39 protein-coding genes and 4 pseudogenes are annotated in these 57671 nt (G+C 72.9%); 26 read left to right on the forward strand and 17 right to left on the reverse strand.

Going from position 1 to position 57671, the window contains the following annotated elements; translation table 11 throughout:
• The first annotated feature begins 582 nt into the window (after positions 1-582).
• The 5 genes from htpG to C1I99_RS01320 all read left to right on the forward strand — a co-directional run bounded on the left by htpG (position 583) and on the right by C1I99_RS01320 (position 12869).
• Entirely contained in the window at positions 583-2499 is a 1917-nt protein-coding gene (gene htpG / locus C1I99_RS01300; protein WP_267897457.1) for a molecular chaperone HtpG, read from the forward strand.
• A gap of 843 nt (positions 2500-3342) precedes the next feature.
• Positions 3343-6492 carry an OmpL47-type beta-barrel domain-containing protein gene (locus C1I99_RS33080; RefSeq protein WP_199561873.1) on the forward strand — a complete coding sequence of 1050 codons (3150 nt, stop codon included), beginning with the start codon at positions 3343-3345 and terminating at the stop codon, positions 6490-6492.
• Positions 6493-6513: 21 nt separating this feature from the next.
• The gene (locus tag C1I99_RS01310) at positions 6514-7479 is read left to right on the forward strand and encodes a sugar phosphate isomerase/epimerase family protein (protein WP_111132306.1); all 966 of its coding nucleotides are present in this window, start codon (positions 6514-6516) and stop codon (positions 7477-7479) included.
• Positions 7476-8639: a multicopper oxidase domain-containing protein gene (locus tag C1I99_RS01315; protein ID WP_111132307.1), complete on the forward strand. Its 1164-nt coding sequence runs from the start codon at positions 7476-7478 to the stop codon at positions 8637-8639. The genes C1I99_RS01310 and C1I99_RS01315 overlap by 4 nt, the downstream gene beginning before the upstream one ends.
• 183 nt (positions 8640-8822) lie before the next feature.
• Positions 8823-12869 (forward strand): ThuA domain-containing protein, encoded by a 4047-nt coding sequence (locus C1I99_RS01320; protein ID WP_111132308.1) that lies wholly within the window; start codon positions 8823-8825, stop codon positions 12867-12869.
• Positions 12870-13019: 150 nt separating this feature from the next.
• Here C1I99_RS01320 and C1I99_RS32525 read toward each other — a convergent pair whose 3' ends face one another.
• Positions 13020-13376, reverse strand: coding sequence for a histone (locus C1I99_RS32525; RefSeq protein ID WP_111132309.1), 357 nt, complete (start codon positions 13374-13376; stop codon positions 13020-13022).
• 348 nt (positions 13377-13724) lie between these two features.
• On the opposite strand from C1I99_RS32525, the gene C1I99_RS01330 reads away from it, so the two are divergent.
• Positions 13725-14909, forward strand: coding sequence for an MFS transporter (locus C1I99_RS01330; RefSeq protein WP_199561878.1), 1185 nt, complete (start codon positions 13725-13727; stop codon positions 14907-14909).
• A 71-nt stretch (positions 14910-14980) separates the two neighbouring features.
• Here C1I99_RS01330 and C1I99_RS01335 read toward each other — a convergent pair whose 3' ends face one another.
• On the reverse strand, positions 14981-16438 hold the full coding sequence (locus tag C1I99_RS01335; protein WP_199561874.1) for a hypothetical protein: 1458 nt from the start codon (positions 16436-16438) through the stop codon (positions 14981-14983).
• Between the two features lie 251 nt (positions 16439-16689).
• Between C1I99_RS01335 and C1I99_RS01340 the strand changes: the two genes are divergently transcribed.
• The 5 genes and pseudogenes from C1I99_RS01340 to C1I99_RS01365 form a co-directional block, all read left to right on the forward strand.
• Positions 16690-17106 carry a GntR family transcriptional regulator gene (locus C1I99_RS01340; protein ID WP_111132311.1) on the forward strand — a complete coding sequence of 139 codons (417 nt, stop codon included), beginning with the start codon at positions 16690-16692 and terminating at the stop codon, positions 17104-17106.
• Positions 17107-17117: 11 nt separating this feature from the next.
• Complete coding sequence (locus C1I99_RS01345; RefSeq protein WP_111132312.1) at positions 17118-18008, forward strand: ABC transporter ATP-binding protein; 891 nt, start codon at positions 17118-17120, stop codon at positions 18006-18008.
• Positions 18005-18982, forward strand: a complete 978-nt coding sequence (locus tag C1I99_RS01350; RefSeq protein WP_111132363.1) for an ABC transporter permease — start codon at positions 18005-18007, stop codon at positions 18980-18982. Before C1I99_RS01345 ends, C1I99_RS01350 begins: the two co-directional genes overlap by 4 nt.
• A gap of 377 nt (positions 18983-19359) precedes the next feature.
• The gene (locus C1I99_RS01360; RefSeq protein WP_111132364.1) at positions 19360-19782 is read left to right on the forward strand and encodes an MmcQ/YjbR family DNA-binding protein; all 423 of its coding nucleotides are present in this window, start codon (positions 19360-19362) and stop codon (positions 19780-19782) included.
• A 124-nt stretch (positions 19783-19906) separates the two neighbouring features.
• Positions 19907-20285 (forward strand): annotated as a pseudogene (locus C1I99_RS01365) (NUDIX hydrolase); the annotation flags it as partial.
• 61 nt (positions 20286-20346) lie between these two features.
• Here the strand turns inward: C1I99_RS01365 and C1I99_RS33610 are convergent.
• Positions 20347-20523 (reverse strand): annotated as a pseudogene (locus C1I99_RS33610) (XRE family transcriptional regulator); the annotation flags it as partial.
• Positions 20524-20875: 352 nt separating this feature from the next.
• Between C1I99_RS33610 and C1I99_RS01375 the strand changes: the two are divergent.
• Positions 20876-23296 carry a M14 family metallopeptidase gene (locus tag C1I99_RS01375; RefSeq protein WP_111132365.1) on the forward strand — a complete coding sequence of 807 codons (2421 nt, stop codon included), beginning with the start codon at positions 20876-20878 and terminating at the stop codon, positions 23294-23296.
• A gap of 301 nt (positions 23297-23597) precedes the next feature.
• On the opposite strand, the gene C1I99_RS01380 is transcribed toward C1I99_RS01375, so the two are convergent.
• The 7 genes from C1I99_RS01380 to C1I99_RS01410 all read right to left on the reverse strand — a co-directional run bounded on the left by C1I99_RS01380 (position 23598) and on the right by C1I99_RS01410 (position 32096).
• Positions 23598-25982: a WD40/YVTN/BNR-like repeat-containing protein gene (locus C1I99_RS01380; RefSeq protein ID WP_111132313.1), complete on the reverse strand. Its 2385-nt coding sequence runs from the start codon at positions 25980-25982 to the stop codon at positions 23598-23600.
• A gap of 241 nt (positions 25983-26223) precedes the next feature.
• Positions 26224-26691, reverse strand: coding sequence for a hypothetical protein (locus C1I99_RS01385; protein ID WP_111132314.1), 468 nt, complete (start codon positions 26689-26691; stop codon positions 26224-26226).
• An 18-nt stretch (positions 26692-26709) separates the two neighbouring features.
• Positions 26710-27579 (reverse strand): carbohydrate ABC transporter permease, encoded by an 870-nt coding sequence (locus tag C1I99_RS01390; RefSeq protein WP_111132315.1) that lies wholly within the window; start codon positions 27577-27579, stop codon positions 26710-26712.
• Positions 27576-28589 carry an ABC transporter ATP-binding protein gene (locus tag C1I99_RS01395; protein ID WP_111132316.1) on the reverse strand — a complete coding sequence of 338 codons (1014 nt, stop codon included), beginning with the start codon at positions 28587-28589 and terminating at the stop codon, positions 27576-27578. Before C1I99_RS01395 ends, C1I99_RS01390 begins: the two co-directional genes overlap by 4 nt.
• Positions 28586-29881 (reverse strand): ABC transporter substrate-binding protein, encoded by a 1296-nt coding sequence (locus C1I99_RS01400; RefSeq protein ID WP_111132317.1) that lies wholly within the window; start codon positions 29879-29881, stop codon positions 28586-28588. Before C1I99_RS01400 ends, C1I99_RS01395 begins: the two co-directional genes overlap by 4 nt.
• Complete coding sequence (locus C1I99_RS01405; RefSeq protein WP_111132318.1) at positions 29878-30711, reverse strand: carbohydrate ABC transporter permease; 834 nt, start codon at positions 30709-30711, stop codon at positions 29878-29880. Before C1I99_RS01405 ends, C1I99_RS01400 begins: the two co-directional genes overlap by 4 nt.
• A 155-nt stretch (positions 30712-30866) precedes the next feature.
• Entirely contained in the window at positions 30867-32096 is a 1230-nt protein-coding gene (locus C1I99_RS01410) for a PucR family transcriptional regulator (RefSeq protein ID WP_111132319.1), read from the reverse strand.
• Positions 32097-32506: 410 nt separating this feature from the next.
• On the opposite strand from C1I99_RS01410, the gene C1I99_RS33085 reads away from it, so the two are divergent.
• Positions 32507-35404: a hypothetical protein gene (locus tag C1I99_RS33085; RefSeq protein ID WP_199561875.1), complete on the forward strand. Its 2898-nt coding sequence runs from the start codon at positions 32507-32509 to the stop codon at positions 35402-35404.
• Between the two features lie 51 nt (positions 35405-35455).
• On the opposite strand, the gene C1I99_RS01420 is transcribed toward C1I99_RS33085, so the two are convergent.
• Positions 35456-36433, reverse strand: coding sequence for a sugar kinase (locus C1I99_RS01420; RefSeq protein WP_111132320.1), 978 nt, complete (start codon positions 36431-36433; stop codon positions 35456-35458).
• Positions 36434-36549: 116 nt separating this feature from the next.
• On the opposite strand from C1I99_RS01420, the gene C1I99_RS01425 reads away from it, so the two are divergent.
• On the forward strand, positions 36550-37356 hold the full coding sequence (locus tag C1I99_RS01425) for an IclR family transcriptional regulator (RefSeq protein ID WP_111132321.1): 807 nt from the start codon (positions 36550-36552) through the stop codon (positions 37354-37356).
• Positions 37353-38027 (forward strand): bifunctional 4-hydroxy-2-oxoglutarate aldolase/2-dehydro-3-deoxy-phosphogluconate aldolase, encoded by a 675-nt coding sequence (locus C1I99_RS01430; protein ID WP_199561876.1) that lies wholly within the window; start codon positions 37353-37355, stop codon positions 38025-38027. The genes C1I99_RS01425 and C1I99_RS01430 overlap by 4 nt, the downstream gene beginning before the upstream one ends.
• A 28-nt stretch (positions 38028-38055) precedes the next feature.
• Here C1I99_RS01430 and C1I99_RS01435 read toward each other — a convergent pair whose 3' ends face one another.
• Entirely contained in the window at positions 38056-38901 is an 846-nt protein-coding gene (locus tag C1I99_RS01435) for a S1 family peptidase (RefSeq protein ID WP_111132322.1), read from the reverse strand.
• A 28-nt stretch (positions 38902-38929) separates the two neighbouring features.
• Here C1I99_RS01435 and C1I99_RS32530 point away from each other — a divergent pair, with 28 nt between their 5' ends.
• The gene (locus C1I99_RS32530; protein ID WP_158553904.1) at positions 38930-39070 is read left to right on the forward strand and encodes a hypothetical protein; all 141 of its coding nucleotides are present in this window, start codon (positions 38930-38932) and stop codon (positions 39068-39070) included.
• Here C1I99_RS32530 and C1I99_RS01440 read toward each other — a convergent pair.
• From C1I99_RS01440 to C1I99_RS01455, 4 genes and pseudogenes are all read right to left on the reverse strand, one after another.
• Positions 39063-40352: a type 2 periplasmic-binding domain-containing protein gene (locus tag C1I99_RS01440; protein ID WP_111132323.1), complete on the reverse strand. Its 1290-nt coding sequence runs from the start codon at positions 40350-40352 to the stop codon at positions 39063-39065. The genes C1I99_RS32530 and C1I99_RS01440 overlap by 8 nt on opposite strands.
• Before the next feature lie 26 nt (positions 40353-40378).
• Positions 40379-41224 carry a carbohydrate ABC transporter permease gene (locus tag C1I99_RS01445; RefSeq protein ID WP_111132324.1) on the reverse strand — a complete coding sequence of 282 codons (846 nt, stop codon included), beginning with the start codon at positions 41222-41224 and terminating at the stop codon, positions 40379-40381.
• The gene (locus C1I99_RS01450) at positions 41221-42057 is read right to left on the reverse strand and encodes a carbohydrate ABC transporter permease (RefSeq protein WP_111132325.1); all 837 of its coding nucleotides are present in this window, start codon (positions 42055-42057) and stop codon (positions 41221-41223) included. Before C1I99_RS01450 ends, C1I99_RS01445 begins: the two co-directional genes overlap by 4 nt.
• 134 nt (positions 42058-42191) lie before the next feature.
• A pseudogene (locus C1I99_RS01455) lies at positions 42192-42998 on the reverse strand (IclR family transcriptional regulator); the annotation flags it as partial.
• Between the two features lie 148 nt (positions 42999-43146).
• On the opposite strand from C1I99_RS01455, the gene C1I99_RS01460 reads away from it, so the two are divergent.
• From C1I99_RS01460 to C1I99_RS01490, 7 genes and pseudogenes are all read left to right on the forward strand, one after another.
• Positions 43147-44307 carry a mandelate racemase/muconate lactonizing enzyme family protein gene (locus C1I99_RS01460; protein ID WP_111132368.1) on the forward strand — a complete coding sequence of 387 codons (1161 nt, stop codon included), beginning with the start codon at positions 43147-43149 and terminating at the stop codon, positions 44305-44307.
• Complete coding sequence (locus tag C1I99_RS01465; protein ID WP_111132326.1) at positions 44308-45204, forward strand: dihydrodipicolinate synthase family protein; 897 nt, start codon at positions 44308-44310, stop codon at positions 45202-45204. It begins immediately after the preceding gene.
• Positions 45201-45923, forward strand: a complete 723-nt coding sequence (locus C1I99_RS01470; protein ID WP_111132327.1) for an SDR family NAD(P)-dependent oxidoreductase — start codon at positions 45201-45203, stop codon at positions 45921-45923. Before C1I99_RS01465 ends, C1I99_RS01470 begins: the two co-directional genes overlap by 4 nt.
• A complete protein-coding gene (locus C1I99_RS01475; RefSeq protein ID WP_111132328.1) occupies positions 45914-46759 on the forward strand; it encodes an SMP-30/gluconolactonase/LRE family protein in 846 nt (281 codons plus the stop codon). The genes C1I99_RS01470 and C1I99_RS01475 overlap by 10 nt, the downstream gene beginning before the upstream one ends.
• A gap of 91 nt (positions 46760-46850) precedes the next feature.
• Positions 46851-48199 (forward strand): annotated as a pseudogene (locus C1I99_RS01480) (nicotinate phosphoribosyltransferase); the annotation flags it as partial.
• A 156-nt stretch (positions 48200-48355) separates the two neighbouring features.
• The gene (locus C1I99_RS35115; protein WP_438941376.1) at positions 48356-48598 is read left to right on the forward strand and encodes a hypothetical protein; all 243 of its coding nucleotides are present in this window, start codon (positions 48356-48358) and stop codon (positions 48596-48598) included.
• A gap of 381 nt (positions 48599-48979) precedes the next feature.
• Complete coding sequence (locus C1I99_RS01490) at positions 48980-49429, forward strand: hypothetical protein (RefSeq protein ID WP_146603860.1); 450 nt, start codon at positions 48980-48982, stop codon at positions 49427-49429.
• Between the two features lie 8 nt (positions 49430-49437).
• On the opposite strand, the gene C1I99_RS01495 is transcribed toward C1I99_RS01490, so the two are convergent.
• Positions 49438-53076, reverse strand: coding sequence for a COG1361 S-layer family protein (locus tag C1I99_RS01495; RefSeq protein ID WP_158553906.1), 3639 nt, complete (start codon positions 53074-53076; stop codon positions 49438-49440).
• A gap of 388 nt (positions 53077-53464) precedes the next feature.
• On the opposite strand from C1I99_RS01495, the gene C1I99_RS01500 reads away from it, so the two are divergent.
• From C1I99_RS01500 to C1I99_RS01510, 3 genes are all read left to right on the forward strand, one after another.
• On the forward strand, positions 53465-55585 hold the full coding sequence (locus C1I99_RS01500) for an amylo-alpha-1,6-glucosidase (protein WP_111132333.1): 2121 nt from the start codon (positions 53465-53467) through the stop codon (positions 55583-55585).
• Between the two features lie 125 nt (positions 55586-55710).
• Positions 55711-56643 carry a 1-phosphofructokinase family hexose kinase gene (locus C1I99_RS01505; RefSeq protein ID WP_111132334.1) on the forward strand — a complete coding sequence of 311 codons (933 nt, stop codon included), beginning with the start codon at positions 55711-55713 and terminating at the stop codon, positions 56641-56643.
• An 18-nt stretch (positions 56644-56661) separates the two neighbouring features.
• Complete coding sequence (locus C1I99_RS01510; protein ID WP_111132335.1) at positions 56662-57531, forward strand: class II fructose-bisphosphate aldolase; 870 nt, start codon at positions 56662-56664, stop codon at positions 57529-57531.
• Positions 57532-57671: the final 140 nt, after the last annotated feature.

The following is a 57671-nucleotide window of genomic DNA, read 5'->3' on the forward strand; positions in this document are numbered from 1 at the left end:
CGGCGGCGTAGACGGCGGTGACCGGGGCGGCGATGGCGCCGCCGGTGAAGGCGAGGCCGGCAGCGGTCAGAGCGGTCTTGCGCAGAATGTCGGTACGCATGATGATCAAAGCCTTTCGTTCGGGGGTTACGGCACCGCCGCGGGGGTGCGGCGGCCGTGCCACGTGAAGGGCGATGAAGAGACGGGCCGGCCCGGCGATCGGGTGGACCTGCTCGGGCGTCCCGGGAAGGTAACCGTCCCGGCCGGAGACGCATTCCGGCGGGGTCCCGGGACCTGGATCGGTCCGGGGTCGTGCGGCTACGTGGGTTACAACGACGCGAGGCCCCGGACCATGCCCGCCCCGGCCGTGGCGCCGGCCACCACAGGCCGGGACAAACCGGATAACACGCATCAGAGATCTCATCGTGGGTCCGACATTCGGGACGTCCGGCGTGGCGGCCCCATCCGCGCGCCATCAACCCGCACCGGCTGGTCGAGCTGATGCGTAGCGGTTCGCCGAGCGGGCGGCCCCGTCTCGCCGTCCGGGACGACTCGTATCCTTTCCGCGAAGCTCTCTGCGCGCTCAACGAGAAAGGACACGGTGTGAACAACGGGGCCGAGACGTTGGAGTTCCAGGCCGAGGCGCGTCAGCTGCTCCGGCTGATGGTCCACTCGATCTACTCGAACAAGGACGTCTTCCTGCGCGAGCTGATCTCGAACGCCTCGGACGCGCTGGACAAGCTGCGCCTGGCGTCGATGGTCGACAAGGACCTGGCGGTCGACACCTCCGATCTGCACATCGAGATCGAGGTCGACCGGGCGGCGCGCACGCTGACCGTGCGGGACAACGGCATCGGCATGTCCCGCGACGAGGTGGTGCAGGTGATCGGCACGATCGCCAAGTCCGGCACCGCCGAGCTGCTGCGCAAGCTGCGCGAGTCCGCCGACGCCGGGGCGTCGCAGGAACTCATCGGCCAGTTCGGCGTCGGCTTCTACGCCGCGTTCATGGCCGCCGACCGGGTGGAGCTGGTCACCCGCAGGGCGGGGGAGAGCGGCGGGACCCGCTGGGAGTCCACCGGCGAGGGCACCTACACGGTCGCGCCGGTGGACGACGCACCCCAGGGCACCTCGGTCACCCTGCACCTCAAGCCGGCCGATGCCGAGGACAACCTGCACGACTACACCGCCGAATGGACCATCCGGGAGATCGTCAAGCGATACTCCGACTTCATCGCCTGGCCGATCCGGATGACCATCGAGCGGCCCGGCGCGGACGGCGGCGCGCCCACCAGCGAGGTGCAGACGCTCAACTCGATGAAGGCGCTCTGGGCGCGCCCGCGCGACGAGGTCGACGCCGCCGAGTACCACGAGTTCTACAAGCACGTGAGCCACGACTGGGCCGACCCGCTGGAGGTCGTGCACATGAAGGGCGAGGGCACCTTCGAGTACGAGGCGCTGCTCTTCCTGCCCTCGCACGCGCCGCTGGATCTCTTCTCCCCGCAGGGCCGCCGCGGCGTGCAGCTCTACGTCAAGCGCGTCTTCATCATGGACGACTGCGAAGCGCTCATGCCGAACTACCTGCGCTTCGTCAAGGGCGTGGTGGACGCCCACGACCTGTCGCTGAACATCTCCCGGGAGATCCTCCAGCAGGACCGGCAGATCCAGGTCGTCCGGCGTCGGCTGGTCAGGAAGATCCTGGCCACGGTCAAGGATCTGAAGGCCAACCACCCCGAGCGCTACCGGACCTTCTGGACCGAGTTCGGCGCCGTGGTCAAGGAGGGGCTGGTCGACGACACGGAGAACCGGGAGGCTCTCCTGGAGATCCTCTCGGTCGCCTCCACCCACGACGCGAGCGAGCCGACCGACCTCGCCGGCTACGTCAGCCGGATGAAGGACGGCCAGAGCGACATCTACTACGCCACCGGCGAGTCCCGCACAATGATCGAGAACTCGCCGCACATGGAGGCGTTCCGCGCCAAGGGCTACGAGGTGCTCCTGCTCACCGACCCGGTCGACGAGGTCTGGGTCGAGCGGGTCGGCCAGTACGACGGCAGGGCCCTGCGGTCCATCGCCAAGGGGCAGGTCGACCTGGACACCGAGGAGGAGAAGAAGGAGGCGGAGGTCGAGCGCGAGCGGCAGCGCAAGGACTTCGCCGACCTGCTCACGTGGATGAGCGGTGTGCTCGCCGACTCCGTCAAGGAGGTGCGGCTGTCGTCCCGGCTGACCACCTCGCCGGCCTGCGTGGTCGGCGACGCCCACGACATCACCCCGACCCTGGAGAAGATGTACCGGGCGATGGGGCACGAGGTGCCGCCGGTCAAGCGGATCCTGGAGCTCAACCCGGGCCACCCGCTCGTCGCCGGCCTGCGCAAGGCGCGCGAGCAGGGCGGCACCGAGGATCCGCTGAAGGAGACCGCCGAGCTGCTGTACGGGATGGCGCTGCTCGCCGAGGGGGGCGAGCTGGCCGACCCGTCCCGGTTCACCCGGATCCTCGCCGACCGGCTCGCCCGGACGCTGTAACGCCGACGCCGCGACGGTCGGTGGGCGCACCTCCGGGGCGGCGCCCACCGACCGCGCTGACGGCGCGGGCGGTGCCCGCGTTGACGGTCTCCTGCCCCGAGCCGGGCCGCGGAGGCGGAACCGGGTCGGCGCCGGACAGGTCCGCCTCCGGGGTCACATCACAGGTCGCACCACAGCTGTCCTGTTTGGACGGACGGCCCACGTAACGCCGTTGTGGTCTGCGACGCTACTAACTTTCGTCGCTACGGATAAAAGTGCCGCCGCCGTCGACGAAAGGTCTGGACACGTTGAAGCCAACTTAGTAGTGTCGGGGTACGTCAATATGTTTCAAGGAGATGAACCGGCGGCGCGGTGAATCTCGACCGTGACTCCAGGCGGCGCAACACGCCCGGTGGCCACGGACAGGACCAGGGACGGCACGCAGGTCGGCGCTACCTCGAGCGCCCCGGTGCGGGCACGCGCCGCGGTTTGACCGATGCCCGTCCCTTACGGACACTCCGTCAGCTCCGACGCGGAACCCCGCCTGATCCCGCGTGCGATCCGGCTCGCCGCTGTCATCAGGCACATCCCGTTCACCCAGGACGACCGTGACACCTGGTCACGGCCGAGGACCTCGTGCGGTCAGGGAGGGGCCCACGAGCGGCAACTACAACGTTGTACACCGATCGAACGAAGGTTCGCGCGGCATGTGACGACGTACCACCAGCATCCACGGACGGTGCCACCCGCTGTCCCCGCGCTGCCACCGCGGCGTCGGGATCCGGCAGCGCTGACTACTTCTGCCATCGACGGGCCGACGCTCGCCCGCCGGTGTTCTCCCTCGGGACCGTGAAAGAGGCATCCATGAACGGGTTCTCACCGCCCGGCCGGCTCTCCGTGCGCCGGCTCCGGAGATCGATCGTGGCCGGCGCCACGGCGGCGTTGATGATGGTGACTACCGCGCTGGCGGCGGCACCGGCGAACGCGCGCCCCGTCGACCGCGACGACCGGGCGGCGGCCACCGCCGCCGCGTCGTCGCAGCAGCTCCAGGCCCAGGTGCTCACCTGGACCGCCGGCGACAACTTCCTGTCGTACCTCTCGGCGCCCACCACCGCCGTCGCCGGCCCGGCGACGCTGGTGTTCGAGAACAGCGCCGCGACCGGCAACACCACCGGTATGCAGCACACGCTCACCTTCGACACCGGCGACCCGGCGTACAACAGCGACGTCGACGTGAACATCCTCGCCGACCCGAACGACCGCAACGGCGGCCGGTGGACGGTCGACGTGGTGCTCTCACCCGGCACCTACCGCTACTTCTGCGCGATCCCCGGCCACGGCGGGATGGCCGGGCTCCTGGTCGTCTCCGACGGCGGCTCGGACACCACCCCGCCGACCGCGTCGGCGTCGGTGACCGGTGAGCGGGACGACAACGGCGCGTACGTGGGGTCGGCGACGGTGACCCTGTCGGCCACCGACGCCGGCTCGGGGGTGGACCGGATCGAGTACGCCCTCGACGGCGGCGCCTACGGCACGTACTCGGCGCCGGTCACCGTCAACCAGCCCGGCCAGCACACGCTGAGCTACCGGGCCACCGACAAGGCCGGCAACACGTCCGAGGCGCAGCAGGTGTCGTTCACCGTGGTGGAGCCACCACCGCCGGACACCACGCCACCGACCGTGACGGCCGCGGTGACGGGCCAGCGCGACGACGCAGGTGCGTACGTCGGCAGTGCCACCGTCACCCTGTCCGCCACCGACACCGGATCCGGCGTCGACCGGATCGAGTACGCCCTCGACGGCGGCGCGTACACCGCCTACACCGCGCCGGTGACGGTCAACCAGGCGGGCCAGCACACGGTCAGCTACCGGGCGACCGACCGGTCGGGGAACACGTCGGCGCCGCAGCAGGTGTCGTTCACAGTGGTGGACCCGCCCGCGCCCGACACCACGCCGCCGACCGCGACGGCCACGGTGACCGGTGAGCGGGACGACAACGGCGCGTACCTGCGGTCGGCGACGGTGACCCTGTCGGCCACCGACACCGAGTCGGGGGTCGACCGGATCGAGTACTCCCTCGACGGGCAGCCGTACGCCGTCTACTCCGCGCCGGTGACGGTGAACCAGCCGGGCCAGCACACGCTGAGCTACCGGGCTACCGACAAGGCCGGTAACACCTCGGCGGCGCAGCAGGTGTCGTTCACGGTGGTGGATCCGCCGGCGCCGGACACCACGCCGCCCACCGTGACGGCCGCGCTCTCCGGCCAGCTCGACGACGACGGCGCGTACCTCGGCAGTGCCACCGTCACCCTGTCGGCCACCGACACCGAGTCGGGGGTCGACCGGATCGAGTACTCCCTCGACGGGCAGCCGTACGCCGTCTACTCCGCGCCGGTGACGGTGAACCAGCCGGGCCAGCACACGCTGAGCTACCGGGCTACCGACAAGGCCGGTAACACCTCGGCGGCGCAGCAGGTGTCGTTCACGGTGGTGGATCCGCCGGCGCCGGACACCACGGCGCCCACCGTGACGGCTGCCGTGTCGGGTCAGCGCGACGACGCAGGTGCGTACGTCGGCAGTGCCACCGTCACCCTGTCGGCCACCGACACCGAGTCGGGGGTCGACCGGATCGAGTACTCCCTCGACGGGCAGCCGTACGCCGTCTACTCCGCGCCGGTGACGGTGAACCAGCCGGGCCAGCACACGCTGAGCTACCGGGCCACCGACAAGGCCGGTAACACCTCGGCGGCGCAGCAGGTGTCCTTCACGGTGGTGGATCCGCCGGCGCCGGACACCACGCCGCCCACCGTGACGGCCGCGCTCTCCGGCCAGCTCGACGACGACGGCGCGTACCTCGGCAGCGCCACGGTGATCCTGTCCGCCGCCGACGCCGGCTCGGGGGTCGACCGGATCGAGTACTCCCTCGACGGGCAGCCGTACGCCCGCTACTCCGCGCCGGTCACCGTCAACCAGGCCGGCCCGCACACGCTCAGCTACCGAGCCACCGACAAGGCCGGCAACACCTCGGGTACCGCGTCGGTCACCTTCACCGTGGTCGCCAGCGGACCCCAGCCCTGCCCGGTGCCGGACACCCGGCCGACGGTGTGGCTCGGCACCGTGGACAGCGGCGTACCCAACCGGGTCGTCGAGGGCGACTGCACCATCAACAACGCGATCCAGGACGAGCGGGCGTGGCCGAACCACGGCGAGTTCGTCACCCACGTCGGGGCGGTCGCGGAGCACCTGCACCACCTGGGCGTGATCAACCACAAGGAGCACGGCCGACTGGTGAGCGCGGCCGGCCGCTCGGGCGTCGGCAAGCCGGACGGCAAGGCCGGCTACCAGCCGCTGCTCGACGCCTCGGCGGCGTCGTTCGCCCGGTGGCAGCAGGTCGGGGCGGGCGGCTTCACCCGCAACGCCGACGGGTCGATCACCAGCCGCCCGGTCGGTGGACTCGGCATGCTGTGGTTCCCCGTCACGGCGTACGGCGACTTCTCGCTGAAGCTCCAGTGGCGCGACGACGCCCCCGGCGCCGGTCGGGCCAACAGCGGGGTCTTCGTCCGCTTCCCCGACGTGCACCGGCACCCCGCCGAGTCCCGCCCCGAGTGGGTGGCCATCAAGTACGGGCACGAACTGCAGATCCACGACCGGCCCGACGGCGACCAGTACAAGACCGGCTCGGTGTACGGGTTCGACCGGGTCGACCTGGCCGGCTCGCGGGTCACCCCGAAGGGCACCTGGAACGACTACGAGATCCGGGTGGTGGGGCAGCACTACTCGGTCTTCCGCAACGGCGAGCTGATCAACGAGTACGTCAACACCCCGGACGCGGTGTTCAGCCCGCCCCGAGCCGACGACCCCGGCGGCGCGGGACGCCAGCACGCCAGCGGACACATCGGCCTGCAGAACCACGGCGCCGCCGACGTCGTGAGCTTCCGCAACGTCCGCATCGCGCCGCTCTCCCCGTGCTGCCCGAACGGGACACCGTCCGCCACCCCGAGCAGCTGCTGCTGACCGAGCGAAGGGAACCACACCATGGCGAAGAACAGGATCGACCGTCGAGCGTTACTGCGCGGGCTCGCCGGCTCCACGGTCGCGGTCGGCGCGGCGAGCCTCGCCGGGGCGCTGCCGGCGACCGCGTCCGGCGACTCGAACGGGCACCTGATCCCGCGCGGCCAGATGGGCATCCAGCTCTACAGCGTCCGGGACAAGGTCGCGCAGGTCGGGTTCGCGGCGGTCTTCGAGGAGCTGTCCCGCATCGGCTACCGGGAGGTGGAGTTCGCCGGCTACACCCAGGGCGGCGTCGGCGCCATCACCCCGGCGCAGATCCGGCGGCTGCTCGACGACAACGGGCTGAAGGCGGCGGGCAGCCACCGCGGGCTCAACAACTTCCGCACCAACCTGGAGTGGGAGCTCGACGTCGCGGAGACCCTGGGCATGCCGGCCATCGGCACCGCCCAGGCGCCCACCGGCAACCGCACCATCGACGGGTACCGGGCCGCGGCGGCCGAGTTCAACGCGTGGGGCGCCGCCGCCGCTGCCCGGGGCATCAAGCTCTACCAGCACAACCACACGATCGAGTTCAGCTTCGCGGTCGACCGGCCCGACGTGCGGCTGTACGACCTGTTCCTGGAGCTCACCGACCCGCGGTACGTCTACCTGGAAATGGACATCCTGTGGGCGTACGGCGGCGCCCGCAAGTACCCCGGCTTCCGCCCAGCCGACTACGTCAAGGCCCACCCGCACCGCTTCCCGCTGTTCCACGTCAAGGACGGTGTCCCGCTGCCCGACCCGCAGCAGGGCAACTCCTACTCCGACGTCGAGTTCGGCGCCGGGGTCATCCCGTTCGCCGAGTTCTTCAGCGAGCTCGACGGCCGGGGGCGGTTCACCTACCTGTGGGAGCAGGACACCGGGCCGAGTGCCCAACCCAACCCGCCGGGCTCGCTGGGCGCGGCGGAGCGCAGCTACCGGCGCATGGTCGAGCTGCGGGGTGACCGGTGACCGCGCCGGCCTGGCGGCTACCCGATGCCGGCGCGGCCGACGGGCCCGGCCACCGGGGGTCGGGCACCGCCCGGCTGCTGGTCGTGGCGGCGATCGTGCTGCTGACCGTCGTCGGCGCGGGCGGATTCGCGGCCGCCGGCGGCACCCGCGCCTTCTTCGCCGAGCGGCCGGAGGGCTGCGCCAAGCCGGATCGCAGCATCCAGCTGTACGCGGTGGAGCTGCCCAAGGACGGCACCCAGATCCGGCTCGGCTACGGCCTCACCCCGGAGACGGCCTCCTACCCGGGCCCCACCATGGAGATGATGGAGGGCGAGTGCCTGGCCATCACCCTGCACAACCAGGTGCCCGCCGCGACCCTGGCCCAGCTGCGCACCGACGCCAACCACCCGCTGGGCGTTTCGCTGCACGTGCACGGGGTCAAGTACACCCAGCTCTCCGACGGCACCGTGCAGAGCGCCTCGTTCGTCCCGCCCGGCGAGTCGCGGACCTACACCTGGTTCGCGCAGCAGCGCAACAACCGGACCGGGGCGCAGGGCACGGCCGGGTACTGGTGGTACCACGACCACGTGGTGGGCGGCCCGCACGGCACCCAGGGCCTCGGCGTCGGGCTCTTCGGCGGGCTCGTGGTGCGGCGGCCGGGCGACCCGAAGCCGGACCGCACCTATCCGGTGGTCTTCGGTGACCGGCAGAGCATCAACCTGCGTCGCGGCGTGGACACCGACACCTGCGACGGGCAGAACCCGCGGCCGGGCCCGACCTGCCTGATCGCGCGTAAGGGGGAGAAGGTCGAGTTCATCGTTATCGGCATCGGCAACGAGATGCACACCTTCCACCTGCACGGGCACTCCTGGGCGGACACGCGCACCGGCGTGGTCGGCAACGGGCACCCCTTCGCGGACTCCGTCCCGATCATCGACAACAAATCGCTCGGCCCTGGCGACTCGTTCGGGTTCCAGGTGGTGGCCGGCGACTCGGTCGGGCCGGGGCACTGGATGCTGCACTGCCACATGCAGTTCCACTCCGACGCCGGCATGTCGACGATGCTGCACGTCCTGGACGAGTCCGGGGCGATGCCCCCGGGCCACGACCACCACTCCCACCCGGCGACCACCGCCGGTGCCGGCACCGCCACCGGCACCGGACAACACCAGCACGGTTGACCGCCGGCATCCGAACGACGGCCCCGTGGCTGCCGGCCCGACAGGAGCTGACCGGACCGGCAGCCACCGCCGAGGCCGCGCACCACCAGCGGTCCGCCGACCGACCACCGACTGACCGCACCGCCACCCGACCACCGCTCGGACACCACACCTCCGCCACACCTCACCTGTGAAGGAGTCGAGATGGCTCAGCAACGCCGTTCCCGGTTATCCCGATGGCTCGGACGTCGCCCCGCCGACGTCACGGCCTCCCCACCACCCGCCGTCCGCCGCCACACCGCCCGCCGCACGGGTGCGCTCACCGCCAGCGCCGCGCTGGCGCTCGGCCTGCTGGCCCTGCCCGCGCACGCCGCGAGCCCGGCGCCCGCGCCGGCGGCGGCCGCGCAGGCCGCGGCGGCGGTCAAGGTACTGGTCTTCCACGGCCCGGTCGACCAGCAGGACGACCCGGTTGCCACAGCCGCCGCCGCGATCAAGGAGTTGGGCACGGCGAACGGCTTCTCCGTCGACGTCTCCGCCGACCCGGGAGTCTTCACCGTCGGCAACCTGGCCCGCTACCGGGGCGTGGTGTTCCTCTCCGCGAACGGGGTGACGCTCGACGATGCCCAGGAGGCCGCGTTCCAGGCGTACGTCAAGGGTGGTGGCGGGTTCGTCGGCGTCCACGACGCCGCCCGCGCGCAGCCCAGCTCCGCCTGGTTCACCGGCCTGATCGGCACCCGCCCGGCCACCAGCCTGCCGAACGCCGAGAAGGCCGTCTCGGCCACGGCCAGCGGCGAGAACCCGCCCAACGAGACCGCCGCCAAGGCGATCGACGGGTCGACGAGCACCAAGTGGCTGACGTTCGCCCCGACCGGCTGGCTGGCGGCGAAGCTGGAGAAGCCGGTGGCGGCGAGCCGCTACGCGCTGACCTCGGCCAACGACTTCCCGGGCCGGGACCCGAGGAACTGGACCCTGCAGGGCTCCGAGGACGGCACCACCTGGACCGACCTGGACACCCGCAGCGGGGAAAGCTTCCCCCAGCGGTTCCAGACCCGGCAGTTCACCTTCACCAACAGCAAGGCGTACCAGCACTACCGGCTCAACGTCACGCAGAACGGAGGGGAGCCGCTGGTCCAGCTGGCCGAGCTGTGGCTGATCGGCCCCGACGCGGGACCCGCGCCGGACAGCAGGGTGCAGCGGGCCGTGGTCGACCTCACCGACCGCCAGCACCCGGCCAACGAGGGCCTGCCGTTGACCTGGACCCGGTCCGACCAGTGGATCAACTGGGATCCCAGCCCGCTCGGCCGGGTGCACACGATCGCACAGGTGGAGGAGGGGACGTACAACGCGGGTCTGAGCGGCAACGGCGCGTTCCACCCGATCTCCTGGTGCCAGGACTACGACGGCGGCCGGTCGTTCTACACCGGCATGGGCCGCACCGACGCCAGCTGGACCAGCGACAAGCAGTTCCACAGCCACCTGCTCGGCGGCATCAAGTGGAGCACCGGCATGGTCCGCGGTGACTGCCAGGCGACCATCGCGTCGAACTACCGCATCGAGCGGCTCACCGCCACCAACCAGCCCGGGCAGCTCGACCAGATCGGCGAGCCCCACGGCCTGACCATCGCCCCCGACGGCACGGTCTTCTACATCGGCAAGGCGGCCTGCCCGTCCGGGCCGATCACCAACTGGGACGACCCGAAGGTCGGCCTCGGCTGCGGCACCATCCACCGCTGGGACCCGAAGACCAAGCAGGTCAAGCTGCTCACCACCCTCGCCGTGATGGGCAACCGGGGCAGCGGCAGCGAACTGGTCAAGAACGAGGAGGGCCTGGTCGGCATCACCCTCGACCCGAAGTTCGCGCAGAACGGCTGGATCTACGTCTACTGGATGCCGCACGAGTCGATCGACCGGGACAAGCGGATCGGCCAGCGGACGGTGTCGCGGTTCACCTACGACGCCGCCAAGCAGACGATCGACCAGGGCACCCGCAAGGACCTGCTGCGCTGGGACACCCAGATCCACAGCTGCTGCCACGCCGGTGGGGGCATGACCTTCGACGAGGACGGCAACCTCTACATCGGCACCGGTGACAGCAACTCCTCCGGCGGCTCCAACGGCTACTCCGGCAACAACTGGACCCAGGACTACAAGGGCGTGTCGTTCCAGGACGCCCGCCGCACCTCGGGTAACACCAACGACCTCAACGGCAAGATCCTCCGCATCCACCCGCAGCCCGACGGCACGTACACCATCCCCGAGGGCAACCTGTTCACCGGCAAGGAGGAGGGCGGCGGCAAGACCCGTCCGGAGATCTACGTGATGGGCGTCCGCAACATCGCGCGGATCGATTGGGACCCGGTCAACGACTGGCTGACCGCCGCCTGGGTCGGCCCGGACGCGGGCGGCCCGAGCCCGGAGCTCGGCCCGGCCAAGTACGAGACCGCCACGATCATCACCTCCGCCGGCAACCAGGGCTGGCCGTACTGCATGGGCGACCGGCAGCCCTACCGCGACCGCAGCAACACCGACGCCAACCAGCTGACCGGCTGGTACGACTGCGACAACCTGAAGAACACCTCGCCGCGCAACACCGGCCTGGTCGACATCCCGCCGGCGCGGGACAACATGATCTGGTACTCGCCGCAGGGCGGTGGCCCGGTCTACCCGAAGCGCGCCGACGGCAGCGGCCTGCCGACCTACCGGCTCGGCGACGAGACGTTCACCCAGCCGTACCTGAAGGGCGGCGGCCAGGCCATCATGAACGGGCCGACCTACCAGCGCGAGAAGGTCGACACGAACAGCGGCGTGGCGTGGCCGGCGTACTGGGACAACAAGTGGTTCATCGGTGACCAGTCCAACGCCAACAACCGGGTCGCCGTCACCGTCGATCCGACCAAGGTCGCCAGCAGCGGGCCCCCGGCATTCGGCGAGGACCTGCGCAGCATCATCCGCTCCGGCGGCGGCGGCACCCAGCTCCAGTCCTGGATGGACGCCAAGTTCGGCCCGGACGGCGCGCTCTACCTGCTCGACTACGCCGGCGGGTTCTTCAGCCTGCACCCGAACCAGAAGCTGATCCGCGTCGCCTACCAGGGCGGCCCGGCCACGCCGAAACCGAGCGACGCCACCGCGCGGGCGGTCGCGCAGAGCAACCCGAGGACGATCGCCTTCTCCAGCGCCCGGACCGGCGGCGTGGCGTGGGAGTGGAACTTCGGTGACGGCAGCGCGCCGTCACGGGAGGCGAACCCGACCCACACCTACGCGAAGTACGGCACGTACCAGGCGACGGTGAAGGTCACCTACGCCGACGGTGAGGTGGCCACCGGGAAGATCGAGGTCGTCGTCGGGTGCGCCGCGCCGGACGCCCGGCCGACGGTACGGCTGCTCGACACCGACACCGGTGTGGCCAACCGGCAGGCCGGCGGCAACTGCACGATCAACGACCTGATCGACGACGAGCGCGGGTGGTCCAACCACGGCCAGTTCGTCAGCCACGTCGCCGACGTGGTCACCGAACTCCGCTCGGCCGGGGTCGTCGACAACCGCGAGTCGTCGACGCTGAACCGGGCGGCGGCGCAGTCCGAGATCGGCAAGACCAGCGGGTACCGGCCCCTGTTCGACGGGACGGCGCAGTCACTGGCCGACTGGCGGCAGGCGCCCGGCGGGTCGTTCACCCTGCGGCCCGACGGTTCCATCCGCAGCTCCGGCGGCCTGGGCATGCTGTGGTACGCCAAGGACGAGTTCGCCGACTTCTCGCTGCGAATGCAGTTCCGGGACGTCTCCGCTGAGGGTGTGCACGGCAACAGCGGCGTGTTCACCCGGTTCCCGGATCCGCGGATCCCGCTGGAGCAGCGGCCGGCCGGCGGCTGCGGGACGGTCGGCTCGGCCCGTAGCTCCCAGGCGTGGGTGGCCATCTACTGCGGGCAGGAGATCCAGATCTACGACGGGTCCTCCGGCGAACCGCAGAAGACCGGGTCGGTCTACAACTTCGACCCGATCGGGCTGGACAAGGCGGGCGTGACGCCGAAGGGCCAGTGGAACGACTACGAGGTCCGGGTGGTCGGACAGCACTACACGATCATCCGCAACGGCGTGGTGATCAACGAGTTCGACAACACGCCGGGCAAGGCGTCGTCCCGCCAGGGCGACCCGCCGACGGACCTGCGCCAGTTCCTCAGCGGGTTCGTCGGGTTGCAGAACCACGGCAGCAACGACCTGGTCGAGTTCCGCAACGTCCGGGTGCGGGAGCTGTAGCGCCACAGGTGCCGGGTGCGGAGGGAACACCTTCGCACCCGGCACCACCGTGCGCCGGCCCGCCGCCTCCGGACGGCGGGTCGGCGGCGGTCGCTTCGGAGGATGCGCCGTGGGCCCGGTCGGCGGAGCGGCCGGTCCACGCCGAGTGGTTCAGCCGGCCCGGCGGCCCGTACGCCGGTTGTCGAACGACTCCATCCTGGTCGCCTTCCTCGCCGGCGCCCTGGTCTCCGTGATCCTTCGCTCCCGCGCCGCGGCGGCGGCCTTCTTCGCCGTGGCCTTCTTCGCGGGCGCCTTCGCGGCCGGTCCCTTCGTCGGCGGCGCGTTCTTGGCGGCGGTGGCCTTCGCGGTCGGCTTGCGGGTCGGTGCCGCCGTGGCGGAGGTGGCCTTCTTCCGCGCGGCGCGGGCGGTGGTCGGGGTCGGCTTCTCGCCCGGGGTCTTGGCGGCGCTCGCTCCGGTGGCCCGCTTCGTGGCGGTCGCCACCTTCTTCGCGGCCGCGGCGCGTTTCATCGGCGCCTTCTTCGCCCCGGTGGCTTTCCTGGCCCCGGTCGGCCTGCTGCCCGCCGGGGTGGCCCTCCGTGTTCCGTCGGCCATCCTCGCTCCTCCTCGGGATCTGCCAGGGAATCGGATCGCCGGCGACGGCCGGGCGCGGTCAGCCGCGTCAGACCGGACCGGCCCGCCGCGGGTCTTCCCCGGGGCACCGGCAGGCAAACGTCCCGCGCGCCGCCCTCGGAATCCCGGCGCCGCCGCGAGGTGCGCCGCCCGGACGGCAGACTGGTGGGGATGGCACCGGATTCCCAGCGCACCCCGACCGGCCGCCCGGGTGCGGCCGACCTGCCCCTGTCGGCATGGCGGTTCGTGGTGTGGTTCGGCGTGGTGGCGATGCTGGCCGACGTCGTCTACGAAGGCGCCCGGTCGATCACCGGCCCGCTCCTGGCCCACCTGGGAGCGAGCGCGCTGGTGGTGGGGGTGGTCACCGGCGTGGGGGAGGCGTCCGCGCTGGTGCTGCGCCTGGTGTCGGGGCCGCTGGCGGACCGGACCGGCCGCTTCTGGGCGTGGGCCATCGCCGGGTACGCCCTCACCGTCGTCAGCGTCCCGCTGCTGGGCCTGGCCTCGGTGCTCTGGGTGGCCGGCGCGCTGATCATCGCGGAGCGGGTCGGCAAGGCCATCCGGCAACCGGCGAAGGACACGCTGCTGTCGCAGGCGGCGGCGGTGACCGGCCGGGGACGCGGGTTCGGGGTGCACGAGGCGCTCGACCAGGCCGGTGCGCTGGTCGGGCCGCTCGCGGTCGCCGCCGTGCTGGCGGGCACCGGCGGCGACTACGGGCCGGCGCTGCTCATGCTCGCGGTGCCGGGGGCGCTCGCGCTCGCCCTGGTGGTGTGGCTGCGGATCCGGGTCCCGCGCCCGGAGCGGTACGAACAGGGCGGCACGGCCACGCCGGCCCGGAGGACGCCGCCGCGCCGGCGCGACGCCGGTGAGGTCACCCGGCTGCCGGGCACCTTCTGGCTGTACGCCGCGTTCGCCGGGCTCACCATGACCGGGTTCGCCACGTTCGGGGTGCTCTCCTTCCACCTGGTGACCGGGGGACTGCTGCCCGCCTCGGCGGTGCCGGTGCTGTACGCGGCGGCGATGGTGGTGGACGCGGCGGCCGCGGTGCTCACCGGCTGGGCGTACGACCGGCGCGGGGTGGTGGTCCTGGTCGTCCTGCCGGTCGCGGCCGCCGCTGTTCCCGCGTTGGCCTTCTCCGCCACGGTCGGGGTGGCCGTGGCGGGCGTGCTGGTGTGGGGCGCGGTGCTGGGCGTGCAGGAGTCGACGGTGAAGGCGACGGTGGCGGACCTGGTGGGACCGGGCCGCCGGGCCACCGCCTTCGGCGTGTTCGGTGCGGTGGTCGGTGTCGCCGCCGCGGCCGGCGGTGCCCTGGCCGGTGGCCTGTACGACGTCTCGGTGCCACTGCTGGTCGCCGTCACCGCCGCACTCCAGGTGGTGGCGCTGGGCGTGCTGGTGGTGATCCTGCGCCGCGCCCGGGCTGCCAGGGTGGGGTAGCCGGCTCCGGTGGCGGCGTTCCGCTCGGCCGGGCAGCGGATCGCCGGCACCGCGGCGCGGGGCCCCGCCGGTCAGTCCGGTGTCACTGGCGACCGTGGCAGGTACACCGCCCAGCCGGAGGTGGTCAGGTCCGGTACCGGCACCCGCTGCCAGCCCGCCGCCCACTCGGGTGGAGCGGAGTCTTTGACCAGCAGCGCGAAGGGCCCGGTCGCGGCGGCCTGCCGCAGCTGCGCCGTGGTGGCGTTGCGGTTGAACCCCCGGTCCTCCAACGCCCGGCACCCGGCGTGGTAGGCGACCGGGATGGCCTCGTGGCCGGAGATCACGCACGGCGGTCGCACCCCGTGTGACCGCAGCGTCTCGACCAGGCGGGTCCAGTCCCCGCGCCCCCTGACCTGTTCCGCCACGACGTGGTGCAAAATGCCGGCTTGGATGGCGAGATGGCCGGCGAAGCCCACCGCCACCGCGGCGCCGACGACCCGCCGCCATCGGCCGGCGGCCGTGGAGAGGAGCGCGGCGAGCCCGGGCGCGGCGCAGGCGAGAGCCAACGCGTACGTCGGCAAGAGGAAGCGGGGCGCCGAGTATCCGATCAGGAACAGGTAGGGGAAGGCCATCGAGGCGGCGACCGCGACGGCCAGCCACGCCGGCCGTGCCGCGCCCGCCCGGCGGGCCGCGAGGATCCCCAGCGGGACGAGCGCCGCGAGCGCCAGCCACCACAGCACCGCCGGCCACCGGACGGGGCTGTCGCACGGGCGGCAGAGGATCGGCCCGTCCAGGGTGCTGATCGCGTGCCCGAGGGAGAACCGGAGCGTCGTCCCGCCCTGCACGTGTCCTGCTTGCCGGATGCGCTCCAGGAGCCCGCCGTAGCGCAGTTCGGCTTCGACCACCCACGGCACGCCGCCGAGCGCGAGGCCCCCGACCACCGCCGTGGCCAGCCGCCACCGCCGCAACGCCGGCACGGCGGCGGTGGCGCCGAGCAGCGGGAGCCCGAGCCAGAAGGCGTCGGCCGGGCGCATCAGGGCGGCCACCGCGAGGGCTGCGACGAGCCCGAGGTACACCCCGCGTCGGGCCGGCTCGGCTGCGGCGAGCAGGAAACCCCCGACCGCCGCGAGCGCCGCCATCGCGGTGTAGTGGTTGGGCATCGCCGCGTTCGCGTAGAACAGGACGGTCCAGAGGCTCGCGTACAGCCCGGCCGCGATCGCGGCGGTGCCGGGCCGCCGGGTCGCCCGGGACCACACCCAGAAGGCGAGCCCGAGCGACGTCGCGGCGGTGGCGGTGAGGAAGAGCCGGAGCGCGACCGTGGAATCGAGCCACGACGCCACCGGCCACACGAGCAGGGTCACGCCCCGGGCGCGAGGGGCGCTCATGAACGCCGCCGGCGCGTGGCGGCCGTGCTGGCTCACGTAGACGGCCTCGTCCCAGCCGAGGTCGAGGGTGGTGGGCACCGCGACCAGGGACGCGGCGGCGAACGCCAGGCAGACCGCGATCAGGGGTCGCGCGCCGGACCGGGACCGCAGGAGTGGGGAGAGCACCGACACCTCGCTCGAGTTGCGCCAGGCCGCGCCCACCGCCCTGGATGGGGTTGTGCGAGCAGTCCTCACACTAGTGGAAACCGGGATCTGCCGGACCTTCTTCGTGAATCCGGCTGATCCGTCCTGTCGTCCGACGGCCTCCCCGCGCCACCGGCGCACCGGCGGGGCTTGGTCGCCCGGGGTGGCGACACGGCGGCGCCGACCTGTCCTATAGTCTTACTTGCGTAGGACAATAGGGGAGGCTGCGGCGAGTGATCGAGTTTGTGCTGGACGGCCGGTCGAAGGTGAACACGTACATGCAGCTCGTGCAGCAGGTCAAGCAGGCCCTTCGGGTGGGTCTGCTGGCCCCCGGCGACCAGCTGCCCAAGGTGCGCGAGGTGGCGCAGGCGCTGGCCATCAACCCGAACACCGTCCTGAAGGCGTACCGCGAGCTGGAGATCGAGGGTCTGGCCGAGGGACGCCCGGGGGTCGGCACCTTCGTCACGCGCACCCTCGCCGGGGCCTCCCTGCCCAACCAGGCCGAACTGCGCGACGACCTGGTGGCCTGGCTGCACCGGGCACAGGCGGCCGGGCTCACGCCCGAGGACATCACCGCCCTGGTGGAGACGACCATGCGGGCGTCGCTCCCGGTCGAGGGGCCAGCCAGGCAATCCGCGTCGGCAGGATGAGAGGACACATCATGGAGGCAGTGCTGGAAACCGACCAGCTCGGCAAAAGGTACGGACGACAGTGGGCGCTGCGGGACTGCACCCTGCGCCTACCGGCCGGCCGCATCGCCGCGCTCGTCGGCCCGAACGGAGCGGGCAAGAGCACCCTGCTGCACCTGGCGGTGGGCCTGTCGCGACCCGACGCCGGGGTGGTGCGGGTGCTCGGCGAGCCGCCGCACCACAACCCGGCGGTCCTCGCCCAGGTCGGCTTCGTCGCCCAGGACACTCCGCTGTACCGGGACTTCACCGCGACCGAACTGATCACCATGGGGGGCAGGCTGAACCGCCGCTGGGACGCCACCCTGGCCCGTACCCGCCTGGCGGACCTCGGCATCCCACCCGGCAAGCCGGTCGGCAAGCTCTCCGGCGGGCAGCGCGCCCAGGTCGCGCTCGCCCTCGCCCTGGCGAAGCGGCCGAGGCTGCTGCTGCTCGACGAACCGGTGGCCAGTCTCGACCCGCTCGCCCGGCGGGAGTTCCTCCAGACCCTGATGGGCAGCGTGGCCGACACCGGCACCAGTGTGCTGCTCTCCTCGCACCTGCTGGCGGACGTGGAGCGGGTCTGCGACCACCTGATCGTGCTGCACGCCGCCCAGGTCCGGCTCGGCGGTGCGGTCGACGACCTGGTCACCGCGCACCGGCGGCTGGTCGGCCCCCGCCACGACGGCGCGCCGATCCCCGGCGTGGCGGAGATCGTCCGGGGCAGCCACACCGACCGGCAGTCGACCCTGCTGGTCCGCACCGACGGCCCCGTCACCGATCCTCTGTGGACCGAACACGACGTGGCCCTGGAAGACGTCATCCTGGCCTACCTCGTCGACGGCGAGACGCAGACCAACCACGCGGCATGGGGGGTTCCGGCATGATCTGGCTGACCTGGCGGCAGCACCGCAGAGAGGCCCTGTTCGCCCTGGCCGGGCTCGCGGTCATCGGCACGCTGATGGTCGTCACCGGCCTGGCCATGCGCACCGCCTTCAACGACTACGGGCTGCCCGAGTGCGTGGCCCGGGCGGGTGACGCCGGTGCCGGGAGCAATTGCAACCGGGCCTTCAACCAGTTCTACGACCAGTTCAGCGCGGTGAGCCTGGCGGGCATCCTGTTCCTGGTCCTGCCGCTGCTGGTCGGTCTGTTCTGGGGCGCTCCGCTGGTCGCCCGGGAGGTGGAGCAGGGCACCCACCGGTTCGTCTGGACGCAGGGCGTCAGCCGGCGGCGGTGGGCGCTGGTGAAGTTCGGCCTCGTCGGCGCCGCGGCGCTCGTCGCGTCGGTCGGCTACGGGCTGGGCGTGTCCTGGTGGGTGTCGCCGCTGAACCAGGGCTGGCGGCAGAACCGGTTCGACGCCTTCTTCTTCGACATGCAGGGGGTGGCACCGGTCGGGTACACCCTCTTCGCGGTGGCGCTGGGCATCTTCGCCGGCACCGTCTGGCCCCGGATGCTTCCCGCGATGGCCGCGACGCTGGTCGGCTTCGTCGGCGTACGCGTCGCCCTGGCCACCCTGGCCCGGCCCCGTTATCTGCCCGCCCGCGAACTCACCTACCCGGTGCAGGGCACCGGCGAGCCGGACCCGACCGGCGGGGACTGGATCCTCTCCAGCGGTGTCCATGACGCCTCCGGTCGGATGGTCGCCCCCAATGCCCAGGTGATCTGCCCACCCGGCGCGAGCGGGCCGGACGGGCGGGCCTGCGGCGCCGAACTCGGCCTCGGGCCGGGCGCCTACAACTGGCAGCTCTACCAGCCCGGCAGCCGGTACTGGCTGTTCCAGACCATCGAGACTGGCATTTTCGTCGCCCTGGCGGTGCTGCTGCTGGTCCTCGCCATCCGCCGGATCCGCCGCATCGCCTGACCGGCGCCGCCGCCCGCCTGGGCGGGCGGGGAGGGTGTTGTGGTCCTGGGTGGCCGGTCCTAGGTTGTCCCGGCCACCCGGCCGCGACCAAGGAAGACCCGGTGACCGACGCGCCTTCCCGTCGGCGGCCCGGCGAGCGTGCTGGACACCAGCGTCCCGCACTCCGCCCGGCTGTGGTGCACGCCCGCGCACTGCTCACCAGCAGCCCTGAGGGCTGGTGACCTGCTCGCGGTGGCGACCGGACGGCAACGACACCACCTCCACCTCCGAGTACAGCGCGGCCGCCCGCAAGTCCGGCTGACCGGCCACTGCGGTGCGGGCGGCGACCCGGCCGGACGCTGGCGGAAGTGTCGGACGGTCCGGTTAGCGTGCCGGACGTGAGTGCGCCCGGAGACGTCCCACCCGAGTTCCTCGACCGGCTGCGGCCGATCTGCCGCGGCCTGCCCGAGACCTACGAGGAGCCGGCGTGGGTCGGCGTCCGCTGGCGGATCCGCCAGCGGACCTTCGCCCACGTGCTGACCGTCGACCCCGACCACCAGATGGCGTACGCGCGGGCCGCCGCGACCGACGAGCCGATCTGCGTCCTGACGTTCCGGTCGCCTGTCGACGAGATCCACGCGCTCGTCGCCAGCGGCCACCCGTTCTTCAAGCCAGACTGGGGCGCCGACGTCCTCGGCATGGTCCTCGACGACACGGTCGACTGGGCCGAGGTCGGCGAGCTGCTCACCGAGAGCTACTGCCTGCTCGCCCCGAAGAAGCTCGCCACGCTGGTGGCGCGCCCCGCCGAATGGGGTCGGTAACGGCGGTGCGACCCGGCGCCCCGGCGTCCCGACCGGGCGGGGCCCCTACGCCGCCGACGCGGCCGCCTGGGCACCCCGGCCCGTCGGTGGGGCCGGGGGTCGCGAGTCCGCGTACGAGGCTGGCCTGCTGTTGATGCGCCGACACCGTTTCGTCTTCGACCGCTGGGTGGGAGTTGCCGGGCGGCTACGTCGACGACCAGGAGGAGCCGGCGGTGTGCGCGGTGCGGGAGGTTGAGGAGGAGACGGGCTGGCGTCCGCATGAGGTGAAGCCGTTGTTGACGTTCCAGCCGTGGGTGGGGACGGCGGACGCGGAGAACCTGCTGTTTCTGGCACGTAGCGCGAAGCACATGGGTACGCCGATGGATGCGAACGAGGCGGAGCAGATTGCCTGGATTCCGCTCAGCGAGGCGCGGAAGCTGGTCGGGAAGGGCGAGATCGTCGGCGCAGGAACGGTGATCGCCGTGCTGGAGCTGGTCGCCCGCCAGGCGCGCGGCGAGCTGTAACCGTCACCGTCGGGTGCCGAGCGCCGCGTCGACCCGGTTGAGGAACTGTCGTACGACGGGGTTGCGGGTCGCCGCTGCGGTCCGCCCGGTCGAGGGCCTGCTCAACGTGGTGCAGCGCTGCGGCGCAGGCTCTCTCGTCGCGGCTGGTGGCGTGCGCGTGGGCCTCCATGACGTACGCCTCGGCGGTCAGGACGGCCAGGCCGGCGCGGCGGGCGGTCTGGCGGGCCGCGCGCGAGATCAACGCCGATGCCGCGCGCCTGGTCGGACTGGGCCTGCGCTCCGCACTGAACTGACCGAAACCCCGGACTGGGCCTTACCAGAGGTATTGACAGACCACTTTGCCCACGCTGAGGATTGGCTCAGTCCACCGACCGTCACCGGTACCACCTCCCGTTCACCGGTTCGGCGGCGCCTCCGCACTTCGGCGATGCGGTGGCGCCGAGCCGACGAGATCCTCTCACCCTGTCGCGGCGCTGCCGTTTCCGCAGCCGGCGCTCGCGACCAACCGGGCGGAGCCGCGTACCCCGGGCGGGCCTCTCGGGCCACCTCATCGGCCACCCATGCCGATCAACCGAAGGACGGACATCACCATGCCTGATTCCCCACGTCCCCGGTGGCGACGCCGCCTGCCCACCGCGCTGGCCGGCGCCCTGGCCGTGGTGCTGCTGGTCAGCCCGGCCTCGGCCGGGGCGCCGGACACCGCACCCCCTGCTGACCCCGGCCGGGTGGCGGGCGAGGAGGCGAACGTCGTCGAGGTCCTGCTCGCCGACACCGCCCAGCTCGATGCCCTCGTCGCCACCGGTGTGGACCTCGATCACCACGTCGAACGCACCGAGGACGGCGTGGTGGCGCACGCCGTGATCACCGCCGGCGAGGCCGCGACGTTGACCGCGGCCGGCTTCACCCTCGGCGAGGTCGTGCACCGACCCGCCGACGCCCAGGCCCGCGTCGCCGAGCGCGAGGCGACCATCGCCGAGCACGTCGCGGAGAACCGGGCGTTCTCGGTGGCGGTCGCGACCGCCCCAGACGTCTCCGACATCAAGATCATCCGCGCGGACTACTACACCTCGGGAGCCAACCAGGTGCTGTCGGTGGAGGCGAAGTGGGCGCAGGGCCAGACGGCCACCACCGCGCTGACCGTCGAGCGGGACAGCGGCCCCGGCACCGAGATCGGCTCCGGCGGGACGCAGACGATCTCCCGCTTCGTCGACGCCGGTGTCTACCTCTACCACCGCGGTGCGTCGACGGTGACCAGCCGCCCCGACCGCATCCGGATCACCAGCCCCACCGGGGACATCGCCGTCGCCGAGGTCAAGGAATGGCTGCCCATCCCGGACACCGACCCGGAGGGCCCCGGCTACCAGAAGGACTTCGTCACCAGCTATCTCACGCCCACCGAGCTGTACGGGCGGATCCACCAGCTGGCCGCCGAGTTCCCGCACCTGGCCGAGATCGTCGAGCTGCCCTACCGGACCAACGGCTACCGGCGCCACGCGCAGGCCGTGCTCGGCGCCGCCACCGGCAGCCGGGTCGCCGTCGACTCCCTCACCTGGGGCCACGAGGGCGGCAACGACATCTCCGTCGAACTCGCCGACCCCGGCGCCGCCAACGCCGCGCTGTCGGTGACCGTGACCGGCACCGCCGTCCGGGTCAACCTGGCAACCGACGCCGCCGGCGCGGTCACCAGCACCGCCGCCCAGGTCGTCGCCGCGCTCAACGCGCAGGCCGGGTCGCTGCTCCGCGCGTACACCTATCGCGGCAGCCCGGGCACCGGCGTGGTCGCGCCGGCGCCGCGGACCGCGCTCAGCGACGGCCTGAGCGCGCCGGCCACCGTCTCCCGCGAGCCGCACCCGGTGTACGCGATCCGCATCGGCAAGCACCGCGACGGCTCCAAGCTGGGCGTGCTCGCGTACGCGCAGGAGCACGCCCGGGAGTGGGTGCCGCCGCTGGTCACCATCGAGACCGCCGAGCGGCTGCTGCGCAACTACGCGCACGACGGGCGGACCAAGCAGCTGCTGAACAACCTCGACATCTGGATCGCGCCGTCGATAAACCCCGACGGCGGGCACTACTCGTTCTACGACTTCAACTGGCAGCGCAAGAACATGACCAACCACTGCCCGCAGACCGGGGCGGCGGACTTCCTCGGCCGCAACTCGTGGGGTGTGGACAACAACCGCAACTACACCGAGTACAGCCTCTTCGACGGCTACTCCGGCGCGTCGACCAGCTGCACCAGCGGCATCTACGCCGGGCCGAGTGAGCTGTCCGAACCGGAGAACCGGAACCTGGACTGGCTGGCCGCCCGCCCGAACATCAGGTTCTCGATGAACCTGCACTCCTCGGGCAACTATTTCATGTGGTCGCCGGGCGCGTACGCCTCGCCCGGCCGCGTCTCGGCGCCGCGGCCGACGCTCGCCGAGGAGTCGGCGTTCTGGGGTGCCTCGTCGCGGATCCTCACCGCGATCAAGCGGCACCGCAACCTGGCCGTCACGCCGGCGCGCACCGGCCCGATCTCCGACGTGCTCTACTCGGCGGCCGGCAACTCCGGCGACATGCTCTGGTACAAGTACGGCATCTACGCCTGGAACTTCGAGGTCGGCACCTCCTTCCAGCCGCAGTGGGACGAGGCGCACGCCGAGACGATGGAGTTCGCCAACGGCCTGGTCGAGCTGATGCGGGTGGCACGGGACTTCGACAAGGACCACACCCGGCCCGAGAGTGGCCTGTCGGTCACCCCGAGCTCGACCCCGGGCATGGTCGACGTGACGTTCGACGTCAGCGAACCGGCGGCGATCTTCTACACCCTCGACCGCAGCGCGCCCACCTACTCGTCCACCCGCTACGGCTCGGCCGGCATCCGCGAGGGCGGCGAGACCCTGACCGTAGGGGCGGGCACGACGATCCACTGGTTCTCGGTGGACTCGGCGGGCAATGTCGAGAACAACTACACCCCCGACGGCGGCGGCAGGAACTACCGCAAGGGCCAGGCCGTCCTGCCGACGGGCTGATCAGGGACGGGTGGGTGGTCGATGGCCGCGGCGTCCCCGGCGCCTCGGCCATCGGCTGTCCCGTCGCCGCATCAGACCGGGTGGCGCGGTCGGGGATGTTCCGCGCGTAGCTGGCCTCCGCGCGCTGCCGGTACCGCACGTACTGCTTTTCGGTCATGAGTTCGAGTCTCAGCGCCGCCACGGCAGCACGGTATGCCAGCCGGTCATCTCGGAGCCCCCGGCGACACACCGCACCTGCCGGAGAATCTGGGGGTGTGCCGGGCCCGCGCCCGGCACACCCCCGCGTCGACCTACCGTCCGGTCACGCCGCGCCGCAGGAGGAGAGCGCCCCGACCACGCCGACCCCGGTGTCCTTCAGCGGCAGCTTCGTCGATGCCGCCGGGCACCGCGGGACGGTGATGTCGTGGACGCCCCGGCCGAACGTGGCCGCGGTGAGCTGCCGCGACGGCTCGTGGTACCGCAGGTACATCACCGCCGCCTGCGGCAGGCCGGCGCCGAGTGCGGCCCACTCACCGCCGTTCCACCCCGACATGAACACGCCGACGTCGGTGCCGACGAGCAGCAGCCCGTCCGAGGTGGGGACCACCGAGTTCACCGGCGCGTCCGGCAGCCCCCGGCCGATGTCGGTCCAGGTGCGGCCGCCGTCGCGGGTCATCATCACGTGCGGCCGGTCGCTGCCGGACCGGAAGCCGGAGAACGTGGCGTACGCGATGTCGGCGTCCGACGGGTGCACCGCCACCCGGGTCACCCAGGTGCCTGGCAGCTGCGCCGGGTCGACCTCGTTCCAGCTCCGTCCGAGGTCGTGGGTCCACCACAGCTTCCCGTCGTCGGTGCCGACGTACAGCGTGTCGCCGTCGGTGGGGGCCGCGGCGATCGCGGTGATCGTGCCCCACGGGTAGCCGACCGGGTCGTTGGGGCCGCCGCCGGTGAGGTCCGGGCTGATCGCCGTCCAGGTGCGGCCGTTGTCGGTCGACCGGTTGACGATGTTCCCGGCGTAGTACATGACGTTCGGGTCGCTCGGATCGAACTGCAGCGGCGTCTGCCAGTTGCGCCGCTGCGAGGTGGTCTGGCCGGCCCCGATGCTCTGCCGCGGGGTGCCGCCGGAGTTCTCCGACCGGTAGCAGGAGCCGTACTGGCTGCACCCGAAGACGATGCTTGGGTTCTGCGGGTGGATGATGACCTGGAGGCCGTCACCGCAGCCGATGGCGTTCCACGGGCCGCCCACGCCGTTGTAGCCGCGGTTGCAGCCGTTGTCCTGTGCGCCGCCCACCTTCAGCACCGGGTCGGTCTCGGCCACGTCGACGGTGTAGAACTGGGTGTACGGCTCGTGGGTGGATTTCACCCAGCCGCTCGCGCCGTCGGTCTCTGAGCGGTAGAAGCCGCCGTCGTTGCCCAGGTAGACCCGGTTGGGCACCTTCGGGTCCCAGCGCAGCACGTGCTGGTCGGCGTGCACGCCGCCGACGGCGGAGAAGCTCTGGGCGCCGTTGGTCGAGCGCATCAGGTTGACCCCGGTGAGGAACACGGTGTTCTGGTCGTCCGGGTCGACGAAGAGCTTGCCGAACCACCAGCTGAACGTGGACTGCGACGCCTGGCCGGCGGTGACCGGCGTCTGGGTCCACGTGTCGCCGCCGTCGTCGGAACGGTAGAAGGCGCGGAACGGGCCGAGGGCCGTGCCGACGTACGCGTACAGCCGTTGCGGGTTGTCCGGCGCGACCGCCAGCCCCCAGCGGCCCTGGTCGGCGTCGGTGGGCAGGCCGTTGGTCATCCGCTGCCACGTCCCGCCGCCGTCGTCTGAGCGCCACAGGCTGGAGCCGGGGCCGCCGTAGGTGCGCTGGTTCGGCTCACGCAGGTGGTCCCACATCGCCGCGTACACCCGGTCGGGGTTGCTCGGGTCGATGACGACCTCGGTCGCGCCGGTGGTGCCGTTCGGCGGGGCGAGCACCCGACGCCAGCTGTCCCCGCCGTTGTCGGAGAGGTAGACGCCGCGCTCACCGCCGGGCACGAAGAGGTTGCCGGTGGCGGCGGCGAAGATCCGGTCCTCGTTGCGCGGGTCGATGGCGAGGCGGCCGATGGCGTGGCTGCCCGCCAGGCCGACCTGCTGCCAGGTGGCACCCCGGTCGGTGGAGCGGTAGACGCCGTCCCCGCCGAAGGTGATGGAACCGCCGCCCGGTTGCGCCTCGCCGGTGCCGGCGAAGAGGACACCCTCGCTGGTCATGGCGACCGAGCCCATGGCCTGGCTCCAGTCGTCGGGCCACGCCGGCTCGAACCGGGCGCCGGCGTCGCTGGACTTCCACACACCCCCGGAGGCGGCGGCGATGAAGACCTGGTCGGGCACCTGGGGGTCGACCGCGATGTCGACCACCCGGCCGCCGATGTTGGCGGGGCCGAAGAAGCTCCAGTCCCGCTCGGCCAGCGGACGGTAGACGGTGCGGGTGTGCGCGGCGAGCCGGTTGGCCTCGCCGCGCGCCGCCGCGTACCTGGCGGCGGACAGCTCGGTGCTGCCGTCACTCATCCGCTGGGCGGTCATCCACTCGTCGGGCAGTTCCATCGGGCCGGTGGGCGTCTTCGTGGCCAGCGACCGCTGGCTGGGCTGCGGTGCCGACGAGGCCGCCAGGGCGACCGCGGCGAGCAGCGCCAGGGACGCTGTCGCCAGGCCGCGGCGACTTCGGATGAGCGTGAGGTTCATGCGGTGTCTCCCTGTCCACATGCGGGGGTGACCGGGGGAAAGCGGTCTCCTGTGCGCACGCTAGACAGCGGGCCGGTCGGCGTCACTGAGCATCTGTTGGGATTCGGGCCGCCAGGTTAGGACACCTGTCGAGGCGGCCCCGCTCCAGCACTCGGAGCGCACGCCTTCGGGGACCACGGGGACCGAGGCGCCCCGCGTCTTCCGCGCCGTCGTCGCCCCGGCCGCGGCGGCCCTCGGGCTGCTAGCCGCTGCGGAATTCCGGCAGGCCGGCGTCGTCGGAGTCGGGCCCCACCATCGCGGTGAGGCTGGTGCCGTCCGCACAGAGCGCGCCGGCGCGCAGGTACATCCGGCGGTCCTGCGCCCGGGCCAGCACCTCGGTCTCGAATATCTCGTCCTCGACGCGCAGCAGGTCGATGTCGGTGCGCTGCTCGTAGTGGGCGCGGACGTCCAGCGGCGACATCCGGACGGTGGCCACGACCGTGGTCAACGCGCCCTGCTCGACCACCGAGGTCACCCGCGCCCCGTCGGGCAGGGCTAGGCCCGGCACGTCCGCGCGGACCTCCGGGTCGGTGTCCAGCGGCACCCGGTCGCAGCTGGGCAGGTTCGCCAGCATGTCCCGGCCCGGTCCGCCGCCGGCGGGCGAGTCCGTCCCGCCGCAGGCCACGAGGAGCGGAAACGCGACGAGGAGAGCGGTCACCCGGAGCTTCACCGCAGCAGGATGCCACGGTCAGCGCAGCACCCGCCAGCGCCGCACCATCACCAGCTGGACGGTGATCACGGCGGCGGTGACCAGCATCAGCAGGATCGTGATGAGCGAGCCGTAGGCGAACCCGGAGAACTCGAAGACCTGGTCGAAGATGTAGACGGGCAGGTAGAGCGTCGCGTTGGCCGGCCGGCCGTCGGTGAGCACGTACGCCGGCACGAAGTTGACCTGCAACGTGAGGATGGTGTCCCGGACGGCGAGCAGCACCAGCACCGGGGCGAGCAGCGGCAGGGTGAGCCGGCGCAGCTGGCCGACCGGCCCGCACCCCTCCAGCGCCGCCGCCTCGTACAGCCGGCCGTTCAACATCCGGCGGGCGGCGAGCACCACCACGAACCCCTCGCCGATCGGGAACGCCAGCATCAGCACCACGCCCACCCGCGCGGTGGTCGGGTCGGCCAGCCAGGTGAACCCCGGGTGGCCGACGAGCCCGAGGAGCTGGTTCAGCGGCCCGTACAGCGGGTTGAGCACCCACAGGAACAGCACCGCCAGCGCCACGTCCGGGATCACCGTGGGCAGGTAGACGGCGGTGCGGAACCAGCGGCCGCCGGGCCGCGGCGCGGCGAGCAGCAGCCCGAGCCCCACCGCCGCCACCAGCCGCACCGGTACGGCCAGCGCGACGTGGAACAGCGACGCCTGGAGGCTGTCGACCAGGAAACTGTCGTCGAGCAGCCGGCGGACGTTGGCCAGACCGACGAACCGCGGGTCCCGGGTCAGGCCGGTGTGGTCGGTGCCGGCGTAGCCGACGTTCAGCAGCGCCGGGACCAGGATCAGCAGCGCGACCGCCACGGCGTACGGGGCGAGGAACGCCCACGCGGTAAGCGGGCGCCGGCTCATCGGCGCAGCCCGGTGGCGGTGTCGAACCGGTGCACCCGGGCCGGGTCGACCCGCAGCCGCACCCGCTCGCCCGGCCCCACGCCGGGGCGTGGTCCGGTGCGGACGGTCAGCCGGGTGCCGTCGTCGGCCCGGGTCAGCAGCACGGCCTCGCTGCCGAGCGCCTCCACCGCCTCCAACGTCACCTCGACCGGCGCGGCGCCGTCGAGCGCCAGGTCCTCGGGGCGTACGCCGAGAGTCGCGCCGGCGTCGCCGCCGAGCAGCCCGCCGCCGGGCACCAGGTTCATCGGCGGGCTGCCCAGGAACCCGGCCACGAACGTGTCGGCCGGCTCGTCGTACACCTGCTGCGGCGGGCCGACCTGCCGCACCCGCCCACCGGCCAGGACGACCACCCGGTCGCCGAGGGTCATCGCCTCCTGCTGGTCGTGCGTGACGTGGATGGTGGTGGTGCGCAGCTCGCGGTGCAGCGCGAGCAGATCGGCCCGGGTGGCGAACCGCAGTGGCGCGTCCAGGCTGGCCAGCGGTTCGTCGAGCAGGTAGACGCTGGGTTCGCGGAGCAGCGCCCTGGCCAGGGCGACCCGCTGGCGCTGCCCGCCGGACATCTGGTCGGGGTACCGGTCGAGCAGGTCGGCGATGCCGAGGCGTTCGGCGGCGGCCCGGGCCCGCCGATCCGCCTCGGCGCGGCGCACCCGGCGGACCTGGAGGCCGAAGAGCAGGTTCCCGCGTACGGTCAGGTGCGGGTAGAGGGCGTAGTCCTGGAAAACCATCGCCACCGCCCGCCGGTGCGGCGGCACCGTCGCGACGTCCTGGCCGTCGACCCACACCCGACCGTGGTCGGGCCGGTCCAGCCCGGCGATCAGCCGCAGGACGGTCGACTTGCCCGAGCCCGACGGGCCGACCAGGGTCACCATCTCGCCGGCGCGTACCTCCAGGTCGACGCCGTCGAGGGCGGTGACCCGCCCGTACGCCTTGGTCAGGGACTCCAGCCGGATGACTCCCCGGGCGTCGCTCACGGGCCGGTCCCCACCGGTGCGGCGAACAGCGGCCGCAGCTTCTCCTCCAGGTTCGCCAGCCCCGCCGCGCGGTCGACCCGGCCGTAGAACACCTCCGTGAGCAGGGTGTCCGCCTCCCGTTCGACCCGCGCCCAGGTGGCGGTGCGCGGGGTGGCCCGCAGGTGCGGCTCGGCGTCGAGGAACACCCGCGACGAGCGCGGCGGCTGGGCGGGGTCGAGGAAGGCCGGGGAGGTGGCGACGTCCAGCCGGGACGGTACGGTGCGCCCGGACCGGGCGAGGGTCTGCTGGCCGGTGACGCCCATCGCGAACTCGATGAACCGCCACGCCTCGCTGTGGTCGGGCAGGCCGGCGCTCATGCAGTAGGCGTCGCTGTGCAGGATCGACGCCGGTACGCCGCCGGGCGCCACCGGTAGTGGCGCCGCGTCCCAGGTGAAGCCGTCGATGGTCCGCAGGGTGGGCACGGCGACCCGGCTGCTCAGGTACATGCCGAGGGTGCCGCGCAGGAACCGGGCCTCGCTGGACTCGCTCTGTTCCTCGGCGTCGGGCGGCACCACGTGGTGTCGCAGTTGCAGGTCCAGGAACCAGTCGACGGCCCGCCGGGTGGCCGGGTCGCCGCGCAGGGTCAGCGTCGTGGGTCGGGTCGGGTCGTCGACCAGCTCGCCCCGGTTGGACCAGACGAACGGCGCGAGCCGGGCGATCGACGGCTCCACGCCCAGCCCGTACCGGCCGTCGCCGGTCAGCCCACGGGCCGCGGCGAGAAAATCGTTCCAGTCCCACCCGGCCTGCGGCAGCGGTACGCCGGCCGCGCGGAACAGGTCGGCGTTGTAGTAGACGACCAGGGAGGACAGGTTCTGCGGCAGGCAGGCCAGTGCCGTGCCGTCGAAGCGGAACGCGTCGAGGGCGCGCGGGCTGAAGTCGCTCTCCTTGAGCACGGTGCTCGCGTCCAGGTAGGACTGCACCGGCTCGATCGCCCGCTGCGCGGCGAACTGGCCGTAGCGGCGGTAGTTGATCAGGAATACGTCCGGTGGCCGGCCGCCGGCGAACGACGACGTCAACCGGGCCATCAGCTCGTCCTGGGTGGCGACGGGGGAGAGGGTGACCTCGGCGTCGGAGTTGGCCTCCTCGAAGGCGTCGATCAGGGCGCGGTAGCCGGTGATCTCCTCGGCGTCGCCGAACAGCATCACCGTGATGCCCGGCCGGTCCTGCCCGGCGGCGTCGCAGCCGGCGCCCGCCCCGACCAGCAGGGCGGCGGCGAGCAGCCCGGCGCAACCCCGTCGCCACCACCGGTTCATCCGGGTCCTCCGTATCTCAGCGCCGACAGCGGACTGTCGTTCAGCAGGATCCGCTGGGCCAGCAGGAACACCACCACGCACGGGGCGGTCGCGATCACGCAGCCGGCCATCAGCAGCGGCCAGTCCGTGGGGTTGAGCAGCAGCAGGAACCGCAGCCCCAGCGGGTAGGTGTAGCGGTCGCCGCTGTGCAGGTACAGCAGCGGGTCGATGAAGTTGGACCAGTGGAAGGTGAAGGCCAGCACGGCCACCGCCAGGGTCGCCGGGCGCACCTGCGGCAGCGCCAGCCGGCGCCACACGGTCAGCCACCCGGCGCCCTCCAACCGGGCCGCCTCCAGCTGGCTGTCCGGCACGCCGCCGAAGCTCCAGGCGTAGAGCAGCACCAGGAACGGGCTGACCGCGAGGAGGGCCGGGGCCAGCAGCGGCACGTACGTGTCGACCGCGCCGGCCAGGCGGAACAGCTCGAAGCGGGTGGCCCATACCGCGGTGACCGGCACCAGCAGCAGCGCCAGCAGGCCGAGGATCATCCGCCGCCGGGCGGGCGGGGTGAGCAGCCGCAGCCCGAACCCGGTCAGCGAGGCGACCAGCACGGTCACCGGCACGGCCAGCGCGACGACCAGGGCGGAGTTCGCCAGATAGGTGAAGAGCGGCATCAGCTCGGGCAGCCGCCGGTACGCGGCCAGCGTCGGCGCCGCCGGCAGGACCTCCAGCGTCCGGGGCGGCGGCAGGCCGGCGGGGCGCAGGGAACCGACCACCATGAACCACAGCGGGGCGGCGAACACCGCCGCGACGAGGGCGGGCACGGCGAAGCGCCCGATCCACCGCCAGGCCATGACATCCACCCCCTCAGTCCGTGAACCCGCCCCGACCTGGGAGTCCCCGGCGGTTCCGCCGAACCTACGAACCGCTCGGCCGCCCGGTCATCGGCCACCTGTCGAAGATCTCCGGCACCGGTTGCTACGTCTGTCGCAGCCGAGAGCCGCGGCGGTCAGCCGTCCGGCCGGTAACGGCCCTCCAGCCGGGCCAGTTTCAGCGCCAGGTGCAGGCAGAGGCGCTCGTTGCCGTCCTTCAGGTCGGTACCGGCGAGTTCCTCGATCCGCTGCAGCCGGTAGTAAAGCGTGGTGCGGTGCAGCCGCAGCTCGGCGGCGGTGGCGTGGGCGTTGCCGGCCAGGTCGAGGTAGCGCTCCAGGGTGGCCAGCAGCGCCTGGTGGGTCGGGGTGGGCAGCAGCCGCGCCAGCCCCGGATGCACGTCGGCGACGTCGAGGCGATGGTCGTTCAGCCGGGACAGCACCCGGTAGATACCCAGGCCCGACCAGGTCACCACCGGCCCGAGCGCCGGCAGCTGGGCGCCGATCCGGGCGGCGTGCAGCGCCTCGGCGTACGAGGCGACGGCGTTGACAAGTCGTGGCCGGGTCCGGCCGATCCCCACCACGGTCCGCACGACCGAGCCCAGGGAGCGGGTCATCTGCTGCAGCGCGTCGTCGAGGTGCTTCGCAGCGACCTCCGGGGCGGGCCGCCCGGCGGCCTGCCCCGCGCAGAGCAGCAGTACGCCGTGGTCGTGGCGGATCATGTGCAGCGCCTCCCGGGTGCCGATCCGGCGTCGCGCGGCGACCAGCGACTGCTCCAGCGCGATCCGGGCGGCCTCGTCGGGTGCCTGGTGTCGCGGCGCGACCAGATGCGCGACGAGCGCCGTGCTCGGCCCGTCGCCGGCGATCATGCCAGCCTCCAGCAGCGCCCGTACCGCCTGGTCGCGGGTCTCCGGGCGGTCGGCGAGCAGCGTACGGGCGGCTTCGGTCTCCCGCTGGGCGGCCAGCTCGCCGAGCAGGTTCTCCCGGTACAACGCCAGGGACAGCTCTTTCAGCAGCCCCGTCGCCTCCATGTCGACGTCTGTCAGGGTGCCGTCGGCGTCGATGAACCAGACGAAGCCCAGCAGCAGGTCGTGGTGGCGGATGGGCACGCAGACCCGGGGCAGCAGGTCGAGCTCCGGATGGGCCGGGATCCGGATCGGCTCGCGGGCGTCCATGATGCCGAAGTTGCGCAGCCAGGCCATCACCTCGGGGGTGGTCTGCCGGCGCAGGATCGACGCCCGGCGCACCTCGTCCACGAGGCCGGTCTGTTCGCTGTAGACCACGACGCGCTGGCGCCGGTCCTCGATCAGGGCCGGCCGGCCCGTGTGCGCGGCGACGGCGTCGACGATGCGCTGCAGCTCACCCTGCATGACAACCTCCGCTCGCCGGTCCCGGCCCTGGCCCGGGACACCGGCCGCACCATGATCAGAAACCCTGTCTACACCGGCGGCCCCATGCCTGGCCAGGCCCTTCGCGCCGGCCGGTGCGACGAGCGTCCGGGCGGACCCCGAACATCAGGCGTCGGTGGCCGGTTTCCCGTCACAGCCACCGGGCCGGCCGGGACCAGGCGCCAGACCGGTACCCGTCCAGGGTGCTCGGTCCGTTCCAGACTGATTGACTACGTGCATCATCCGCATTACGGTCCCGTATAGCGCAACCACCTCCCAGAATCTTTCATCCGAGCCGGTTAGGTCTGAAACGTAACCACCGCCAGCTGGACCCGCGGCGAGACCGTCGATCGTGCACGGTCCGCGCGACGGAGCTGACAAGGAGGTCCTCTGTGACCAGACGTACCCGCCGCCAGGCCGCGGCGGCCCTGACCGCGACGCTGACGGCGACCGTGGCGCTGGGCCCGGGGCCGGGGGCGACCGCCGCCCCGTCCGGCACCGCGCCCGGGCCGCAGCTGTTCACCGACGACTTCTCCGCCGGGCTCACCCGGTGGCGCGCGCTGACCGGCGCGCTCACCGAGTGGACGGCGACGACCGCCGAGTTCCCCTACGTCTCGGTCGACACCCGCAACCAGCCCTCGGGCCGGTACATCGCACCGGTTACCCCGGTCGACCTGCCCGACGCCTACGAACTGCGCACCCGCGTCCGGGTCGAGGCGACCACCGACTCGCCCACCGTCTCCGTGCTCACCGACTTTCAGGAGCCGTACGCCGTCACCCAGAACAACCTCGCCGCCCAGCTGGCCGGCTGGTCCGGGGTGCAGGTATCCCGCCCGGTGACCAGGACGGTGTGCCGCGGCCCCGCGCCGCTGCGCCAGGGGGAGTGGCACGAACTGGTCATCCGCCGGGCCAACGGCATCTCGGTGGTGGAGGTCGACGCCCAGCGCGTGGCGGTCGTCGACTCACCCACCGCCGGCGGCACCATCGGCCTCGGCGTCTACCACGCGCGGGCGTCGTTCGCCGCCGTCGCCGTCCACGGCCTGACGGCCGTACCCGACGGCCACCCCACCACCGCCTCCGGCTGCTCGTGGACCGGGCCCGGCGAGCCCGACGCCGACCAGCCCGTCCTGGTCAACCAGAGCGGCTACAACCTCGGTCAGGCCAAGCGGTTCACCGCCCCGCGGGCCGCCGACGGCGATCCGTTCCGCGTCGTCGACGCCGCCGGGACCGTCCGCCACTCCGGCACCGTACGCGGCCAGGTCGGCGACTTCACCGGCTTCGAGCCGGCGGACGCCGGGCCGTACACGGTGGTGGTCGACGGCGCGGCCGGGACCGGCGAATCCGTCCCGTTCGGTGTCGGCGCGGACTGGATCGAGCGGGTGTCGTACCGCCGGGCGGTGCAGTTCATGACCGACGTCCGGTGCTACTACGGCGACTTCAGCCGGATGGTCCACGGCGGCACCGACCCGCAGAACTGCTACCTCGGCGTCGGCTGGCGCGACTCGCACCAGATGTCGTTCGAGCTGCCCGCCCTGGTCGACATGTACCTGGCCAACCCGTCGGCGTTCGCGCAGATCACCGACCCCGACGCGAGGTACGTCGGGCTGCCGGTGCAGCTGCCGGCGGACACCCCGGAGATCGTCCGGCTGATCCACTGGGCGGTCGAGGTGTACCTCGACGGGCGGGTCAACCACACGCTGCTCAAGGAGCAGCTCGCCGCGTTCCTCTACGCCTACCCCTACCTGGCGCGGTACGTCCCGCGCGAGGTCTACGAGCGGGCCCGCGACTACCTCTTCGGCATCTGGGACGACCCGGCCAAGGACCGCTTCGCCTGGTACGACACCACCCCGCACACGGCCGACCTGCTGCAGGTCTACACCCAGGTCGGCTCCGGCAAGGGCGAGCTTCCCCCCGGCCACTCGGTCTGGCCGAACGTAATGATGTACGAGGTGGCGACGCGGGAGGGGCGTGCCGACGCCGACCGGTACCTCGCGGCCGCCCGGGCCCAGGCCGCGTGGCTGGTCGAGCACCTCGACGTCACCGACCCGACGGTCACCAAGGGCCAGCGGCAGGGCGAGTACCACCTCGTGACCGGCCTGGCCCGGCTGCTGGAGCAGCACCCCGATCAGGCGCCGTCGGGCACCCGGGAGTTCATCCGGGACTGGGCCGAGGTGGTGGCGGAGCGCTCGGACAACCTGTGGGACTTCCGCCGGTACTCGGCCGACCGGTGGACCATCCCGCCGTTCACCGGCGGCGGCTCGGCCAGCGATCCGAACGAGACGGGCAACGTGGCCGGCTTCGCCGCCCCGGCACTGGCCGCCGCGCGGGTGCTCGGCGACGACCCGCTCGCCGCCCGGCTGCGGCAGGTCGCGGTGGCCCACGTGGACAACATCTTCGGCCGCAACCCCACCGGGCGGCACGCCTCGTACCGGGGCCCGACGGAGCAGTGGGGCTTCGAAGGGGTGGAGCGCGGCTGGTACTCGGAGTTCCAGGGCGGGGCCGGCCGGCTCCAGGGCTCCCGTGGGGTGCTCGACGGCAGCCCGAAGAACGGCCACTACCCGTACCACCCGGAGGTGGGCAACATCGGCCACTCCGAGGGCTGGGTCACCGTCAACAGCGCCTGGAACGAGGCCCTGGCCTGGCGGGCGGTCGACGTTACGCAGGTGCGGGTCGTCGACGCCGCCGGCGCCGTGGTGGACCGGGTGCCCGAGGGAACCCGCCCGGCGGTTCGGCTCACCGCGCCGCTCAACTTCGACCCCACCGCACTGGACCGGGCCGAGGTCCAGGTCCGCGTCGGCGAGGACGGCATCCCGCGGCGCCTCGCCGTGGTGCAGGACGGTCCGAACGCGACGACGTACCGCGCCGAGCTGGACCTGGCGGCGATCGGCGCGCGGCTCGGCGACACCGTCACCGTCTCCTACGGCTACGGCTACTTCGCCCAGGAGACGACGGTGACGGTCACCGCGCCGCTGTGTCAGGGCCTGCCGGCGACCGTCGTCGGCACCGACGGCGCCGACCGGCTGGTCGGGACCGCGGGCGACGACGTCATCGTCGGCCGGGCCGGTGACGACGTGATCGCCGGCCGCGGTGGCGACGACGTGATCTGCGGCGGTGACGGCGCCGACCGGCTGGCCGGCGGGCCGGGCGACGACGTGCTGCTCGGCGGCGCCGGCCCGGACGTCGTGGCCGGTGGCCCGGGCGACGACCGGTTGTACGGCGGCGCGGACGAGGACGTCGTCGCCGGCGGTGCCGGCTCCGACGTGACCGACCAGGCCGGCCCGGAGGCGTGAGTCGCAGTGGTGCCGGGGTGGCGCTCCCGCCCGGCACCACTGCGGTAAGCCCTACCGTGCGAGCGCGTCGCGCAGCAGCGTGGCCGCCGTGGACGCATCGGGCAGTCCCGCGGTGTCGCCGGGCGCGGCGACCACCCCGGCGGCCAGCGCGCCGCCCAGCGTGGCCGCGCCGGCCGGCGGGGCGCCGCGCAGCCGGCCGGCCAGGTAGCCGCCGGCGAACGCGTCGCCGGCACCGACCGGATCCACCACGGTCGTCGCCGCGCTCGGCTGGTGCACCGCGCCGCCGTGCGGCCCGGCGTGGTAGCAGCCGTCGGCGCCGGCCTTGAGCACCGTCTCCGCGACGCCGGCGGCGGCGGCCGCGGCGAAGACCTCGTCGGCGTCGCGCGGATCCCGCACCCCGAGGACCGGCCCCGCCTCGTCGGTGCCGAGCAGCAGGACGTCCACGGACGACAGCAGCGCCCGGACGCCGGCGGCCTGCTGGTCGACGTCGCCGAGGGCGGGGCGCAGGTTCGGGTCGAACGCCACGGTGATGCCGGCCTGCCGGGCCGCTCGCAGCACGGACTCCACGGCGGCCCGAGGGCCGGGGCCGAGGGCGAGCGTGATGCCGGAGACGGCCACCAGTCGCGGCCGGGCGGTGAGCAGCCGGGCGGCGTCGGCCCGGTCCAGGTGCGCTGCGGCGGAGCCGGTGCGGTAGTAGTGGACCCGCCGGTGCCCGTCGCGCTGGACGTCCTTGAGGAACAGGCCGGTCGGGTGTCGGGAGTCGACGGTCACCAGGGAGGTGTCCACGCCGGCGGCCCGGGCCGCGGTGAGCACCCGGCTGCCGAGCGGGTCGGCACCGACCCGGCTGCAGAAGCCGGTGGTCACGCCGAGCCGGGCCGCGGCGGTGCAGAGGTTGAGTTCGGCGCCGGCGACATGGACCTCCACGGCCGGGGTGTCGGCGAGCAGCCCGCCAGGGGGTGGCTGGAACAGCACCATGGCCTCGCCCAGCCCGACGATTTCCAGGCCGGCGGCCGGCGCGGACGGTCTCACGGGTGCCGCCCGTACGTGGTCACGATGACCACACCCCGCCCCAGCCTATGATCGACGACGTGCATCATGCAGAATAAGGTGCCATATATCGCAAGGGACTTCCAGAGAGGATTGGCATGGCGGCGGAACCGAGCGGTAACCAGAGTGTCGAGCGGGCCCTGACCGTGCTGCGGGCACTGTCGGGCGGCCGGACCGAACTACGGGTCTCCGACGTGGCCAAGGCCACCGAACTTGGCCTGTCCACCACGTCGCGGCTGCTGGCCACGCTGGAGAGCATGGGCTTCGTCGACCGGGACCCGGTCAGCGGGCTCTACCGGCTCGGCCTCGACATGATCTCCTTCGGCGGGGCGGTGCTCAACAGCCACCCGGTGCATCGCGAGGCGCGGCAGACCGCCCAGGACCTCGCCGCCGATCTGGGGCTCGGCGTCAACGTCGCGGTGCGCCGTCGTGACCGCCTGTTCTACCTGCTCAACTTCGAGGGCCGGCAGGCGCCGCGGCCGTTCGTCCTCGCCGGACAGTACAACCCGCTGCACGCCACCGGGCTGGGCAAGGCGCTGCTGTCCGGCCTGACCGGCGAGCAGCGGCGGGCACTCCTGCCGGCGGCGGCGCTGCACGCCTACACACACCGCACGGTCACCATCCACGACAGGCTAGACGAGGAGATCGCGAACGCTCTCGCCCGCGGCTACGCCACCGAGGTCGAGGAGTTGGCGCTGGGCCGGGCCTGCGTCGCCGCGCCGATCCGCGACGGCTCCGGCGTCGTGGTCGCCGCGCTGTCGGTGTCCGGCCCGCTGTCCGCGATCGACCTGCCGGCCCGCGAGGCCGCGCTCGCCCGCGCGGTGATCGAGGCGGCCGACTCGATCAGCATCGGCCTCGGCTACCTCGGTCCGGCGCAGGTCGCGGTTCCGGAGGCGGTGGCGTGACCATCCCGGCCCGGCCGGAACGGCAGCCGGCCGGCCTGGCGGTGCTGCGTGGGGCCCGGGTGATCGGGATCGTCCGGCTGCCCGCCGCCGACGCCGTGGTCCGGGCCGGCCGGGAACTGGCCGAGGCAGGCCTGACCGCGGTGGAGGTCACGCTGACCACACCGGACGCGCTCGACGCCGTCGCCGCGCTGCGGGCCGAGCTGGCCGGGTCGTGCGTGGTCGGCGCCGGCAGCGTCCGTGCCCCCGCCGACGTACGGGCCGCCCACGCGGCCGGCGCGCAGTTCCTGGTCACCCCGACCACCCGCGTCGAAGTGCTCGCCGAGGCCTCCGTCGCGGGGTTGCCGGTGGTCTGCGGCGCCTTCACCCCCACCGAGGTCGACGTCGCGTGGTCGTCCGGGGCCAGCCTCGTCAAGCTCTTCCCCGCCAGCCTCGGCGGGCCGGCGTACCTGCGGGAACTGCGTGCGCCGCTGCCGGACGTGCCGCTGGCGCCGACCGGGGGAGTGACCCCGGAGTCGCTTCCCGGGTGGGCGGCGGCCGGGGCGGTGGCCGTCGGAGCGGGCGGCGCGCTGGTCAACGCCACCGAGGTCGCCGCCGGTGACTGGCCCGCCCTGCGCCGTCGCGCCCGGGCCTTCGTGTCCGCCGCCGCGGCGGCGCCCTGGCCGGCTGCCTGAGCGGCGTGGACCCGGTCACCGGGCGGGCTCAGGGGATCGCCACGCCGTACGCGGCGAGCACCTCCAGGATGGGCTGGTAGAAGGTGGTGCCGCCGGTGGTGCAGGTGCCGCTGCCGCCGGAGAGGATGCCGATGATCGTGCCGGTCGCGGCCACGTACAGCGGACCGCCGCTGTCGCCGGGTTCGGCGCAGATGTTGGTGCGGATCAGGCCGGAGACGCTGCCCTGGGCGTAGTTGACGGTCTGGTTGAGGGCGGTCACCGTGCCGCACCGCACGCCGGTGGTGGCGCCGCTGCGGCACACCGCCTGGCCGACGTACGCGCTGCCGGCGCCGGAGATGGTGACCATGCCGGGGTAGGTGTAGACCGCGCTGGGGTGGGCGACGTCGCTGGTGTAGCGGACCAGGCCGTAGTCGTTGGTGGGGAAGCTGCTGCCGGTGCGGGTGCCGAGCACGGTGGTCCGCGCGCTGTCGGCGTACCAGGTCGAGGCGGTGGCGGTGCAGTGCCCGGCGGTGACGAAGTAGTAGGTGCTGCCGCTGCGCATGTTGGCGCCCAGTGAGCAACGGCCACCGCCGCTGCCGTGGATGGCCTGCCCGCCGGCGATGAGGATGCGCAGCCGGCCGGGTTGGTGGCGCAGCACCGCCCCGGCGCGGGCGGCCGTCGCGCGCAGCGCCGCCAGCTCCGCGCCGGTCACGGTGTCGTCGACGGTGACGGTCAGCCGACCGGTGACGGGGTCGACGCCCACGGTGGTGCCCGGCGTGCGGACCTGGGCCGCCGCGGTCGCCGGCGCGGCGTCGGCGGTGGCCGCGCGGGCGGCGGGCGGTACGCCCAGCAGCAGGGTGGCCAGGACGAGGGCGACAATCGGCAGGCGGCGCATCCGTCCCCTCCTATATCGGCGAGCATGGATGCATCTCAGCATCCTCCACCGGCGCGGCACTTTCAACGGGCTGCGGTGGACCGGGCACGACCACGGGGATACGCGGCTGGTGGAGGCGGTCGCGTCGGCGACCGCCACCACCAGCCGGGTGCCCGGTTCCGTCACGTGATCAGCGCCTGCACCGCCCGGCCGGCGTCCCGCATGGCGTCGGCGGGCTTGGCCCGGCCCACCAGGACGGCCTGCACCTGCTCGGAGATGGCCGTCTCCATCTGCGCGTACTGCGGGTACTTCCAGAACGGGTTCGGCGTGGCGGTGGCGGTGATCCGCTCGCTGAACTGCGCGGTGAACCGGTCGGTGCGCACCTGCTCCGACGCCAACGCCTTACTGGTGGTGGGTGGCAGCGACAGATCCTTGAAGTAGCCGAGCACGGTCTGCTCGTCCGAGGTCAGCCACCCGGCGAAGTCGCTGGCGGTGTTGGCGCCCTCGCCCTCGACCACCACGACGGCGTGGCCCCACTGCACGGCCCGGGGCTTGTCGCCGGCGTTCTTCACGGGACGGGCGATCGGGTCGAGCTTGTCGGCGAGGGACGTGTCGGGGGAGCCCTTGACGACGAAGTCCCGGCCGACGATGGCGTCGTCGTAGATGGCGGCCTTGCCCTGGGCGAACAGGGTGCGGGCGTCGACCCGCTCCACGTCCGGGGCGATCAGCTTCTCGTCGTAGAGCTTCTTGTACCAGGCGACCGCCTCGACGCTGGCGTCGTCGCCGACGGTCACCTTGTCGCCGTCGAGCAGCGGGCTGCCGAAGGTCTGCATCCAGATGAGGATGTCCTTGAGCTGGGCGACCTTGGTGGAGGCGGCGTACGGGATGACGCCGGTGCTCTTCAGCGCGCGAAGCGCGGTCTCGAAGTCGGCGATGGTGGCCGGGGCGGTGGTGACACCGGCCTTCTGCATCAGCTCGCGGTTGGCGATCAGCCCGATCGCCGCCGTGGTCCAGGGCAGGCCGACCTGTTTGCCATCGACCTGCCCGGAGCTGAGCGCGGCCTCGGTGTAGCCGGCGTCCCTGGCCACGTCGCCGAGGTCGCGCAGCTTGCCGAGGGCGGCCAGGCCGGCGAGCCAGGCGATGTCCATCTGGGCGGCGCCGGTGAACTGTCCGCCGCGCACCTGGAGGGTGAGCTGGTTGAGGTAGGTGTTGTAGGCCAGCGGCACGCCGTTGACGGTGACACCGGCCTTGCCACCGTACCCGCGCATCAGCTCTTCGATCTTGGCTTTCGAGGCGTTGTCCGCCAGGCTCCAGGAGGCGAAGGAGAAGTCGGTGGCGGACTTGGCGGTGTCCGTGGTGGGGCCGTCGGCGCTCGGCGCGCAGGCGGCGACGCCGCCGAGACCGAGGGCGCCGGCGCCGGCGCCGAGCCCGACGAGGCGGAGCAGGTCCCTGCGGGAAAGGTTGTTGTTCATGGGGTGGACCTCCGGGACGGGTGGGGTTATCCCTTGATGGCGCCGGCGGTGATGCCGCCGACCAGGAATCGTTGGAGCGCGATGAACGCGACGACCACGGGCAGGGACGCCAGCAGTGAGGCGGCCATGAGCTCCGCCCATTGCGCGGTGGCCTCGCCGAGGAACGCGTTGACCAGCCCCGGTGGCAGGGTCGTCTTCTCGCGTCCGGCGAGGGTGAGGGCGAAGATGAAATCGTTCCAGCCGCGGACGAACGCGAACAGTCCGGCGGCGACGAGGCCGGGCGCCGACAGCGGCAGGATGACCGAGTGGATGGTGCGCAGCCGGGACGCGCCGTCGACGCGGGCGGCCTCGACGAGCGAGTCGGGGATGGTGTCGAAGAAGCCCTTGAGCATCCAGACGCACAGCGGCAGCGTGAAGGTGGTGAACGACAGCACCAGCGCGGTGTAGGTGTCGAGCAGTCGGTAGGCGCTGAACAGGGCGTAGAGGGTGACCAGGAGCAGTGCCTGCGGGAACATCTGCGAGGACAGCACGAAGTACATGAGGCTGCGTCGCCCGCGGAAGCGGAACTTGCTGAACGCGTACCCCATGTAGGCCGAGACGACGACGCTCAGCACGGCGGTGATGACCGAGACGATGATGCTGTTGAACAGGTAGCGGGCCAGCGCGGGCTCGTCGGCGAGGTTGGCGAAGTTGTCGAGGGTCAGGTCGGTGGGGATCAGCGACGGCGGGTAGCGGAAGGTCTGCTGGGCCGGGGTGAGGGCGGTGGCGAGCATCCAGTAGACCGGCAGCAGCCCGAACCCGCCGAGGACCGCGACGGCGGCCCAGGCGGCGGCGCGGGAGCCGCGGCTGTCCCTGGCGGAGCGCTTGCTCATAGCTGTCCCTCCCGCTCCGACCGGCGGACGTAGATCGCGACCATGCCGAGCAGCAGCAGCATCCACAGCAGGCCGAGTGCGCCGGCGCGGCCGAGGTCGTAACCCTGGAAGGCGGTCTCGTAGACGGCGGTGGCGAAGGTCTCCGTCGCGCCGGCCGGGCCACCGCCGGTCATCACGTAGATCAGGTCGAAGTGCTGGAAGTTCCAGATCAGTTCCAGCAGCAGGACGATGCCGATAATGCCGCGCAGGTGCGGCAGGGTCACGGCGAAGAACCGCTGCACCGCGCCGGCGCCGTCGGTTTCGGCGGCCTCGTGCAGCTCGCCGGGGACGGTCTGCAGGCCGGCGAGGAGCATCACCAGGATCCACGGGAAGCTGGCCCAGGTCTTGGCGACGATGACGGCGGCCATCGCGGTGCCGGGGCTGGCGAGCCAGGCCCGCGGTTCGTCGATCAGCCCGAGCGCCTCCAGCGCTCCGTTGGCCAGCCCGTAGTTGGCGTTGAAGATCCACATCCAGAGGAAGGACACCACGACGCTGGGCACCAGCCACGGGATGAGCAGCAGGCCGCGCAGGGTGGCCCGGCCGCGGATACGGGTGTTGAGCGCGAGTGCCAGGGCGAGGCCGACGAGGAACGGCGCGACGGTGGCGCCGACGGTGAAGACGAGGGTTTGCCGCAGCAGCCGCCAGAAGTCGCCGCCGAGCAGCTCGGTGATGTTGCCCAGGCCGACGAAGGTGCGGCCGGGTTCGACGAGGCTCTGCGCGAAGAACGCCGTGACCAGGGAGGCGACCAGCGGGTAGACGACGATCGCGGCGAGCATCGCCAGGGCGGGCAGCATGAGCAGGACGGCGAACGCGCCGTCGCCGAGCGACCGGGGTGGGTGCCCGCCGGGCGGCCGAGGTAGCCCAGGCCGGTGCTGATCGCGTCGGCGACTTCGATGACCATGCGGGCCAACTCGGCCTCCCGCGTGTCCAGGGCGATCGCGGACAGCGGGCCGGAGACCGACAGGGCGGCGCAGACGGTGCCGGTGTGGTCGAGGATCGGCGAGGCGACGCAGGCCCGCCCGAGGGCCAGTTCCTCGACCTCAGTGGCGTAGCGCCGCTGCGCGGCCTGCTCGACGGCGGCGTCGAGGGCGGCGTGGTCGGTGATGGTTGCCGGGGTGTAGGAGGGCAGTTCGGGCAGGAGCGCCCGGCGCTGTTCGGCGTCGGTGCCGATCAGCAGGCACTTGCCGAGCCCGGTGGCGTGCAGCGGGTTGTGTTGGCCGATCAGCACGAACGACCGTGGGGCGAGGGTGCCTTCGAAGTTGCACAGGTAGAACAGCGACGCGCCGCTGCGGATCGCGACGTTGGCGCCGAGGCCGAGTTCCGCGGCGAGGTTCTGGGCCCGCTGGCGGGCCTCGCGGTGCACCGGATGGCTGTTGAGGGCGACGCCGGCCATCGTGATCAGCGCGGGCCCGAGCTGGTAAAGGCCGCTGACCTGGTCGCGTTGCACCAGGTCGCAGGCTTCCAGGGTGGCCAGCAGGCGCGACGCGGTGGACTGTCCGAGCCCGGCGTGACGGGCCACGTCGGACACCCGCAGTGCCGGCTGGCTGGCGAGGAAGGCGGTCAGCACGGCGGCGGCCTTCTCCACGCTCTGGTTGGTGCCCTGATCACTCGCCACGAAGTCTCCTTCTGGACGTCCCATCCATTGCTGTGCCAGAGTGGCGCTCATGTTGCACCGTGTCAACCGGCAACTGCATGCGAGTTGCAGAATTGCGATACAGAGGCGACCTCGTGGCATCTGAGCGTTCAATCCCGCCCTTCAACCGTCCAGTGGAGACCGACAGCCGCGGAGCCGGCGACCAGCGCTGCGCTCGGCGATCCGGACGACCCGGGCCAGCGCCCCAGCGGCCCCAGCCGGTCCGGCTGACCTGCGGAAGGGAGGCGTGATGCTGGTCCGCGAGGTCCGCACCCACGTGCTGAAGGTGCGCGCCGACGAGGCGTACCTGGGGCCGCTGCGCGACGGGAGCACCATCGGTGGCGGCTACCAGGTCCGCGAGCCGTGGCGCAGCCTCTACTCGTCCCGCTACGAGACGCTGCTCGTGGAGGTGGTGGCCGACGACGGCACCACCGGCTGGGGGGAGGCACTCGCCCCGGTGGCGCCCGAGGTGCCCGCCGCGATCGTCGACCTGCTGCTCGCGCCGGTGCTCGTCGGCATGGACGCCACCGCCCCCCGCCCGGCCTGGCACCGGCTGCGCGACCTGATGCGCGAGCGCGGGCACCTGGTCGGCCACCAGGCCGACGCGCTCGCCGCCGTCGACATCGCGCTGTGGGACCTGGCCGGCCGGCTGGCCGGGCTCAGCGTCGCCCAGTTGCTCGGCGGCGCGTTCCGCACCCGGCTGCCGACGTACGTATCCGGGCTGCCCCGGCCCACCGACCCGCAGCGGGCGGCGCTGGCCCGCGACTGGGCCGGCCGGGGCGCGGCGGCGGTGAAGCTGCACCTGGGCCACGGCGTCGATGCCGACCTGGCCACCGTGGACGCCGTCCGCGACGCCGCGCCCGGCCTGCACGTCGCCGTGGACGGGCACTGGGCGTACGGGGTGGACGACGCGGTCGCGCTGGCCCGCGGGCTGGCGGAGCGCGGCGCCTGGTTCCTGGAGGCGCCCCTGGCGCCGGAGGACATCGCCGGGCACGCCGAACTCGCCGCCCGCTCCGGCGTGCCGATCGCGGTCGGGGAGACGCTGCGTAACCGGTACGAGTTCACGCAGTGGCTCGACGCCCGGGCGTTGCGCATCGCCCAACCCGACGTGGCCCGCACCGGCATCACCGAAGCGATGGCGATCGCCGAGCTGTGCGCCGCCCGGCACGTGCCCGTCGCACCGCACCACTCCGTCGGCATGGGTGTCTCCCTCGCCGCCGGCCTGCACGTCGCCGCGGCGGTCGCCGACCTCGCCGCGTTCGAGTACCAGCCGACCTCCACCGAGGTCGGCGCCCGCATCCTCACCGGGCCGGTGCCGCTGCACCCGGCCGCGTTCGACCTGCCCGCGGGACCCGGGCTCGGCGTCACCGTCGACGCCGGCACGGTTCGCGCCCTGGCCAAGGAGTCCTGAGTGCGCCACACCGTCCACGGCCTCGTGCCGATCCTCGCCACCCCGTTCGGGCCCGACGGCGCCCTGGACCTGCCCAGCCTGCGCCGGCTCACCGAGTTCCAGCTCGCCAGCGGCGTGGCCGGCGTCGCGGTGTTCGGCATGGCCAGCGAGGGCTTCGCGCTCACCACCGACGAGCGGGCCCGCATCCTCGCCGCCGTCACCGACGTGGTGGCCGGTGCCGTCCCGGTCGTCGCCGGGGTCAGCGGCACCTCCACGGTGACCGCGATCGAGCAGGCCGCCGCCGCGGTGGCCGGCGGCGCCGCGGCGTTGATGGTGCTGCCCCCGTTCATGGTCAAGCCGACCCCCGACCAGCTGCTCACCTTCTACGGCGACGTGGCCGCGGCCACCGGCGTCGAGGTGATGGTCCAGGACGCGCCCGGCGCCACCGGCGTCACCATGTCGCCCGCGCTCATCGCCGAACTCGGCAAGCTCGACGGGGTCACCTCCGTCAAGGTGGAGTCCCCGCCGACCGCGCCGAAGGTCGCGGCCGTGGTCGCCGCCCGCGCCGATGCCGGCTTCGCCGTGCTCGGCGGCCAGAACGCCCAGTTCTGCCTCGAGGAGTACGCCCGCGGCGCGACCGGCACCATGCCCGCCTGCGAGTTCCCCGATCTGCTCGCACCCGTGCTCGCCGACTGGTCGGCCGGCCGGCACGCCGCGGCGCGGGCCGGGTTCACCCGGCTGCTGCCGTTGATCCTCTTCGGCCTGCAGCAGGGCGTCGCCTGGGCGGTGCACAAGGAGGTGCTGGTGCGGCGCGGGCTCATCGCCGACGCCACCGTCCGCTCACCGGCCCGCCCGCTCGACCCGGCCGGCCGGGAGTCGCTCACCGCCATCCTCACCGACCTGGGCCTGGCCCGATGAGCGGCCGCGGCATCCTCGTCGTCGGCGCGTCCTCGCCGATCGGCGCCGCCATCGGGCGGGCGTTCACCGAGGCCGGCGACCGGGTCGTCGGCGTCTCCCTCGAGCGGCGCGCCGACCCCGCGTTCACCGCCGAACTGGTCGCCGACTGCGCCGACCCCGACGCCGCCGACCAGGTTGTCGCCGACGCGCACCGCACCCTCGGCCGGCTCGACGTGGTGGTGCCCGCCGCCGCGGTCATGCCGGTCGCCCCGGCGGCGCAGACCACCGACGCGCAGTGGCGCATCGCGCTCGACGCGACCCTCGGGTCGATGTTCTACGTCGTGCGGGCGGCCCTTCCGCTGCTGCCCCGCGGCGGGGCGGTCGTCGCGGTCAGCTCCGTCAACGCCACCCTCGCCGCGCCCGGCCTGCCCGGCTACGCGGCCGCGAAGGCCGGCGTCGAGGGCCTGGTCCGCCAGCTCGCCCTGGAGTACGGGCCGGCCGGCATCCGGGTCAACGCCGTCGCCCCCGGCATGATCGGCAGCGCCGACCTGCCCGGCGTCACCGAGGGCTACCCGCTGCGCCGGGTCGGCCGACCCGAGGACGTGGCCGCCGCGGTGGCGTTCCTCGCCTCCCCGGCGGCGGACTTCGTCACCGGGGCCGTGCTGCCCGTCGACGGTGGCCTGTCCATCGCCTCACCCGCGGCGTGGCTGCGCCCCGACCTGCGCGCCCGATGGCTGTGACCCCGGAGGACGTTGACTGGGCTGTCCTCGGTGACCTGCGCTGCGCGCTGGGGGAGAGCCCGGTCTGGGACGACAGCGTCGGCCGTCTGCACCTGGTCGACGTCACCGGCCACGCGATCTGGACCGTCGACCCGGACACCGGCGCCGCGCACGCACTCACCGGCGGCCGGCCGGTCACCGCGCTGGTGCCCCGCGCCGGCGGCGGCTGGCTCGGCGTCTCCGGCCGTGACCTCGGCTCCGTCGACCCGCACGCCGGGACTCTCCGGCCGCTGGTCAGCCTGCCCGGGCCGGCCGACCTGGCGCTCAACGACGCCGTCTGCGGCCGCGACGGGGTGCTGTACGTCGGGTCGGTCGACCGGACCGGCGCCAACCGGGGCGCCCTGCACGCGGTCGGGGCGGACCTGCGCCCGCGCGTCGTCGCCGCCGGGGTGGGCGCGTCGAACGGCGTCGACACCAGCCCAGACGGGCAGGTCCTCTACCACGCCGACACGTTCGCCGGCACCGTCACCGCGTACGGGCCAGACCGCCGTCGGGTGGCGTCGGTGCCCGTCGACCGGCCGGACGGGCTCACCGTCGACGCCGGCGGCGGGGTGTGGGTGGCCCTGTGGGGGAGCGGGATGGTGCGCCGCTACACCGCCGACCTGGCGCCGGACCGGGCGCTGCGGGTGCCGGCGCCGCTGGTCACCAACGTGGCGTTCGGCGGGCCGGACCTGCGCCGCCTGTTCGTCACCACGGCCCGCTCCGGCGATGCCGAACTGTCGGGGGCGGTGTTCGCGGCGGACGTGGGCGTCTGTGGCCTGCCGCCAGCCCGGTTCGCCACCGGCCAGCCCGGATGACCGACCGTCGCTGACAACGACCAGGATCCTCTGTTTCCCGCTCGCTCGGCCGCCGGATCCACCACAGTGGTGGCGTGGCCGAGGAGGTGACATGACCGGGTTGCGGACCGACCTGTACGAGCTGCGGATGGCGGCCAGCTACCTGCGCCGGGACATGACCGAACCCGCCACGTTCAGCCTGTTCGCCCGCCGCCTGCCGGCGCGGCGCGGCTTCCTGGTCGCCGCCGGCCTGGCCGAGGCGCTGGACTTCCTGGAGAGCTTCACGTTCGACGACGACGAGCTGGCCTACCTGCGCGATGCCGTCGGGTTCGACCAGGCGACCCTGGGGGCGCTGGCCGGGCTGCGGTTCACCGGCGACGTGTGGGCCGTACCGGAGGGACGGGTGGTGTTCGCCGACGAGCCGCTGCTGGAGGTCACCGCGCCGATCGCCGAGGCGCAGCTGGTGGAGACCGGGGTGCTGAACCTGATCACCTTCCACACCACGGTCGCCAGTAAGGCCGCCCGTTGCCGGCTCGCCGCCGGTAGCGCCCAACTGGTCGACTTCGCGTTCCGCCGTACCCACGGCATCGAGGCCGGCGCGGCCGCGGCGCGGGCCTCGGCCATCGCCGGGTTCGCCGCCACCAGCCACGTCGAGGCCGCCCGGCGCTACGGCCTGACCCCGTCCGGCACGATGGCCCACTCGTACGTCGAGGCGTTCCCCGACGAACGGGCCGCGTTCCGCGCGTTCGCGGCCGACTACCCGACGAACCCGATCTTCCTGGTCGACACCTACGACACGCCGGCCGGGGTGCGGGCCGCCGTCGACGTCGTCACCGAGCTGGGACTGACCGGGTCGGTCGGCGTCCGCCTCGACTCCGGTGACCTCGCCGCGCTGGCCAGGCAGGCCCGCGCGATCCTCGACGGCGCCGGGCTGACCCGGGCCCAGATCGTCGCCAGCGGCAGCCTCGACGAGGACATCATCGCCGGGATCGTCGCCACGGGCGCGCCGATCGACGCGTACGGCGTCGGCACCAAGATGGGGGTCTCCTACGACGCGCCGTCGCTGGACAGCGCGTACAAGTTGGTGGGCGTCGGCGACCGACCGGTGCTCAAGCTGTCGCCCGGCAAGGCCACCCTGCCCGGTCCCAAGCAGGTCTTCCGCGCCCCCGCCGCCGCCGGCGGCGACATCGTGGGGCTCCGCGACGAGCCGCCGCCGGTCGGCCGGGAGCCGCTGCTGGTGCCGGTGATGCGCGGCGGGCGCCGGCTCGACGCCGCCGATCCGGCCGGGGAGGTCCGTGCCGCGCGCCGCCGGTTCGACGCCGACCTCGCCTGGCTGCCGGAGCCGGCGCGCCGGCTGGCCGACCCGGCGCCGCTCACCGCCGCGGTCAGCCCGGCACTGGCCGCGCTGCACGAGCGGGTGGCCCGGCAGGTGGTGCCGGGCGGGCCGCGCGGAACAGTTCCTCGCCCTTGACCAGCCAGGCGGCGCCGAACGCGAGCACCGCGACCGCCTCGCACCAGAACAGCGGCTTGAGCGTGTCCCGGGTGGCCTCGGGCAGCGCGTTGCTCGCCACGGCGAGGGTGATGGCGCTGAGTATGAGGCCGCCGCAGGCGTAGTAGATGCCGTTGCGTACCCGCCTGCCCCGGGCGGCGCCGCTGGGTTCGGACGCCGGGAACCGGAAGAGGCAGAAGACGGCGAGGAGCACGAACAGCGCCGCCGCCGCGATCTGGTGCACCCGGCCGATGATGACGTCGTCGGCGGTGAGCGTGCCGGCGGGCGCGTCCGTCGCGGTCGGGAACAGCGCCACCGCGACCGCCAGCACCCCGGCGACGGTGCTCAGCGCGTCGTCCAGCCGTCGGTAGCGGTAGCAGATCAGGAAGACACCGATCGCGCACATGCCGCCGACGAAGACGTCCCGCATGCCGGTGTGGTAGAAGCCGCTGATCGAGTCGAGCAGGGTGACTCGGCCGGTGAGCAGCGCGTTGCCGGCGGTCAGCACGATCGGCAGGGCGATGCCGACCACACCGATGCCGAGGCGCAGGCGACGGACGGTCATCGCGTCCTGCGGTGGCCGGACGGGCACGGGGTCCACGTTCCCTCCCTGGTGTCCTGGGCAGCGGCGGCCTGCCCGGTCGAGGTGCGGACGCCGACTGCTCCACCCAGTGCAGTCCCAGCGGGGCTCGCTGTCAATCTCGCGGGCGTCCGACGTCGTTCCCGGCGGCCCGGCGTCGTACGATCGGCGCATGGCCTTCCGGCCGGGGGTCCTCGCCGCCGTCGCCGCCGTGCTGCTGGCGGCGGCCTGCGACGCGCCGGACGCTCCCAGCCCCACCGCCACCGCCACCGCGGCGGGCAGCGTCACCACCACCGCCCAGGCCGGCGCGGGGCGGGGTGCCGTGCGGGTTATTACCCAGCTCGGCGAGCAGTGCCCGCACCTGCCGGTCACCCCCGATCCGCGCTGCGACCCTAAACCCCGACCCGGCACCGGCTTCGAGATCCGCTCCACCACCGGCGACGTGGTCGCGCGGGGTCGCACCGGGCCGGACGGGGGCGCCACGGTCGCCGTCGATCCGGGCACGTACGTCGTCCGGGGTGAACCGGTAGCGGACTACCGGTTCACCCCGCAGCGGCGGGTGACGGTCAGCGGGGCCGATCCGGTCGCCGTCCCGCTGACCTACACCAACGGCATCCAGTAGGGGGGCGGCTACCGGCCGGTGCCTCCCTTCACCACGATCGTCACGTCGTCACTGTTGTTTCCGGCCGCCGGATCCGGCGTCGTGCTGGTCATCGTCGCGGAGTTCCGGATCGTCCGGACGCTGCCCTGCGCCTGCGTCTCGATCACGAACGACACGGTCGCGCCCGCCGGCACCCTCGCCGCCGTGCAGGTCACCATGTGCGTGGCCTGGTCGTAGTCGCACTGCGGTGAGAGGTACTGGACGGTCAGCTTCTTCGGATCCAGCGGCAGCGTGTCCACCACCGTGACGTTCTGCGCGTCGGACGGCCCGCCGGCCCCGCACGTCGGGGTCGGCGTCGACTGCGCGTCCCGCTCGCAGCCGGCGTCGTTGTGCACCGTCAGCGTCCACACGATCGTCGGGGACGGGTTGCCCGACCGTGGCTCGCCAATCTTGTCGAGCCACAGCTCCGCCGACGCCCGCACCCCGGTCTGCTGGGTGGCCGTGTTGTCGGCGGGGTTCGGGTCCGGGGTCGTCGCCGACACCGTCACCGAGTTGGTCAGGGTCGTCCCGCTCGGCACCGACGGGGCGACCAGCACGGTCAGGAACACCGACCGGCCCTGCCCCGGGTTCAGCGCCCCCAACGCGCACACCACCTGGTCGGTCTGCACGAGAGTACAGACGGTGGCGCCGTTGCCGTCGACACCGCTGACGTACGTCGTGCCCGCCGGCAACGTGTCGGTCACCGTCACGTTCTGCGCCGTCGACGGTCCGGCGTTGCTCACCGTGATGGTGTAGGTGATCTCCTCGCCGGCCACGACCGGGTCGGGGGAGTCACTCTTGGTCACCGACAGGTCCGCGGACGCCTCGACCGTCGTGGACACGCTGTCGCGGACGTCGTCGTTGTCCGGGTCCGCGGTAACGCTGGACACCACCGCCTCGTTGAACAGCACCGTGCCCGGCACCACGTCCGGCGCGACCCGCGCCACGATGGTGATCGTCGCGGACGCCCCGGCGGCCAGGTTGCCCAGGCCGCAGCGCACGTCACGGGTGGTCGGCTGGCCGTTGGCGCAGGTGCCGGCCGACGGGGTGACCGACACGAAGCTGGCCCCGGCGGGCAGCGTGTCGGCGACCACCACGTCCCGGGCCACCGACGGGCCGTCGTTGGTGACCGTGACGACGTACTGCATCTGGGTGCCGGCGGTGACGCTCGCCGGCCCGGCCTTGTCCAGACTCAGGTCGGCCGACCCGACGAACTCCACCCGGCCGGTGGCCTTGTTGTTGGCCTGGTTCGGGTCCACGGTCGCGCTGGTCACCGTGGCCACGTCGTTGACCTGCGCGACGTCGTCGGCGGTCACCGTGACCCGCACCGTCGTCCGGCCGCCGGCCGGTTCGGTGCCCAGGTCGCAGGTGATCGTGACGGAGGTGACCGGCCCGGTGCCGGTGGGCGCGCACGACCCGGACGGGGTGGCGGTCACGCTCACCACCTCGAACGGCGTCGCCGAGGTGAGCGCGTCCGTCAGCTCCACGGACGCCGCGTCGGACGGGCCGAGGTTGTCCACATGGATGTCGCAGAAGCCGGGCGTGCCGGCCGGTGCCGGACGGTCCGGCTTGCAGACCTTGGTGACCGCGAGGTCGGCCCGGCTGGTGACCGTGGTGGTCGCGGTGGCCGTGTTGTTGCCCGGGTCCGGGTCGAACTGGTCGGCCGCCGCCACCGTGGCGGTGTTGGTGATCGTCCCGGGCGGGAGGTTCGCGGGCACCGCGACCTGGATCACCAGAGGCACCGACTGACCGGGCAGCAGTTCACCCAGCCCGCAGGTGAGGGTGCCGGCCGCGTTCGTGCACGCCGGGGCGCTGGACAGGAACGCCACCCCCGCCGGCAGGGTGTCGGTGACGGTGACCGAGCCGGCGGTGTTCGGGCCGTCGTTGGTGACCGTGACGGTGTAGGTCAGCTGCTGGCCGGCGTGAACCGGGTCGGGGGAGTCGCTCTTGGTGATCCGCAGGTCGGTCTGGTCGCAGGAGGTGAACTTGAAGGCGCCGATGCGGGTCTGCCGGGCGCCGCCGTGCTGTTGGGTGTACCAGAAGGTGCAGTCGTCGACCGGGTCGACGTTCATCGAGCTGTAGTCGCCCCAGCGGTCGGCGTTGGTCTGCGAGGTGGTGCCGGAGAACATGATCTGCTCCGGTTCCGGCATGCTGCCCAGCGGCGCGCCGGCCAGCCGACCGGTGTAGCCGATCGACGGGAAGACGTTGGCGCCGGCGTCGACGAGGCTGTAGCCGAGCGCGATGTTGCCCTTGCCGTCCATCGCCGCCGAGCCCATCCACCGGTCCGCGGTGCCCGGCGCGTAGGTGCCCTGCTGGTGGATGGCCCAGCCGCCGCCGCTGTTGCGCAGCTCGTACCAGCGGGTGCCGACCCGGTTGTTGCCATCGGCGTCCACCGACGACTGCACCGCCACCATCGCCTGGTGGGAGCCGAAGTTGCGGTACTGCACCCGGTGCATCAGCCGGCCGGGCAGCGCGTCGATTTGCTGCGTGGTGCCCGGCTGGGAGATGCAGTCGCGGGCCGCGCCGTTGCCGTCGACGTCGGTGCACCCGATGTTGATGTCGAACGGCTGGGTGATCAGCGTGGTAGCCAGGCCGAAGGTGCTGTTGGCGGGGTTGGTCCAGTCCACGTGGAAGTCGTACACGTCGATGCTGTCCTGGGCGCCGCCCTGGCCGTTGTCGGCGTCGCGGGACAGCAGGAAGTGGTTCGGTTCGCCGGCGAGGGGCGGGTTGACGCCGTCCCAGTCGCTGGGGAACAACCGCACCCGGCCGGCGGAGGAGACACCGGGCCCGAGGGCGCCGGCGCCGGAGCCGAAGTACTGGAAGGTGGCGGGGCTGCCGCTGACCATCGCCGCCCGGTCGAAGACGTACGCCCCGAGCGTGCCGCCTTCGAACGTCGACATGTAGAGGCCGTCGGGCCAGATGCCGAACTTCTCGTAGTCGTGGGAGGCGCTGAGCCGGAACGAGTAGGTGAAGTACGCGCCCGTCGGGTCCGGCGTCTGCGAGTAGGCGACGCACATGTCGAACGGCGCGGTGTTCGGGCTGGTGAACTGCGCCAGCATCCACCGGTCGACGGTCTGGTCGTACAGGACGATCGGGTCGCCCGCGTTCTGGGTGTCGCAGCCGTTGTCGTTGACGGTGTTGGAGGTCCACAGCGAGTTGATCGGGAACGGCCCGCCGTTGGGCGGGGAGGTGCCGTCCTTGTTCCAGATCTGGAAGGTCGTGTTGACCATCTGTACGTAGTGGTCAGGACCGACGTCGCCGACGGTGTCGGGCGGGGTGCCGCCGGTCTGGCCGGCGAACGGGGTGTTGGTGGGTCGCAGGTCGTCGTTGACCGGCGCGTCCGCGGTCTGGATCACCGGGTCGGCCTTTCCGGCGATGTCCGGCTGGGCGTCGGCGGTGTCGGTGGTGGGCGCGGTCGCCCGGTTGCCGCCCTTCGCGCGTGGCATGGTCCGTACCGGCTTCGACACCCCGGCCCGTACCGGCTCGACCACGCCGACATGCTTCGGCTTCGCCGGCTCGTCGGGTGGGCGCAGGGGTGCGGCGGTGCCGGAGTTCGGTGCGATCAGGACGGTCAGGCTGCTGAACAGCAGCAGCGCCGCGTGCGCGGCCAGCGCCCGTCTTCGTGTCATGGAAACCCCCACGAGGATCGTGATCATCCGTCGGAGTGACGGCTTCCGACTTCATATCGTCACGCGGTGGGGTGAGCGCCGGTGTGACCGTGATCTGACACCGTTCGCGAGCGCCGCTCGCACTGTGGCTGACCTGCCTTTTCGCGGTGCCCGACGAGGCGGCGGCCGCGGGTTCTTCGCTCCCCGGCATGTATACGAGCGGACGGCGCGGGTAGTCGGCGAAGGGCTCGGCGAGCCACGCGTTGGCCAGGGTGAGTGCCGGGCCGGTCTGCGCGCCGGCTAGGCGTGTGGCCCGAGGCTGCTGACGGACGTCCGGGATGTGCCGGTCCTTCACGAACCTGGGGAGGTGTCCGTGACGGCGACACAGCGACCGACCCCCGCTGACCCGATGCCGGATACCCAGGCACGGCACCGGGTGTCCAGCGGTGCCTGCCGAGACCTGCCCCCGGAGTTGGGGCCCGAGGCGATCGGCGTGCTCCAGGGGCGCACGTTCATGTTCTCCGACGCCGCCGGCAACGTGCCGAAAGGCTCGATCGGCGGTCTCGTCCACGACGACACCCGGTTCATCGACCAGTGGGAACTGACCGTCAACGATGCGCCCCTGATGGTGCTGTCCTCGGGAACAGTGGACGCCCACTCCGCGGCGTTCTTCCTGGCCAACCCCGACTTGCCGGACCTGCCGGCGAACCGGGTCGGGGTACGGCGGCAGCGGTTCGTCGGTGACGGGCTGTACGAACGCGTCGAGGTGCGCTACTTCGGTATCGAGCCGGTGTCGGTCCGGCTGCGACTGGCGGTCGGGACCGACTTCGCCGACCTGTTCGAGATCAAGGAGTCGGTTCGCGACCGCGCTCCGGACATTGTTCGCCGGCATGAGCCCGACGGCTCGGCGGTCGGGTTCGCCTACCGCAACGGCGACTACTCGGCGATGGTGCGGATCGAGGCCGAGCCGGCCGTGCACCGCTTCGACGGGAACGCGCTGGTCTGGGATCTCCACCTCGAGCGGGGGCAGCAGTGGGGCTGCCAGGTGTGGGTCCCGTTGCGCTGCGGCCAGGAAAGCTACCGGCCTTCCGCTCGCGAGTTCGGGCACGTGTTCGACCACGGGCCGGACGATCCGTCGACCCGGTGGGCGGCGGACAAGCCGCACCTGGAGACCGGCGTGGACCTGCTGCGCGACGTCTACCACAAGTCGGCGGTCGACCTGGTGTCGATGCGCATCGAGAAGAAGATACGCGGCGAGCCGGTGGTGCTGCTCGCCGCGGGCCTGCCCTGGTTCATGACGGCGTTCGGCCGGGACACGCTGATCACCGCCTACCAGACCATGAGCTGCGGTCCCGAGGTCGCCCGCGGCGCCCTGATCGTGTTGGCCTCGCACCAGGCGGAGACCCTCGACGACTTCACCGACCGGGAACCGGGCAAGATTTTCCATGAGTACCGCGCAGGTGAGCTGACCCAGCTCGGCATCAAGCCCTACTGCCCCTACTACGGCGGCGTCGACACCACGGCGCTGTGGCTGATCCTGCTGTCGGAGTACTGGCGGTGGACCGGCGACGACGAGTTCGCGTGCCGGCTGCGCGACAACGCCGACGCCGCCCTGCGCTGGATCGACCACTACGGCGACCGCGACGGGGACGGCTACGTCGAATACGCCACCCGCTCCGTCCAAGGCCTGGGTAACCAGTGCTGGCGGGACTCCCCGGACGGCGTGCAGTTCGCCGACGGCACCATCCCGGTGCTGCCGATCGCCACCTCCGAAACGCAGGGCTACACCTACGACGCGAAACTGCGTGCGGCGGAACTCGCCGACGGCCCGTGGCAGCGACCCGACCTGGCCCGACGGCTGCGGGCGGAGGCAGCCCGGCTGCGCGAGCAGTTCAACCGGGACTACTGGATTCCTGATCGGGGTGGCTACTACGCCGTCGGCCTCGACGGCGACAAGCGCCGCATCGACTCGATGACGTCGAACATGGGTCACCTGCTGTGGAGCGGCATCGTGCCGCAGGACCGCGCCGGCCAGGTGGCGGCGCACCTCGTGTCCGACGAGATGTTCTCCGGCTGGGGGGTGCGTACGCTGTCCACCGCCGATGTCGGCTACAACCCCATCGGATACCACGTGGGCACCGTGTGGCCGCACGACAACTCGATCATCGCCGCCGGGCTGGCCCGCTACGGCTACCGGGACGAGGCCAACCGCATCGCCCTGGCCATGCTGCACGCGGCCGCCTACTCCGAGCACCGGCTGCCGGAGGCGTTCTCCGGCTACGACCGGTCCTTCGGCCGTGAGCCCGTGCCGTACCCCACCGCGTGCAATCCGCAGGCGTGGGCCAGTGGAGCCCCCCTGCTGTTCCTGCGCACCATGCTCGGCCTACGGCCACGCGGTGGCGCACTGCACGTCGACGCTTGGATACCCGCCGAACTCGGTCGGATCCGCCTGAGGAACGTCGCGGCCTTCGGTCGACGGTGGAACGTCGACGCGGCCGGCACCAGGTCCTCCGTCCGGCTCGTCTGGTGATTTGTCGGGCGCACCGAGTTCGTCACGGGTTGCCATGACCGACGCCGCCGTATTACGGTCCAGGCCGATACGCCAGCGGTGGGGAGGGTCATGCGATATCCCGACACGGCGGGTACGGGCGCGGCATGATCGTCACGGTCACGCTGAACCCCGCGCTCGACATCACCCACACCGTCGCGTCGCTGGTGCCGCACACCAGCCACCGGGTCGCCGAGGTCGGCATCCAGGCCGGCGGCAAGGGCGTCAACGTCGCCCGCGTCCTGCACACGCTGCGGCTGCCCACGGTCGCCGTGGCGTTCCGCGGCGGCCTTACCGGCGCCGCCATCCAGGCCGACCTCGACCGGCACGGCATCGCCCACCGGTTGATCGACACCGCGGGGGAGAGTCGGCGGACGTTCACCATCGTCGACGTCGGCAGCGGCGACGCCACCGTCCTGAACGAGGCCGGCCCGGCCGTGACGAGCGACGAGTGGCACGCGCTGCGCGGGGAGGTGCACCGCCTGCTCGCCGACGCGTCGGTGCTCGTGCTCTCCGGCAGCCTGCCGCCGCAGCTGCCCGACGCCGCGTACGCCGAGCTGACGGTCGCCGCCGCGCGAGCCGGCGTACCGGTGATCCTGGACGCCGCCGGGCCCGCACTGCGAGCCGGCGTCGCGGCGGGACCCGACGTGGTCAAGCCCAACGCCGCCGAGCTCGCCGACGTCACCGGTCTGCCCGACCCGCTCGCCGCCGCCGAAGCGCTCCACGCGGCGGGGGCGCGGGCGGTGGTCGCCTCACTGGGTCCGGACGGCCTGCTCGCCGTCACCCCCGACGGCACCTTCCGGGCCGGACCGCCGGCGTCCCTGGCCGGCAACCCGACCGGCGCCGGGGACTCGGTCGTCGCCGCGATCGCGGCCGGCATCCACACCGGCACGTCGTGGCCGCACCGGCTGTCGGAGGCCGTGGCCCTCTCCGCCGCGACGGTACGGGCACCCCGGGCGGGGCACTTCGACGCCGACACCTACCACCGGCTCGCCCGCGGACGGGTCGGGTCGCTCGCGCCGACCACCGACACCAGCTGACCACCCGGGAGTCCATCCGTGCCCCTGTCATCCACCGCCGACCTCGTGGCGCGGGCCGCCACGAGCGGTCACGCGGCCGTCGCCTTCAACGTCATCACGCTCGAACACGCCGAGGCCATCGTGGCCGGGGCGGAACGGGTGGGCGTTCCCGCCATCCTCCAGATCAGCGAGAACGCCGTGAAGTACCACAGCGGACGTGTCCTGCCGATCGCCCGGGCGGCCGCCGAGCTGGCCCGGGCCGCCGCGGTCGACGTCTCGCTGCACCTGGACCACGTGCGGGACGAGGGGCTGCTGCGCCAGGCCGCCGACGCCGGGGTGAGCTCGGTGATGTACGACGCGGCGGGGCTGCCCTACGGGGCCAACGTGGCCGCCACCCGGCGGGCCGCCGACTGGGCCCACCAGCGGGGACTGTGGCTGGAGGCGGAGCTGGGCCGGGTCGGCGGCAAGGATGGTGAGGCGCCGCTGGACGCCCACGCGCCGCAGGCGCGCACCGACCCGGAGCAGGCGTCGACGTACGTCGCGGCGACACGGGTGGACGCCCTGGCCGTGGCGGTCGGCAGCAGACACGCCATGACCACCCGCACGGCGGCCCTCGACCACGCGCTGATCGCCGAGCTCCGCGACGCCGTCGCCGTGCCGCTGGTGCTGCACGGCTCGTCCGGGGTGTCCGACGACGAACTCGTCCGGGCGGCGGCCGGTGGAATCGCCAAGATCAACATTGGTACGGCGCTGAACGTCGCGTTCACCACGGCGGTGCGGGCTCGCCTCGCCGACGACCGCCTCGCCGACCCGCGTGCGTACCTGTCCGTCGGGCGGGCCGCGATGGCCGACGCCGTCGCGCACTTCCTCCGGCTCCTCGCCGCGAGCCAGCCCATCACACCCAGTTGACGTGCCCCGCGTGGGTCTGACGCTCGGCCTCCGCGATCGGCGCCGCCCGGGCCCGGAATGTCGGCTGTGGACGGTCGCCGTACCCTGCCCGGCCGTTCAGCCGCCCGGTACGGCATGCTGGCACGCGCCGACCGGTCGAC

The sequence above is a fragment of the Micromonospora deserti genome, assembly GCF_003236335.1.
Taxonomy (GTDB): Bacteria; Actinomycetota; Actinomycetes; order Mycobacteriales; family Micromonosporaceae; genus Micromonospora; species Micromonospora deserti.

What these genes read in the sequence shown, in the direction of transcription:
- C1I99_RS01500 (WP_111132333.1), top strand. Translation starts at nt 53,465, where the DNA reads ATGCCGGATACCCAGGCACGGCACCGGGTGTCCAGCGGTGCCTGCCGA.
- C1I99_RS35115 (WP_438941376.1), top strand. Translation starts at nt 48,356, where the DNA reads ATGCCGTTGCGTACCCGCCTGCCCCGGGCGGCGCCGCTGGGTTCGGAC.
- C1I99_RS01405 (WP_111132318.1), bottom strand. Translation starts at nt 30,711, where the DNA reads ATGGCCTGGCGGTGGATCGGGCGCTTCGCCGTGCCCGCCCTCGTCGCG.
- C1I99_RS01435 (WP_111132322.1), bottom strand. Translation starts at nt 38,901, where the DNA reads ATGCGCCGCCTGCCGATTGTCGCCCTCGTCCTGGCCACCCTGCTGCTG.
- C1I99_RS01475 (WP_111132328.1), top strand. Translation starts at nt 45,914, where the DNA reads ATGGCTGTGACCCCGGAGGACGTTGACTGGGCTGTCCTCGGTGACCTG.
- C1I99_RS01425 (WP_111132321.1), top strand. Translation starts at nt 36,550, where the DNA reads ATGGCGGCGGAACCGAGCGGTAACCAGAGTGTCGAGCGGGCCCTGACC.
- C1I99_RS01345 (WP_111132312.1), top strand. Translation starts at nt 17,118, where the DNA reads ATGGAGGCAGTGCTGGAAACCGACCAGCTCGGCAAAAGGTACGGACGA.
- C1I99_RS01470 (WP_111132327.1), top strand. Translation starts at nt 45,201, where the DNA reads ATGAGCGGCCGCGGCATCCTCGTCGTCGGCGCGTCCTCGCCGATCGGC.
- C1I99_RS01310 (WP_111132306.1), top strand. Translation starts at nt 6,514, where the DNA reads ATGGCGAAGAACAGGATCGACCGTCGAGCGTTACTGCGCGGGCTCGCC.
- C1I99_RS01445 (WP_111132324.1), bottom strand. Translation starts at nt 41,224, where the DNA reads ATGAGCAAGCGCTCCGCCAGGGACAGCCGCGGCTCCCGCGCCGCCGCC.
- C1I99_RS01460 (WP_111132368.1), top strand. Translation starts at nt 43,147, where the DNA reads ATGCTGGTCCGCGAGGTCCGCACCCACGTGCTGAAGGTGCGCGCCGAC.
- C1I99_RS01380 (WP_111132313.1), bottom strand. Translation starts at nt 25,982, where the DNA reads ATGAACCTCACGCTCATCCGAAGTCGCCGCGGCCTGGCGACAGCGTCC.
- C1I99_RS32525 (WP_111132309.1), bottom strand. Translation starts at nt 13,376, where the DNA reads ATGAAACGCGCCGCGGCCGCGAAGAAGGTGGCGACCGCCACGAAGCGG.
- C1I99_RS01375 (WP_111132365.1), top strand. Translation starts at nt 20,876, where the DNA reads ATGCCTGATTCCCCACGTCCCCGGTGGCGACGCCGCCTGCCCACCGCG.
- C1I99_RS32530 (WP_158553904.1), top strand. Translation starts at nt 38,930, where the DNA reads ATGCATCTCAGCATCCTCCACCGGCGCGGCACTTTCAACGGGCTGCGG.
- C1I99_RS01495 (WP_158553906.1), bottom strand. Translation starts at nt 53,076, where the DNA reads ATGACACGAAGACGGGCGCTGGCCGCGCACGCGGCGCTGCTGCTGTTC.
- C1I99_RS01390 (WP_111132315.1), bottom strand. Translation starts at nt 27,579, where the DNA reads ATGAGCCGGCGCCCGCTTACCGCGTGGGCGTTCCTCGCCCCGTACGCC.
- C1I99_RS33080 (WP_199561873.1), top strand. Translation starts at nt 3,343, where the DNA reads ATGAACGGGTTCTCACCGCCCGGCCGGCTCTCCGTGCGCCGGCTCCGG.
- C1I99_RS01400 (WP_111132317.1), bottom strand. Translation starts at nt 29,881, where the DNA reads ATGAACCGGTGGTGGCGACGGGGTTGCGCCGGGCTGCTCGCCGCCGCC.
- C1I99_RS01450 (WP_111132325.1), bottom strand. Translation starts at nt 42,057, where the DNA reads ATGCTGCCCGCCCTGGCGATGCTCGCCGCGATCGTCGTCTACCCGCTG.
- C1I99_RS01320 (WP_111132308.1), top strand. Translation starts at nt 8,823, where the DNA reads ATGGCTCAGCAACGCCGTTCCCGGTTATCCCGATGGCTCGGACGTCGC.
- C1I99_RS01505 (WP_111132334.1), top strand. Translation starts at nt 55,711, where the DNA reads ATGATCGTCACGGTCACGCTGAACCCCGCGCTCGACATCACCCACACC.
- C1I99_RS01490 (WP_146603860.1), top strand. Translation starts at nt 48,980, where the DNA reads ATGGCCTTCCGGCCGGGGGTCCTCGCCGCCGTCGCCGCCGTGCTGCTG.
- C1I99_RS01440 (WP_111132323.1), bottom strand. Translation starts at nt 40,352, where the DNA reads ATGAACAACAACCTTTCCCGCAGGGACCTGCTCCGCCTCGTCGGGCTC.
- C1I99_RS01350 (WP_111132363.1), top strand. Translation starts at nt 18,005, where the DNA reads ATGATCTGGCTGACCTGGCGGCAGCACCGCAGAGAGGCCCTGTTCGCC.
- C1I99_RS01410 (WP_111132319.1), bottom strand. Translation starts at nt 32,096, where the DNA reads ATGCAGGGTGAGCTGCAGCGCATCGTCGACGCCGTCGCCGCGCACACG.